Genomic DNA, 57671 nt, shown 5'->3' on the forward strand with positions numbered 1-57671 from the left:
GGCGCTTTTTGGGTGTGTTTTTCTTGGTCGTTAAACATCCTACCCAAAAAGCGCTCTTCACTTACCCCCACAACGGCTCAACAACGAACTGCCACCCACGAAAACAGCAATAGAGCCACAAATTAGTGGCGTGGTACGTTTCCTTCGTCTCTGCGAGGAGCCGAATCGCCTGCATCCCGGCCTGTAGTGCCAAGCCGATGGCTCTTCACTCTGTGGCCACCCTCCGGCGCTGCGCGCCACCTCCCGCCGGCGGGAGGGGAATGAAAATCACAACCGCACGGCCCATACGCGCCAAAATACGAAGAGCGGCATTACCCGACTTGCAGGGTAACAACTACTGCGCGCCACCTCCTGCCGGTGGGAGACAGTACAGAGAATACGGCTATTACGCACCACAAGACGAAGAACGGGATTCTTCGTCTCTGAGAAGAGGTCATTGAAGGCGACAGGGGTCTTCCGCTGAAACCGGATGGCGCGGCCACACGGCAGTCCGCTGAAACAAGAAAAACGGCACGAATCCGATTACGGGCTGACAACCACTGCGCGTACCCCCATGCGTCTGCTGTGACGTGCGGGCCCGTAATGTTGTACCTCTTGGGATTCGTACCGTTCTGGAATTATCGATCGGTTATGTGACTAGCCTGTTCGGCTGTGATGCCGGTCAGCTGTGGGAGCGGCTGGTGGCGGTGTACTGGAATGCGCCGTGTACGAGCGCGGCGGTGAAGTGCATGCCGCACATGCCGGCCTCTTCGGCTTCATGAGTGCATCCTGCGATACTGCATAGGTTCCTGGTCATGGTGTTTCCCCTTCCTTGGGCCTTCAGCTTCCGTGCCGTGGTGGCCGCCAGCTTCCGTGCCAACGTTCGGTGTCCAATATACGCGCGGCGTATCACAAAATTGAGGAAAACGGTTGATTGTGTAAGACAATTCACATTTGGATGACATATTTGAGCGTGTCGTGGGCGTGTTGTCTGTTCTTGGATGGCGATATTCGACGGCGATACGCGGCGGTGGTTTGCGTGGCTTCTGTGATGCTGGCTTCCGTGGTGGCGGCTTCTGCGGCAGTTGTGATCGCCGGCAGCTTTCTTCAAGAGACACCAAGAAGGGAAGCGGGATCGGCTGATGGCCTTCCCGCACGTGTGGGAAGGAAAATTGTTTATAGTGTGAGGTATTCTAAGGTGCAATAATGGGCGAAGCATGCGACGAAAGGGTCGATGATGGGCTTTGAGGAAGAGGCCGTGGAAGAGCTGTATTCCAAGGTGTGGTGCCACAGGTCCACAATGCAGCGTGAGCTGAACCGCGGCGCGCATGGCGAGGTGTTTGCGTTGCGCCTGCTTGCGGAACGTGGGGAGATGACGCCCTCGCAGCTGGGCGACGGCCTGCGCGTCAGCTCCGGCCGCGTCTCCACGGTGCTGTCGTCGCTGGAGAAGAAGGGATTCGTCACGCGTAAGCCGGACCCGTCCGACCGTCGCGTGGTGCGTGTCGCCATCACCGATGCCGGACGTGCGCGCATCGAGAAGGATATGGAGGATGCGCGTTCCGCCGTTCGGTGGATCTTCTCGCAGATGGGGGAGCGGCGCACGCGCGAGTTCGTCGAGCTGACGCGGGAATTCATGACGTACATGTCGATCTGCCATCCCGGCAAGCCTCGCCCTACTGCTGAGGAAGTGCGCAAGGCGTTCGAGGAGAACGAGTAGGGGCGCTGTCTTGGGGCGGATGCGGGCGTGCGCCTGTCGGCTCGCACATCGCCTACGAACGCCTCTGGCGTTTGCTTCATGGCGATGTCCTGTCAGAGGGGGCAAGAGATCGGGGCCGTTGGAGTTGCAGGGAACACGCCGTCGGTTTGCCAAATATCTTATAGTGTAAGTAACTTATACACAAAGATAAATGAATGAATGGGGCTGTCGGTTGTCACCCCCTCAGTCGCGCGTAGCGCGACAGCTCCCCCGTCTGGGGGAGCTGAAGGGAACTGGGAGCCGAAGGCCCGTGCGGCCGCATCCCAACCACGTCCCCCGTCTGGGGGAGCCGAAAGGAACTGGGAGCCGAAGGCCCGTGCGGCCGCATCCCGGCCACGTCCCCCGTCTGGGGGCCGAGGGAACTGGGAAGGGCGGTCGCCGGATCAAACAATGAATAAGGGGAATCGCAACAGCATGTTTCGTGTCATGAAATACCTATCCAAGGGGGAGATCGGGCAGATGCTCGTCGCCCTCGTGACCATCGTGGGGCAGGTCTTCTTCGACCTGAAACTGCCCGACTACATGTCCGACATCACCACGCTCGTCGAGACGCCCGGCAGTGAGATGGCCGACATTTGGATCGCCGGCGGCAAGATGCTGCTCGTCTCGTTCGGCTCGGTCGCCTGCGCCGTCGTCACCGGCTTCATCGCCGCGCGCGTCGCCGCCAGCTTCGGCCAGCGCCTGCGCTCGCTCGAGTTCGCGAAGGTCGAATCGTTCGGCCCGGCCGAGATGAGCCGCTTCTCCACCGCGAGCCTCATCACCCGCTCCACCAACGACATCACGCAGATCCAGATGTTCATCACGATGGGCCTCCAGCTCATCGTCAAATCGCCGATCATGGCCGTATGGGCCATCGCGAAGATCGCCGGCGACGGCTTCGCATGGACGCTCGCCACCGGCATCGCCCTCGTGGTTCTCCTCGTCGCCATCGGCATCCTCATGGCCCTGGTTATGCCGAAATTCAAGGCCATGCAGGCCCTCACCGACGACATCAACCTCGTCGCCCGCGAGAACCTCACCGGCCTGCGGGTCGTGCGCGCCTACAACGCCGAGGACTACCAGGAAGCCAAGTTCACCAAGGCGAACACGGCCCTCACCGACACGCAGCTGTTCACCAACCGCGCCATGGCCATCATGATGCCGCTCATGAACACCGTGATGAACGGCCTCATGCTCGCCGTCTACTGGATCGGCGCGTACCTGATCGACGCCGCTTCCCTCACCGACAAGCTCGACGTGTTCTCCACCATGGTCGTCTTCTCCAGCTACTCCGTGCAGGTCATCATGAGCTTCCTGCTCATGAGCATGGTGTTCGTGCTCTGGCCGCGCGCCGACGTGTCCGCGCAGCGCGTCATGGAGGTGCTCGACACCGAGCCGCTCGTCGCGGCCAACGCGGATGGCTACGCGGGCGGCGAGCTCGGTGAGTCCGCCGGTGCTGGCGGCTCCCACGGCACGCGCGGCTCCCGCGGCACGCTCGGCACGCTCGGCACGCTCGGCACCGACACCGCCGCCGACGTGACCCGCCTCGGCCATGGCGCACAGGGCATCGGCATCAACCGTGACGGTCGCGGTGCCCGCGGCACCGTCGAATTCCGCGACGTGAGCTTCACGTACCCGGATTCGCGCGAGCCGATTCTCGAGCACGTCACGTTCGCGGCGAAGCAGGGCGAGACGGTCGCGTTCATCGGTTCCACCGGCTCCGGCAAGTCGTCGCTCATCAACCTCGTGCCGCGCTTCTACGACGTGTCCGCCGGCAGCGTCCTCGTCGACGGCGTCGACGTGCGCGACTGGAACGTGGCGGCCCTGCGCGACCGCATCGGCTACGTGCCGCAGAAATCCGTGCTGTTCAAGGGAACCGTCGCGAGCAACATCGCGTACGGCGATGATGCTCGCGGGGCGGTCGTGGAGAGTGTGGCGGCTGCGGAAAGTGTGGAATCGCGTGCCGCGAACCACCCTCCGGCGCTGCGCGCCACCTCCCGCCAGCGGGAGGAAGTGGAGGCGCGGAGTGCCGCGGACATGCGGGACGCGCGGGACATGCGGGTGCGGGAGGAGGAGAAGGTGCGGAGTGCCGCGGACATGCGGGACATGCGGGTGCGGGAGACACAGGCCGTCGAACCACCCTCCGGCGCTGCGCGCCACCTCTCGCCAGCGGGAGGGGATGTGGAGGCGCGGAGTATCGCGGACGCGCGGGACATGCGGGTGCGGGAGACTCCGGACGCGCGGGTGCGGGAGGCGGCGGATGTTGCGCAGGCGACGGAGTTCGTTTCGCGCATGGACGATGGATTCGATTCGGCGATTGCGCAGGGCGGCTCCAACGTGTCCGGCGGACAGAAGCAGCGACTCTCCATCGCTCGCGCCGTCTACCGCGATCCGGAGATCCTGATCTTCGATGATTCGTTCAGCGCGCTCGACTTCAAGACCGACCGCGAGGTGCGCGACGCGCTCGCGGAGTACGCGAAAGACTCCACGAAGCTGATCGTCGCGCAACGGATCGGCACGATCATGAACGCGGATCGGATCGTCGTGCTCGACGACGGCAAAGTCGTCGGCCAAGGCACGCACGAGGAGCTGCTCAAGGACTGCGACGTGTACCGCCAGATTGCCGAATCGCAGCTCAGCCAAACCGAGCTGACCGCGTGACCTGAGCCGGCTCCCTCCGGCCTCCTCCGACTGAGGGGCCGGGACGACAAGACTTTGTGAAAGGAACGGAAACATGCCAGGACCTATGGGGCATGGCGGGCCGGGACGCGGCGCCGCCGTCGAGAAACCGCAGAACTTCGGCGAGGTGATGGGCAAGCTCGTGCGGTATTGCAGGAACTACATCCCCGTCATCGTCATCGCGCTCGTACTGGGCGCGGCCGGCACGATATGCCAGATCATCGGACCGGACAAGCTCAAGGACATGACCAATGAGATCGTCAAGGGTCTGCCCGCGATGGTCCACGGCAAGCCGGTCATGGGTGCCGTCGACTTCGACGCGGTCTCGCGCATCGGCTTCACGCTCGTCGCGCTGTACGTCGGATACGCGCTGCTGAGCTACGTGCAGAGCTGGATGATGGCGAACGTCACCCAGCGCACCGCCCAGCGGCTGCGCGAATCGATCAGCGAGAAGATCAACAAGCTGCCGCTCAGCTACTTCGACAAGGTCAGCTACGGTGACGTCCTGAGCCGCATCACCAACGACGTCGACGCGATCGGCCAGACCCTCGGCCAGTCGCTCGGCTCGCTCATCACGTCCGTGACGCTGTTCGTCGGCGCGCTCGTCATGATGTTCTACAACAACGTCATCATGACCCTGTGCGCGATCGGCGCGAGCCTCATCGGACTCATCCTGATGATGGTGATCATGAAGGCGTCGCAGCGCTACTTCACCCGTCAGCAGGTCGCGCTCGGCCAGGTCAACGGCCACGTCGAGGAGATGTACTCCGGCCATCTCATCGTCAAGGCGTACAACGGCGAGGCGGCGGCGATCCGCGACTTCGAGCAGTACAACGCGGATCTGTACGATTCCGGCTGGAAGTCGCAGTTCCTGTCCGGACTGATGATGCCGCTCATGAACTTCATCGGCAACTTCGGCTACGTCGTCGTGTGCGTGGTCGGCGCGGCGCTCGCGATGAACGGCGACATCGAATTCGGCGTCATCGTCGCGTTCATGATGTACATCCGACTGTTCACGCAACCGCTCTCGCAGTTCGCGCAGGCGTTCCAGAACCTGCAACGTTGCGCCGCCGCATCCGAGCGCGTGTTCGGCTTCCTCGAGGAGCCGGAGATGGCCGACGAAAGCACGAAACCGGCGCTGCTCGGCGTGCGTGAGAGCCGCGCGGCGGGCGCCGACGGCGCACACGCCGCGGGCGGCACGCCGGTGCGCGGCGACGTGACGTTCGACCACGTGCGTTTCGAATACGAGGCCGGAAAGCCGATCATCAACGATTTCAGCGCCGACGTGAAGGCCGGGCAGAAGGTCGCGATCGTCGGGCCGACCGGCGCGGGAAAGACCACGATGGTCAACCTGCTCATGCGGTTCTACGACATCGCCGGCGGACGCATCACGATCGACGGCGTCGACACGGCGAGCGTGCCGCGCTGGAACGTGCACGACCAGTTCTCGATGGTGCTGCAGGACACGTGGGTGTTCCACGGGACCGTGCGCGAGAACGTCGCGTACGCGAAGCCGGGCGTGACCGACGCGCAGATCCGCGAGGCATGCCGCGCGGTCGGATTGGACCACTACATCATGTCGCTGCCCGACGGGTACGACACGGTGCTCGACGAGAACACGTCATTGTCCGCCGGGCAGAAGCAGCTCCTCACCATCGCCCGCGCGATGGTGCAGGACGCGCCGATTCTGATTCTGGACGAGGCGACCTCATCCGTGGACACGCGCACCGAGGAGCTGATTCAGAAGGCGATGGACGCGCTGACCGTGGGGCGCACGTCGTTCGTGATCGCACACCGTCTCTCGACAATCCGCGACGCCGACATGATCCTCGTGATGAACCACGGCGACGTGATCGAACGCGGCACGCACGAGGAGCTGCTGGCGGCCGGCGGGTTCTACGCGGATTTGTACAACAGCCAGTTCGCGCCGGCCGCGTGATGGCCGCGTGATGGTCGTATGGGGGTCGTATGGGGGCCGTGCGCGGGGCGCATGGGGTCGCGTGGCCCTCATACGACGAGGCCCCCTCGGGAGGGGGCCGGTAGAGGGTTGCCGGCGAAAGGCCGGCAGGGAGAATCAGGCGTAGATGTTGCGGGGGCGCATGTCCTCCGGGAGACCTTCGAGCAGGGTCTGGACGGAACCCTCCTCAAAGACGGAGCGGATGCCGGCGGCCAGCAGCGGCGCGACGGACAGGACCGTCATGTTCGGCAGGCGCTTCTCCTCCGGCACAGGGACCGTGTCCATCAGGACGATCTCGCGCGCGCCGCACTGCGACAGACGCTCGACGGCCGGGCCGGACAGCAGGCCGTGCGTCGCGACCAGCGTGACCGAGCGCGCGCCGGCGCCGCGCAGGGCGTGCACCGCCTCGCAAATCGTGCCGGCCGTGTCGATCATGTCGTCGACGACGACGCAGTCACGGTCGAGCACGTCGCCGATGATGCCGTGCGCGACGGCATGGTTCGGGCGGGTCGTGTCGCGCGTCTTGTGGATGAACGCGAGCGGCAGATTGCCGAGTTTCGCCGCCCAACGCTCCGACACCTTGATGCGGCCCGCGTCCGGCGAGACGATCGTCGTGTTCTCAAGCGGCAGATGGTTGCGCACGTAGTCGATGAGCACCGGCGTGGCGGTCAGATGGTCGACCGGCGCGTTGAAGAATCCCTGCTCCTGCGAGGCATGCAGGTCGACCGTCATGATGCGGTCGGCGCCGGCCGTGCGGAACAGATCGTAGACGAGGCGCGCGGTGATTGGTTCGCGGCCCTGATGCTTCTTGTCCTGACGGGAGTAGCCCATGAACGGCGCGACCACGGTGATCGTGCGGGCGGAGGCGCGCTTCAGGGCGTCGATCATGAGCAGCTGCTCCATGATCCACTTGTTGATGTTGCCGGAATGGCATTGCAGCGCGAACACGTCCGCGCCGCGCACCGGCTCGGTGAACCGCACGTACATCTCGCCGTTCGCGAAATCGTAGGCGGTGGTTTCCAACACCGTGGTGCCCAGGCATGCGGCGACCTGATCGGCCAGTTCGGGGTAGGCGCGGCCGGTGACCACCGCCATGCGCTTGTCCGGAGTGCCTTCGAGCAGCGACGTCATGTTTCTCGTACCCGTCCTTTTGTTCGTAGTTTTTCCGCACCATGCGCGTTGTCTTCCGCGCGCGGTGAACCTCAGACAAGTGTACTAGGGGAGGGGAAGAAAGCGGATCGCGGTGTGAGGTGCGGGGATGTGGGGTGTGGCCGGTGCAGTGGGGGTCGCAGGCGCTGCGGGAGCCGCTGGGGCCGGTGCGGCAGGCGCCGGAGCCGCGGGAGTCTGAGGGGCGGCCGGTGCGGCGGGGACACCGGTTCCCGCTCCCGCGGACTGCGCGGGACCGCGGGAACCGATGACGGTCGCGTCGTAGGAAGGCTGCTGGGAGGGCTGGGCCGCTCCGGACTGGGCGGAGGCGATCGCCTGACCGCACGAGGGGCAGAATTTCGCCCCTTCGCGCGCACCCGCTCCGCAATGAGGACAGAACATGAGAATCCCTTCTTTCTCTTGTTCGACATCGTCCATTCTAATGTCATGGTATGCGCGAATCCATCCCCGGGCGTCCGTACGCGGAGATAATGGATGAAATCACGGGGTTTGTTGGCCTATGATAAAACTAGCGAAGTCGCAGAAGTAAGAGGAGAAAGCGCATGAATCTCGTCGACGTCATCCAATTCGAGGGGAATCCGCGCGTGCTGGTGTGGAAGAGCCCGATTGAGGATTTCAATTCCGCCACGCAGCTGATCGTCGACGAGACGCACGAGGCGATCGTGATGATCGAGGGTCGCACCGAAGTGTACGGCCCGGGCCGCCATACGCTCGAGACGATGAACTACCCCGGCCTCAATTTCGTGCAACGTCTCGCCACCGGTGGCAAGACCGCGTTTCCGTGCAAGGTGTTCTTCGTCAACAAGGTCCACGCGATGGATCTCAAGTGGGGCACGAAGGCTCCGTTGAAGCTCATGGACCCGGAGCTTGACCTGATGGTGCACGTGCGCATCCATGGCAGCCTGTCGTTCGTGGTGGAGAACACCAAGAAGTTCGTGCAGAAGTTCGTGGGGTTCGTCAACGTGTTCGACGACGAGCAGGTGGTCGACCAGTTCCGCGGAATCATCGTCACCGAGGTCACCGACCGTGTGGCCAACAAGATGATCAACGAGAAAGTGGGACTGCTCACCTTCGGCGCGCATCTCAAAGAGACTGGGCAGGAACTATTCGGCCCGTTGCAGGCGCTGTTCGACGAATACGGCGCGAAGCTCGTCAAGTTCAACGTCGAGCAGATCGATTCAGATAACGAGGACACCGACGAGTTCCAGCGCGCGAAGTCCGCCGCCAAGGCACAGGTGATCGGCGCGTCCGGCGAAGCGCAGTCGCGCGTGATCAGCGCCTCCGGTGAGGCCGAGGCCCGTAGGCTGCAGGGATATTCCTGGCAGGAGGAGCAGCAGGCGGCCGTGTTGCGCACCCTTGCGGGCAACGACGGCACCGCCGGCACGTTCATGGGCGGCATGCTCGGCATCGGCACGGCCGGCGCGATGACCAACCCAATGAACAACGTGATTGGTGATTTCATGGGTAACGGCGGCGCGCAGCCTGGCGGCTCGGCGGGAGTTCCCGGCGCGATGGGTGCCGCCGCCACGGCGATGGGTGTGGCCGCCGGCGCGATGACCGGCGCGGTTCCGCCTCCGGTGCCGGCCCCCGGTGCCGTGCCGATGCCGGATTCCGCAGCGTCTACCGCTGCTTCCGCGAATGCGGCCACATCCCAGCCGCAACAGGCTCGACAATCTCAACAGCCCGCTGCAGGGGCACAATGCTCGCATTGCGGCAATGCGGTGCAGTCCGGTTGGGTCGTCTGCCCGTTCTGTGGCAACCAGCTCGGCAACCCGAAATGCCCGAACTGCCAGCAGGAGGTGCAGCCCGCGTGGATGGCCTGCCCGTTCTGCGGCACGAAGCTGAAATAGCCGCGGGTTCAAGAGTCTGAAAAGTCAGAGCGTCAGAGTCTCAAGAGAGAAAGAGCCCATCATGAATCCGAACATGCAGCCCACACAGCCCATCCCTATGCCGCCCGCGCCGTCCGGACCCGGCAACACCGGTCAGGGAAGCTACTCGGCCGGCCCGTATCAGAGTGCCGGGCAGGGCGCCTACCAGCAGGCTCCGCAGTTCGTTGCCCCGCAGCAGGGTATGCAGTCTGCCCCGCAGTTCGCGGCCCAGCCCACCCAGAGCTTTCCCGCCATACAGGTGAATCCGGCCGAATCGACCGCTGCCAAGAAGCAGTCGACGATGAACATACTCATCTGCCTGATTGGCCTGTTGCTCTTCGTGGTGTATGCCGCGGCCATCTTCCTGTTCGCCCACGTGTACACGCCCACCGCGATTGTCTCGATGGTGTTCGCCGTCGTCGCGTTCGCGCTCGCCTTCCTCATGCCGAGGTTCGCCGTGAGGAAACCCAACGTGGAGGCCGTGTTCTTCGGCATCCCGCTCATGGGCTTCGCCGCGTATTACTTCCTCGCCGAAGTCTTCGTGAGCATGGTGTTCATCTTCTTCCAATTGGTCGTCTCCTGGAGGATCGCGCTGTTCGTGCAGCTCGTCATCCTCGTGGCGTTCGTGATTATCGCCATCGTGAGCTTCGCCGCGCAGGGTGCCTCCGCCGGCAAGAGCGACGAGCGCCGCCAGCAAGCCGTCAACTGGGGCATGCAGGCCGTCGACATCGCCTCCGTCATCGACTCCTGCCGCATGCGCGGCGGTGATCAGCAGTTGCTGGGCATGCTCGATCATCTCAACGACACGGTGAAATACTCGGACGCGTTCGGGCGTAACCAGCCCGCCATCATGGAAGTGGAGGGACGCATCAGTGCGAAGGTCGCCCAATTGCGCGACAGTGTCGAACGCGGCGACTTCCAGTTGGCGCGCATGCAGGTGCAGGAGGCGGAGGCGTTGTACGCCGAACGCAGTCGCAAGCTCATGATGCTCAAATAAGGAGTGAAGCGTATGGCGTTCTCCTACAAGCAACGCGAATGCGCCACCTGCGGCGGCAACTTGACCTACGACGAGTCCGCCAAGGTGTACGTGTGCGACTATTGCGGCAATCGTTACGAACGTGAGGAAAGCTACGACGGCCAGTTCTCTCCTCGCAACGCCGCCGTGCAGACGCTCAACTCGTTGCTTGACGTCAATCCGGACATGAGCAACTGGGACATCGTTCAGACGAACCTCAATGACTGCCAGAAGGTCGACCCGAACTATCCGGGCATCATCGTGGCCCGACTTGCCGCGTCCATCAAACGCGTACAGCTGATGATGAGCAACCGCGAGGCGATCCGCACTGATCTGGCCTCGGCGCAATCCGACTACGCGCGTCTGGGCGGCCCGTTCAGTCCGCAGAACAACGACATGGAGGCCGACTTCTACGAACGCCTCGAATCCTCCGACATTCGCTCCCTGCTCATCAGCGTGTTCAACACGTTCCATGATCAGGCACGCGTCGACTACATCGCGCAGCGTTTCAACGCGGGCGACATCCACTCCGAACGCGCCGCGAACGATTTGATGAGTCGTGCCTTCGCTAACCACGACTACGCGCAAATCGACGAACTGCTGCGTTCGCCGGCCAAACTCGACGCGGACGCGCTGTTCGCCCGGCTGCTCACCGAATATGCTGCCGACACGCCTCAGCTCGCCGAACAGAAGCTCGCCAACGTTTCCGCAGTGATCATGCGTGGCATGGAACCGCAGCGCGGGCGCGACGCGTTGAGCGACTACATCGCGCAATCGGGCGACGGCATGTCGCTGAAAGTGCGCGTGGCCTCGGCCTGCGTGGCACGCGGTGTGATTCCCAACGGCCACGCAATCGCGCAGGTGATCGGCGGCGCCGGCTCCACGGGCGATGTGATCACTCTGCTCGGTTCGGTCAAAGGCGGGGTGCTCACCGACGAGGACGTCGCCGCCGTGACGGAGTCGCTGCTCACGTACGCCGACCCGGACGTGATGGTCAAAGGACTGAACGCGCTCGTTGACGACGGCTACTATCTGGACTTCTCCCAACGCGCCGCCATGGGCATGCTCACGCGGCCCGACTTGGACGTGGACGCGAAGATTGGCGCGTATCGGGCCATGGGCGCCATCGGACTGAGCGGACAGCGCAGACGGAGCATCACGGCCGCCTACCTACGCGCCGACGTGCCGATTGACGACAAGGCGAAAATGACGGACGTACTCGCAAACCAGCCGGAGGCGCTCACGCCGACGAGCGTGGCTGACTATCTGCTCACCAACACTGTGGACGGGCCGGGCAAGACGACGATTCTGAGCGTGCTGCTGCGCCACCTGCGCCCCTCCGTCCTGTTCGAGGAGCGTGCGGCGCAATACCCCGCCGTCTCGCCTGACGCGCCGCAGGTGCGCGACCAGGTGATCGGCCTGCTGCGTTCGATGGGCGTACTGCGATGAACAGTGCGAATACTGCGAATGATGCGGCAGGGGACGCGGATGGGGATGAACGATACGAGGACGAATCGCAGAAGGAGTGGCCATGGCAGATGCTTCCGCGGCGGTAGAGCACGCCGAGCTCATCGCCGAACTGAACCGGACCAACGCGCGGATCAAAATCGAGCTGGCGCGTCAGGCCCAACTCGAGGCGGAACGCGCGTACGTCATCGAACAGGCTGACGTACTCAACGGCTACGCGCTGGAGATGGGGCGGCAGGTTACCGACGACGTCGACCATCTGGCCAAGAAGATCAACGAGCAGGCGCTTGACGCGCGCGACCTGCTGCAATTGCTGCGTGACGTGTCCGAACGGTACTTCACGTACAAGAACCTCTCTACCGCCACGAAGAACCTCACCCAGTTCACTGACGAATACCACACCAAATTCCGCTTCTACCGCGAGTTGCGCCGCATCTCGCTCGGTTGCGTGATGGCCGTGGATACGCACCTCATCTCGCATGAAACCGCGCGCGGACAGGTGGAACGCGCCTACCTCGCCAACACCGGCTACTGGCTGTCGTACGCGATCATGGCGGTCATGCTGTGGTGGAGCGATGAACGCGAGGCCGCCGGACGCGCGATGCGGCGTGCGTTGCTTATTTCCGAACGCAAGGCGTCGCTGTTCTTCCTGTTCGCCAACCTGAAGTTCGGGCGCAAGGATGTGGCACTCAAATGGTACGTCCACTACCTCAATGCCATCCACGCCAACGACGTGGGCGAGGAGTTCCAATACCTACTCGAGGCGCAGCTATCCGGCTCGTTCGGAGCCGACCGTGCGCTCGCCGCCCGGGTGGGCACGAAGATCGACGATATGTTCGACGAAATCGTGCTGTACGACATCAATTACGGCACCAAGGTGGCTGATGGCGCGAACCGGTTCATGCACACCAAGGCGCATACGACCAGCTTCGAGTTCTTCTACCTGCCGGAATACTGCGCGGACCATGCGGATATGAAGGCGCTGCTCTCCGACGCGGAGAAGAACACCGTGGTCGCCGGCGAATACGAGGAGCTCGCGAAGGAGCACGAGGACACACGCGACGTGTCTGAACGGCTTGAGGACACCATCTACAACCTCATTGAATCGATGGATCCCGAAGAGGACAAGCTGCACCGCCGTATCCGCTACAACGAGCTGATTATCGCGGCGAAGGGCGATGTGCATCAGGCCGAGCAGGCGTTCGCGGAACGCTATCCGGAACCCGGTCCAGTGACGTTTGGCGATCTGTTGCGCAAATGGGCGTTCACCGAGGACGATCCGACCATCCTGCCGCAGATTCGCAATTTCGCACTGCGCAAGCTCGCCCCCGACATCCGTGGCGGCATGAAGCGTTTCGCCGACGATTACCGCGCGCGCGAACGCGAACGGTACACGATTTCGGTGGACGGCTGGAGCCAGTCGGTCAGCGAGCACGAGGCGGGCATCGCCAAGGCGAACTTCCTGCAGTTCTTCAAGGGGCACAGCTTCTGGGAGTACCTCAAGGACAAGTTCGTGCTCATCTGGATTGCCATGATCGTCGCCGGCGTGCTCGGACTCGTCATCTCCGCGGTGGCGTGGCGTAGCCCCACGCCCATCGTTATCAGCGTGCTGCTCGTGCTGGTCGGCGCGTTCTGCCTGTGGCGACAGATCGACAATCTCAAACAGGTCTTCGAGATACGAAAACGCAAGGATCTGGAGATCATCGACCGCACACTGGCGGAGATGGGTGCCTGGCGCGCCGCCTACCGGCACGCGGACCGTGGGTCCGAGGCGCTGATGCAGGCGCTCAATCTGTTCGATGACGGTTCGGCCAGCGCGAACGACACGGACAACGGCAAGACGCAGGACTGAACAGGGAGGGCCGACACCATGGATAGTGCATACGCGGTACAGCAACTCAATACCACGATCGGGAATTTCCGTTTCTCGATTGATGGGCAGATGCAGCAGATTGATTCCACGACCCAGCAGATCCAAGCCACCACGAACCAGATTTACGACAGCGTCAACCGGTTCAAGGAGAACATGGTCAAAAGCGAGGAGGTGCAGCTCGCCCACGAGAACATCATCCGCATCGATCAGGTCATCAAGGAACAGTTCGGCGACTACGATCGCATCCGACGCACGATTATCGGCGTGGTGCGCGACTTCGACATTAACCTAGTGCGCAACAAGACCATCCAGGAGTTGAGCGAGGAGCTGTGGCTCACCAGCTCGCGCTACTGGCTCTCCTACGCACTGATTGCCGTGACCGCATGGGTGAACGACTACCCGGAGGTGGCCGCCAACGCCATCAACGAATGCGTGCACCGCGACCGGATCAAGGCCACATTGTTCTTCACGCTGCTCAACCTGCGCTTCGGGCGCAACGAGACCGCGCGGCGCTGGTTCGTCGAATACCTGAAGACCCTCGACCCGAAGGTTCTGCAGAACGAATCGGCCGTGATGCTGCAGGCATTCCTCAACGGCGTATTCGGTGCGGACAAGGCGCTCGAGGCGAAGGTGAACAAGACCATCAACGACTGGATTGCGATCATCAACGAGGACGCCGCCGTGGCGCAGGAACTCGTCGACGCCTACGCCCGGTACATCGCCAACATGCAGCCGAGCAGCCCGTTCAGCTACGAGGCGATTCGCCAGTTCTGCGAGAACGCCGACCAAGTGGAGGGCGTCTACCGCGATATGTCGAAGTTCCAACCGATCTTCGCCATGGTTGACCAGCTGGGCAAGGTCGAGCAGGTCGTGCGACGCGATGACAACTACAAGGCGCGTGTCGACCAGGTGCTCAACACGCTCATCACCGACTTCGACCAGGAAGAGGACGAGCTTAAGACCCAGCAGCAGTACTACAATCTCATCATCAAGAACAACGGCGACCGCGCTGACGCCGAGAACCAGTACCAGGAAATCCTGCGGCTCAAGGGCGAGGGCTTCAACATCGGACGCCAGTTCATCTCCTGGGTGCTGTACGACGAGTCAACGCAGCCTGACGTGAAGAAATTTGCGCTGTGCCACACCAAACCATGGCTCGAGCAGGCGCTCGACGACTTCCACGCCGGCATCCAGCAGCGCATGCCCACCGGCTATAAGCTGAAAATCGACGGCTGGGAGGGGATGTCCAACGGCTCGGATACCGCCGAACAGGAAACGAACCTGCGTGAGTACTTCAACACGCACAAGCTCACCATGGTCTACCTCAACGTGCCCAACGTAGTGGCCGCCGTCGCCGCCGTACTGTGCATGGGACTGTCGTTCGTGAGTCTGTACTTCCTCATCGGCGTGGTGTTGGGCTTGGGCTTCCTCGGCTTCAATATCTTCCGCGCTCTGAAAGCGTTCCCGGCCCGAGTGGCCGCGGCCGTGGGCAACCTGCGCAACACGATCATGCAGATCGGCATGTTCAAGCAGTTCTGCGTGCAGGCCACGCGCGTCAAGCAGTCGATCACCGAGACGTTGGAGTACTACTTCATCGCGCCGGGCCAGTGAGGCTGCGACGCGGTCGCACGACACCGCACGGTATCGCACAGTACTTTGCGCTACTTTACGGTATTTCGCAGTGCTTCATAGCCTCATAGCACCTCATAGCACCTCATAGAAAGGACCACATCATGCCAGTGCCCAATCCGAATCTTCCACCGCTGCCAGGAAAGAACGGTGGTCCCGCGCCCGTGCCGATTCCCAGTCCCGCGCCCGTGCCGCCCGTGCCTGCGGTCCCGGCTCAACCGTCCGTACCCGACTCCGCCGGCGCTGCCCGAGTGGGCGCGTCCACGCCCGCCACCAACGCGCAGCCGGGAAGCGATTCTGCTGACGCGACACCCGGCACGCCCGGATCGGGCACCGGGCAGCCCGGTTCGATGGATGACCTGCTGAGCTCCATCAGCCAGAACTTCGGTGGCGAAAGCACGGATGCCATCGCCAAGGCCAAGAAGGATTCGCTGGCGGAGATGAGCAAGAAGCTGCCGGACTGGAGCTTGGAGCCGCCGGAGACCTTCCTGAACTGAAAGCGGCCATGCGGCTGGCAGGTAATGCCTGGCAGGTAATGCCCGGCAGGTAATGCGAGGAACAGGTTCGAGAACACCGGTTGAGGAGTGTGATACGCGATGAACATGACGGCCACGCCGCCCGCCACATACGACCAATGGCGGGCGTTGCTCGCCGAACGGTCGGCTACGGCGGCTGCGTCGGCTGGCTCGGCGGCGGAACGCTTCGCGCTACTGAGTCGTGGCCACGTGGACGCCGCCAGCGCACTGCCCGTGTTCGACCTGATGCAACGCCACTGCGAGCGCGCGATCAACCGCGAGACGCGCCGGCTGAGCGCACAGCTCGAGCAGGGCGGCGGCGACGTGGACACGGTAGTCCTGTGCCTGTCCCGCTACTCGCGCGCCTGCGAACGGCTTCTGTTCTTCACCCACGTGGAAGGGCTGCCCGCCGCATCCGTGGAACGGCTGGCCTGCGAGATTCGCCGTTACGTGACCGCCGTGCTTGACTCCGTCGGCGACGGCGAGAGCCAAGGCGACGATGACGTGCGGTACTGTGCGCAACGGTTGGAAAGGAGGTGGCGCGCACGATGAGCGACTACCAGACGATGAAATGCAACCTTGCCAACTACATACGCGCGGGCGTGCCGCTCGTGGTGATTCGCACCATCGAACGTCATCGTGCTGAACGCGCCCTACGCGAGATTTCCACCGAACTCGGCATCGGCGCGATGTGCTATACAGATGCGCGGCAGGTCGAAAGCCTGTCCGGCGTGGGAATGGCCGGCGCTTCAGACGGCGTCGACGGCACGGGCGCGCGCTCCAAGGACGTGGAATCGGATCCGCTCGCGTTCATCATGACGAGCTTCAGGCACACCCGCCACCTCACCTTCATGCTTGGCGACACCAGACGCCTCGAACAGGACTCGCTGTACACGCGCGAACTGCTCTCCGCCGCGTACCTGGCGCGTGACACCGGCAACACGCTCGTCATCGTCGCCGCTGAAACCATCTGGCAGCGGCTCTCACGTTTCGGACTGTTCATCGACCTGGAACTGCCCACCTTCGAGGAGCGGTTCGACCTCATTACCCAGTTCGCCGCGCAATACGCCGAACGCGTGACCTTCACCCGAGGCGGCGGCATGCAACTGGCCACGCTGCTGCGCGGGCTGAGCGAGATCCAGATTGTCAACCTGTTGCGCGCCTCGCTCGTCGCGCGTGAAGCGCTTTCCGACCGGGACGTCGCCGTCATCGCGGCGAGTAAGAATCGCCTGTTCACGCCTGTGGGCAACGTCACTGCCGTGCACTATCCGGCCGACCTCGAGGTCGCCGGACTTGACGCGTTAAAATCATGGCTCGACCGTAAACGCAATGTGTTCTTCGCGCCGCACGAACAGCTCGAACGCTACGCGCTGCAATCACCGCGCGGCATCCTGCTTATGGGCGTGCCTGGCTGCGGCAAATCGTTCAGCGCGAAGATGATCGCCGCACGATGGCAGTTGCCGCTGTTTAGGTTCGACATCGGATCGGTCTACAACAAATACGTGGGTGAAACCGAACGCCGCATGCAGGAGGCGCTCGACTACATCGACGACGTCGCGCCCTGCGTGCTGTGGATCGACGAAATCGAGAAGGCGTTGTCCGTGGGATCCGGCGAAAGTGATGTGGGCAACCGCATCCTCGGTCAGTTCCTGTTCTGGCTACAGGAATCACATGCCAAGGTATTCCTTGTCGCCACCGCGAACGACGTGTCGCACCTGCCACCGGAGCTGTTCCGCAAGGGGCGGTTCTCCGAAAGCTTCTTCATCGACCTGCCGAACAGGCGCGAACGTGAGGCGGCGATTGCACTGTACGCGCGGCTGTCGCTGCACAAGGTCTTCCCTGACAGGGACGTGACGCGACTCGCACTCGCTTGCGACGGATTCTCCTATTCGGACATCGAACAGGCGATCAAGGATCTCGCCGAACAACACGTGTTCGAAGGGCTCGGCGAGGTCACGACGGAACTGCTCGAACGCCAGTTCGCGGGCACCATACCGATATCCGCCGAACAGGTGGGGCGTATACGCACGTGGGGCACGGCGAACGCGCGCAACGCGTCGGCCGCGGACGACGACAACGAGGGAAACGGAGAGTGACATGGCCAACGAAGCTTTGAGAGCCGAAGTCAACCGCGCGCACAGCGTGCTCAACGGCATCCAACGGGAGAACGCGGCGTTGCAGGGGGAGATTAATAACGTCGTCGGCACCATCAACTGGGCCGACCGCTCCCTCAACGACGCGTCGAACGTCATCCGCTCACGTCTCGGCGGCGCCGACAGCACACTCGGCAACGCGCACCAGACCGTCATCCGCGCCTACGAGGTGCAGCAGAGCATGGACGTGCTGTATCGGCGCATGAAGCAGATGGAGCTCGCCAACAAGCGTATCCGCGAATGCAACAACAAGAAATTCTACGACTTCGCCGTCTACCGCACCGTGCGTAAGATTGTCCAAGGCATCATGGACAACCTCGATTTCTCCATGGTCTCCCAGAAGGTCATCGACAAGGCCGTGGAGCGCAAGCAGATCGAAAACCCCGACTACTGGCTCACCTGCGTGCTCATCGCCATCGTCGCCTGGCATGCCGACCAACGCGAACGCGCCCAACGCGCGCTCGAGCGCGCCATGCGCCTCGACGATCGCAAAACCGCGTCGTTCCTCATGGTGTTCCACCTGCGGTTGCACCGTGAGGACGTGGCGCTCAAATGGTTCCGGTACCTGACGCGCGGCACACTCACCGGTGCCGAAAAGCCGATGGTGCTGCTGTTCTTCTCCATGCTGTCCAAGACGCTGGAGGACCAGGTTTCCGACCAGGCTCGGCAGGCCGTCATCTCCTATGTCAACGGACTCGTCGACGAAGCCATCCAAGGCAACGGCGAACGCTACGGCGACACTGTCGAACGCGTCGCCGACGCTTATGCTGCGCTTGCCGACGACGACACGTTTCCCTACGACGTGATCTGCGCATGCGTGCCCTCGCGCGCCGGACTCGTGCGGGCGCTCGAACTCGCGCGCAATAACGCCAACGTCATCGACTTCATTGCCGAGATTATGGATGTGCAGGAGGCCGCGCGCAACGAATTCCTCAAACAGTACATCGACCAGATCGCAGCCGCGCCCTGCCGGGTGGAACAGGACGTCTACGACGAGATCGAACGCAACGAGGCCATCATTCGGTGCCAGGGCGACGTGGACGCCGCGCGGGCTGCCTACGAGGAGCAGCGTAGGCACGACCGGGACGATTTCGACATCATCGGCGAAATGACCCGCTGGATTTTCACTCAAGCGGGCCGCGCCGAGGCCAACCCGCAGATGCGGCGCAACATGTTCGTCGCCACACGCAGGCTCCAGCAGGACGCGGCCGCGCGCTACATCCAGCATTACCGATTGCTGTTCACCCCCATGCAGCAGATCGTCATCGACGACTTCCAAATGCAGGGCGACATACGCGACGTACAGGGCAACACCGCCGCCGCGCAACGCTTCTACGCCGACCAATGTGCGGCTGAGAAGGCGAAGACCAAGGACCTGGGCTCGATTCTGACCATGGTGCTCGGCGTGGTCGGCGGCGTGGCGCTCGGAGTATTCGTGCAGCCGGCGCTCGCGGCCGTAGGCGCGGTAGCGTTGGTCGGCGGCGGCGTGTGGATGATGTTTAACCGTTCGGTGCGCCGGCGTATCGACCTGAAATACGAGCAGACCGTGCGGTCGTGTTCGGAGCGTCTGCAGACGTTGGCGGTCGAATGGCGGCGGTTGGAGACGGATTTCACCCAGGCCGACATGCTGTCGCAGCGGTTGGTGGACCGGTTGGCGGCGCTGTGATGCGGTTGACCGGTGGCTGTGACGCGATGCGACCGCCCCGGGAACGGTTGATGAGAACGGTATCTGAGAATGAATGGAGTGAGGCATGATGCGATGCGCGCAATGCGGCAATGAAATGACGGATACCGCCAGGTTCTGCGGTCGGTGCGGGGCGCCGGCCGGTGGTGCGGTTGGTGCCGGTGCGGTGGTTCCGCCGATGTTGGAAGGGCCTGTCGGCGCGCCGGCGGCCGCGGTATCGGCGCCGATACCGACGCAGGGGATGCCTGTGCCGGTAGCACAGCCGGCGTCGATGCTGCAACCGGGCACCGGGATGCCCACGAACCAAAGTGTGCCGCAGTCGGGTCTGGCTTCCCAGCCGGCGGGTGCGCAGCCGGTCGCGGCCCCGCAGAACATGCCTCTGCAGCCGGCTGCGAAGCCGCCCGTGGAACCCAACGATATGCGCACCTTCCTCATCGGCGGTGCCGTGGTGCTGGCGGTGTTCGCCCTGTGCACGGCGGCGGCGGTGACCTACCGCCTTGGCGTGTGGGGTGGCGCGAAGAAGGGCGCGTCCGCCGAGACCGCACAGGTGCAGGTCGTCCAATTCGGTGCGTTCGACGGTCTGCCCGACTATTTGCGCTGAACGGGTTCGGGATGAACGGGCCTGTCGGGCGGCGTGGCGCGACGGGCAAATGCGTGTTGGCGCTGTCGCGGCCGGGCGTTACTCTATTGTGGTTGCTTTATCGGGGTCCTACGTGTGTGCGGCATCATGCCGTGCGCCCGCGCGGCCCGGATGATGCAGCGCGTATACACACTCCTGCCACGGAAGGTCCGTGGCCAATAGTCCGAAGGAGGTGGGTGATGTCTGCGCATAAGTACGAACTGATGTTCATCGCCGATCCTGAGCTGAACGAGCGTGATCTCAAGAAGCTGACCGAGCAGTACCTCGAGCTGGTCACCAAGGAAGGCGGCTCCGTCGATGAGCCCGATTTCTGGGGCCGTCGCAAGCTTGCCTACGAGATCGACGGCAAGACCGAAGGCAACTACGTCGTGGTGACCTACACCGCCGAGCCCGCTACCAGCGATGAGCTCGACCGTGTCCTCAACCTCAACGAATCCGTGATCCGTACGAAGATCCTTCGTAAGGACGTCAAGTAAGCGTTTGCACGTTTTCCGTCGGAACAACGTCGGGAAATCGTCGAAACAACGTCGAACAGTTCCAGTGTCGAAGTAGGAAGGCGGCATCATGGCAGGCGAAACCGTGATCACCATCGTCGGCAATCTCACCGCGGATCCGGAAGTGCGAACCATCGGTTCCGGCGCTCAGGTGGCGAGCTTCACCATCGCGTCGACGCCGCGCACGTACAACCGTCAGTCCGGCCAGTTCGAGGACGGACAGGCGTTGTTCATGCGCTGCTCCGCATGGCGAGACCTCGCCGGGCATTGCGCCCAGTCCCTGTCGAAGGGCATGCGCGTGATCGCGCAGGGTCGCCTCCAGCAGCGTTCCTACCAGGCACAGGACGGATCGAACCGCACCGTCGTCGAGATGACGGTCGACGAGATCGGCCCGTCGCTGCGCTACGCCACCGCACAGGTGACGCGCCAGTCGTCCGGCAACGGCGGCTTCGCCGGTCGCAATCAGGGCGGCTTCGGCGGCCAGGGTGGCAACGGTTACGGCCAGAACGGTGGTAACGGTTACGGTCAGGGCAATGGCGGCAACGGCGGCTACTCGGGTGGCAACGGCTACCAGGGCGGCGGCTCCAGCTTCGGCGGAGGCCAGTCCAACGCCTTGCCCTCCGGACAGGCTCCGGCCGCCGATCCGTGGAGTAGCGGCTCCGATTCCGGCTCCAGCTTCTCGACGTTCGGAGGTTCGTCCGATTTCGGCGGCGGCTCCGACGACGATCCGGAGTTCTGATTCCAGATTCGGTTCCAATCCCGACACGACGCACAAGACGCATAACGTATCGCCGTATCGCCGCGGAGGCGCTGCGGAAAACCAACATCAAATCGTAATATAAGGAGAACATCATGTCCCGCAAGAGGCCGCAACCGCCGGTCAAGCCGTTCAAGAAGAAGCCGAACCCGCTGAAGGCGGCGAAGGTCACCGAAATCGATTACAAGGACGTCGCGCTGCTGCGCAAGTTCATCTCCGATCGCGGCAAGATCCGTTCCCGTCGCATCACCGGCGTGACCGTGCAGGAGCAGCGCAAGATCTCCAAGGCGATCAAGAACGCCCGCGAGATGGCCCTGCTGCCGTACGCCACTTCCGGCCGCTGAGTTCTAGGAGGCATCTGAAATGGCTGAAACCAAGGTTATTCTCACCAAGACCGTCGCGAACCTCGGCCACTCCGGTGACGTCGTCACCGTCAAGGCCGGCTACGCTCGCAACTACCTGATCCCGCAGAAGCTCGCCTTCGCGTGGAACAAGGGTGCCGAAGCCCAGATCGTCGCCATGAAGCGCGCCCGTCTGGCCCAGGCCGTCGCCACCCGTGAAGACGCCGTCGCCGCCAAGGCCGCCATCGAGGGCTCCGCCGTCGAGATCGCCGCCAAGGTGTCCGAGTCCGGCAAGCTGTTCGGTGGCATCTCCAAGGAAGCCATCGCCATGGCGCTGCTCGACAAGGCTTCGGTCGATCCGAAGGCCATCACCGTCGAGACCATCAAGACCACCGGCGAATTCCCGGCCACGGTCCAGCTCCACCCGGAGATCTCCGCGAACTTCTTCGTGAAGGTCGTCGCTGAGTGACGTTGGGTGAATGATTCCGGTGGTGTTCGTCGTTGAGGCGCTTCGATGCGCATCTTGGGCGATTTGACTGATCGGAACCCCATCAGACTGACTTGATCTGATCGAAGTCATTCGAGTCATTGAAGTCTGAGCTTAAGCACTGAGGACCCCGTGCCGCGTGCGCGATGTGTTGCATCGCGTAGCGGCGCGGGGTTTTCGTATGCGTAGGTTTTCGTATGCGCGTGCGTGTCCGCGCTCCCACCTCGCGTATGCTTGTGACCTGCATGTTCGCGCCCCCACCTCGCATGTTCGTAACCTTCATGTTGGTGATCTGCGTTTTCGCGCCCCACCTCTCGTTTTCGGCGGGGCAATGGGCGAATGCGTGTCCGCTGGCCGGCTGGGGTTTTGGCCTCCGTCACCGTGGGTGCCGTCGGCCCAGGACCACCCTCCGGCGCTGCGCGTCACCTCCCGCCGGCGGGAGGTGGGTGCGAGGGCTTGGGACGCATGGGGCGTATACACACACGCCACGATGCGAGGAAGCGGTATCGCTGCCGATTGGTGTGATGATTATGTGAAGAGCTGATTATGGAGGGATTTGTCGGCGGGCTGCGGGATGCGCTGATGGCAAATCAGATATTTTGAGAGCGTTGGAATTCCGGGCGACACGCCGGTGGTTGCGTTGGAGTCAAATGTGAGTATATTTATCACTCGTTGCAAGGAACACTTCAACAGCTAACCAACGCCCCTGTAGCTCAGTTGGTTAGAGCAGCTGACTCTTAATCAGCGTGTCCAGGGTTCGAATCCCTGCGGGGGCACCGACAAGACCGGAATCGCAAGGTTCCGGTCTTTTTTGTATTCCGCGCACGGGGTGCCGGAACCACGGCGGCAGGACCATGCCCTTAGCACCCCGGCCCGTGGCTAAGGTTATAGACCTGTCATTCGACCCGGGTGTGGAAGTCGTGCACTGGGTACCGGACTATAGGAACTTTCTCCTCCCGCTGACGGGAGGTTGCGTGCAGCGCCGGAGGGTGGCCGCGGGTCGTGACGCCGGACCGGTAATCGCGTGGCGGGAATGCCGGGATTCCCTTTTCCCGGCGTTGTCGATTGGCGCATGACCTCGCGCGGGTGACCGTCGTGGGTGGCGTGCCACGGATTTCCCGGTGCGGTGCGGTGCGGTGCGGTGCGAGGCCGGTCGTTTCGGGTGCGAGGCCGGTTTTCAGGTGGCGGGCAGCGGACCGTTGGTGGCGGGCAACGGACCGTTTTCGGGCATGGGGCCGGTCGTTCCCCGGGTGCGTGTGGCGGGCGCGTGCGGCGTGCGGCTTCCCGCTCCCCGCACCTTATGTCCCCGCACCTTATGTCCCATACCCCGCGTCCTACGTCCCGCGTCCCGGACGGGGCTGCTCCACGACACGTGCCGGAGAGCCTGTTGTGGAGCGGCGTCCCGCCGCGACCCCCGTGGAAACCCCTGTTTTCGGCGTTCCAGGCCCGTAAACCGCGCCACAACTCCCCGGAATCCCCGTTCCCGTCCCTGTTGTGGAGCGGGCCTGCTCCACAACAGCCGCTGGTATCGTTTCCATCGCGTGTTGTGGAGCAGAAGGGCCTTCATATTGCGCCACAACTCCTACGAACCGCCTCTTACGACCGTGTTGTGGCGCACCGCCGCTCCACAACACCATCCCCACATGTCGTTGTGGCGCACCCCACGGCATGGATCAGCGCGACGAGCGGAGCTCAGGAACATCCCTTGGCCTGAAGGCCGAATGTCCGCGTTACCTCCCGGGAGTCCGCTTCCCCGTCCAGCCGTCCCTCCCAGCGTCAGGAATCCCGGACGACGGGCCCGTTCTCCCGAAACCGGGACACCCCCAAGCCCGGCGTCACAAATCCCGGACGACAGGGCCATTTTCCGGGATTTGTGACGCTGGGGCGGATATCAGCGGATATCGTCCTGCCGGAGCGGATACGGCGGCCACCCACCGGATGGAAGCAGCGGATTCGGGCCGGTAATGGGCGAACCGACAGGCGAACCCGGAACCGGAATCCCCCAAACACCGCATCGGATTCCATTACCCCGGTACGGTTTCCCGTCGCATAACGCCGGAGGACCTTCAGACACGTCCCTTTTCGACGGCGGACAATGACGATGCGGGACGATGGGGCGAATGCGGGGGCGCCCGCCTGCACGCGTCCACCCTCCCACGAACCGCCTGCACACGACCGCCCTCCCCGTGGACCGCCTACATGCGTCCACCCTCCCGTGGACCACCCTCCGGCGCTACGCGCCACCTCCCGCCAGCGGGAGGAAGGTAAGAAAGCTGCGGACGCATGGCCCGACACCACGACACTGCGGAGCCCACGACCCCCTCCGACGCTACGCGCCACCTCCCGCCAGCGGGAGGGGAATAACGATCATCCTGCAGTGCATTTGAGCACGATTACCCCTCTCGCCGGCGGGAGGTGATGAGAGAAGCGGTGCCGCCGCCTCTGTTCAGAGGCTATAGCCTCCGTTCAGCCCTCGGCGTATGCTGGTCTGGTTTGCTTGACTCCCGCCTTTCAGGGCGGTCGCATCACCAATACAGACAAGAAGAAAAGAAGAAGCAGTGGAATACTCCCTCTTTACCAAGCTGGCCGCCGAGTTCTTCGGCACTGCCATCCTGATGATCTTCGGCAACGGTTCCGTCGCCAACGTGGAACTCAAGAACACCAAGGGCCACCACGCCGGCTGGCTCAACATCGCCATGGGCTACGGTTTCGGCGTCATGTTCCCGGTGCTCATGTTCGGCGCGGTCTCCGGCGCCCACATCAACCCGGCCATGACCCTCGCGCAGGCCATCAACGGCATGTTCCCGTGGAACGAGGTGCTGCCGTATATCATCGCGCAGCTGCTCGGTGCGGCGCTCGGCCAGTTCATCGTGTACCTCACGTACTACCCGCACTACAAGGACACCGATGACGCCGAGGCCATCCTCGCCACCTTCTGCACCACCGACGCGGACAACAAGAAGCTCAACTACTTCCTCAACGAGATGTTCGGCACGCTCGTGCTCGTCTTCGGCGCGCTGTGCTGCCTGATGGACCCGTGGGGCGAGAAGGATCCGGCCGCCGCCGCGATCGTCGTCGGCTTCATCGTGTGGGGCCTCGTCACTTCCATGGGCGGCCCGACCGGTCCTGGCCTGAACCCGGCCCGCGACCTCATGCCGCGTATCCTGCACGCCATCCTGCCGATCCCGTCCAAGGGCTCCTCCCGTTGGGGCGAGGCGTGGATTCCGGTCGTCGCCCCGATCGTGGGCGCGATCATCGGCGCTTGGCTGTTCAACATGTTCTTCGCGTGACGAACAGCCCAGTGGGCTGTTCCTGGCAGTGGGCGGCGAACCGTCGCGGGCACTGCGTGGAACGCGAGACCGTATGCGACACATAGTCGCGGATAATACGAAACCGGCCTGTCGGCTCCCGTTGTGCGGGGCGGCGGGCCGGTTTCGTATTCGTTATGTGGTGTTCTCTCTCCCTCAATCAGCCTGTCGTCTGACAGCTCCTCATCGGAGGTGAGCCAAGAGACTGGGCCTGGCGCACTGCTGACTCGGCTGCTGACTCGGCTGCTGACTCGGCTGAGAGATCGGGAATCACTGCTCCAGGAAGATCTGGGGAGCCTTGGCGAAGTTCTTGGCGCAGTGTTCGCCGCAGAAGTAGTAGGTCTTGCCCTCGTATTCGCGTGTGATCGCATCTGCGTTCACCGCGACCGTCATGCCGCACACCGGATCAGTGGCGGTCTCGCCTTCGGTGGGGGCGGCGTGGTGCATGTGGTTCATTTCCATGGTGTTCTCCTTGATTGTGGATGATGGGACAGTGGATACGCCGGTAGTGCCGGCCGTTCCGGCTGCTCCGGTAGTGAGGGAGGTCCGTTCGTCGATGATGACGTGCGGCCCGTCGGACTCCTGCCGCGGTGATGCGCCTCCCTGCACGGTTCCTTTCGGTTGGGGCGCGCCGGATGGCTCCCCACCGTCACGGGAAGAATCCTCGCCGAGAGCGTGGGGGCGGGGCATCTCGCCCGACGCGGAGGAGCGAGTACGCGCCCCGTGCGCGGTCGCGGCTGGTGCTGCGAGACGCGTGCCGCTGAGGGTGACGCCGTTGAGACGGTTCGCGTTGAGGACCAGACACACGGAGCTCAGTGCCATCGCGAGACCGGCGATCATCGGGCTCAGCAACCATCCGGTGAACGGGTACAGCACGCCGGCCGCAATCGGGATGCCAATCACGTTGTAGCCGAACGCCCAGCCGAGATTCTGCCGGATGTTGCGCATCGTCGCCTGCGACAGGTTGATCGTGCGGACCACGCCGCGCAGGTCGCCGCTCATCAGCGTCACATCCGCCGACTGCATCGCCACGTCCGTGCCGGTGCCGATCGCGAATCCCAGATCGGCCCGGGCCAGCGCGGGCGCGTCGTTGATGCCGTCGCCGACCATCGCGACGAGGCCTTCATGCGGCTCGTTCTGCAGTTGCTCGATCCAATACGCCTTGCCGTCCGGCCGCACCTGTGCGATCACCGTGTCGATGCCGACCTCACGCGCGATCGAGGCCGCCACTTCGGCCTTGTCGCCGGACAGCATAACCGTGCGGATACCGGCCGCGCGCAACGCGGCCACCGCTTCTTTCGATCCTGGCTTGACGGTGTCCCGCTCGTAGCTCGGGCGGCTCCAATCCGTGGAATCCGCGTCGGCCACGCCGCGCGTGATCGTGCCGGTCTTGTCGAATACGACCGTGCCAATCTCGCGGGCCCGCTCCAACGCCTTCGCGCTGGTCACGAGCACGCCGTTCGTCGCGCCCACGCCGGTCGCCGCCGTGACCGACAGCGGCGTCGCGAGGCCGAGCGCGCACGGGCACGCGATGATGAGCACGCTCACCGCCGTGACCAGCGCGTGTGCGAGCTTCGGGTCAGGGCCGAGCGACAGCCAGATCGCGAATGTCCATACGGCAACGATGAATACGGCTGGCACGAAGATGCGCGCGATGCGGTCGGCGAGGCGCTGCACCGGTGCCTTGGTCGCCTGGGCGCGCGCCACCATCGCGACGATCTGCGAGAGCACGGTGTCGCCGCCGACCTGCGTGGCACGCATGAGCAGATTGCCGCGCAGCACCACGGTCGCGCCGGTCACGGCTGACGGCTGGTCCGTGGAGGGGGTGGCGGAATGGCGGGAGGTGCCGGAATGGCCTGTCTCATCGGCCTTGTCGGCGAACCTGTATGGTTTGATGCCCAACGTGTATGGTTCGGCGGCCGATGTGTGCAATTCCGCACCCGACGTGTAGGAATCCGCACCTGATGTGTAGCCATTTTGGGCGGACGTGTGGGGTGTGGTCGTGAAGAGTGGGGTTTTGCGCACTGGACGGGACTCGCCGGTAATCATCGACTCATCCACCTCGGCCTCGCCCGCGACGACCACGCCATCGGCCGGAATGCGTTCTCCTGCCTTGATTACGAGCAGGTCGCCGGGCTTCACCTCATCGATGTCGACGTCATGGAAGGCGTTCGGATTGAGCCAGCGTTCGACCGTTGGCGAGGCGGTCTTCACGGCGGGGGTATGCAGGTTCGCGTCGGAATACTGCACGTTGCCCTCGGAATCATGCACGTTACGGTTCGAATCGTGCAGGTTCGTCTCGGAACCATGCACATCACCTTCCGAACCATGCACATCCGCTCCGGAATCGTGTCTATCGGCCGCCCAGGCTCGCGCGGCGTCTTCATCGAGCCGGTGCGCGACGCGCGGGCGCAGTCTGATGAGGCTCTGCACGGCCTTGCCGGTGCCTTCACGTGCCTTCGTCTCCAGCAGACGGCCGACGAGCACGAGCGTGATGACCACGCCCACCGATTCGAAGTACGGCTCGCGTGATCCTTCCGGCAGCAACCACGGCGCCACGCATACGAGCAGGCTGTAGAGGTAGGCGGCGCTCGTGCCCAGCGAGACGAGCGAGTTCATGTCCGGTGCGCGGTGGCGCAGGGCGGGGAATCCGACCCTGTGAATCGGCGCGCCGCAGTAGAACATGACCGGCGTGATGAGGATTGCCTGCCACCACGGGTTCATGAGCCAGTCGGGCAGTAGCATGTGGTTCACCATGTGGATCATCATCACTGCGAACACGGGGAGCGTCAGCGCCGTGCCGATGGCGACCAGACGGGTGAGGTTCCTGATTTCGTTCCGACGCTCCGCGGCCTCGCGCGCCTCGTTTGCCGCATAGTCGACCGCAGGCGCGTTCTCGCCGACTTCGGTTGCCTTGAATGTGGGGGTGGTTCCGCCGGTTCCGGCACGCCTTGACTGGGACTCTGACTGGGACTCTCCGGCGCGGCCATGTTCTGCGGTCTCGCCGCCTTCGACTCCCGCGTCGCCCTTTTCGTCGCCTTCTACGCGCAGCAGGCCGTGGACCATGTTCATGCCGCAGGCGAACGGGTAGTCGCCGGCCGGCAGTGCGGGCAGCTTCACGTCGGTGGCGGTATTGCCCGGCAGCATCGCGTCGAGCCCGAGGTCGCCGAACACCACGTGCGAGGTGCATTCGCCGGTCTCCTGCCGATCGAAGTTCAGGGTGATCGGCACGCCGGCCTTCATCGTCACCACGTCGGGAGAGTAGCCGCCTTTCACGGTGATGGTGGCGTGCTGCATGCCTTCGTGCAGTTCGCCGGCGACTCCTTTGCGCTCGCCGAAGAAGAATCTCAGAATGAGCCATGTCGCGATGCTTGCGACGACCAGTGCGGCGACGCAGGTGAAGATGTTCAGTTCCATTTCCGCTCCTCGGGCCTAGGCCGTTCCTCATGTTCCATCGTATACCGCACAACAGTGTATACCCAATACCCCTATGGGGTATATACTGGAGGGTGTTACGCGGACGGTGGACAGTCGGTCGGGCGGGAGTGCGGCGGCCCGTCCGGCCGCGCAGGCCGATGGGAACGATACACATGAATCCGCCGACGAGCGACGAAAGGAGACACGATGCACGGCTACGGCGACGACAAGGCGAAGGTGCTGGCACGGCTGCGGCGCATCGAAGGACAAGTGCGCGCCATCGAGCAGATGGTGGACGACGACAAGTACTGCATCGACGTGCTCACGCAGATTTCCGCCGCGAATTCCGCGCTCAAATCGGTGGCGTTGCTGCTGCTCGACGACCATCTCAACCATTGCGTGCGGCAGGCGTCCGCGGAAGGCGGCGACGTGGCCGACGAGAAGCTCGCCGAAGCGTCGGCCGCCATCGCGCGCCTCGTGCGGTCATGACGGGCCGGGCGGTCCGCGAGTCGTAGTGGGGCGTGAGCGGAGGGACCGCGGATAAGACGCGGTCGTGACGAGGGCGGGCCGTACCCTGAGAGATATGAGTGATTCAGGATTCCGTGCCACCGGTCCCGCCGACCTGCACAACGAGCCCATCGATTTCGCCATGCTCGACCCGCGCGAACAGCTGCGCGCGCTGCTGCGCGAGCGTGTCGCCGGCAAGCCGTTCTCCGAACTGTACGCGGTGACGCTCGACCATCACGGTGCGGCCGTGATGGGTCACGTCCTGCTCGACACGTTGGAGGACGCCGGCTATTCCGTCGACGACTACGACGCGGTCGGCGCGCTCACCGCCGCCTCCGTGCCGCTCGTCGGTTCGATGATTCAGGCCGCCGCCTCCCGTGGCGAGAACCTCGACGGATTCGTCATGGACTTCGTGTTCCCCTCGATCAAGGGCCCGTCGATCAAGGGCAAGCGCGTGCTGCTGCTCGACGCGTGGCTGTCCGAGAAATCCTATGTGCAGACCAGCTCGCTCGTCACGCTGCGCAATGGTAACGAGCTGAGCCTCGACTTCTCGATCGTCGAGCATGAGGGCGCGAGCGTCGTGGCCGTCGCCTCGCTCGTCGGCGGGGTCGGCAAGGGCGCGGACGAGCACGAGATCACCGTCATCAGCCCGGTCGACGGCGCGCGGCACGAGGTGCCGTTCATCCAGGTGTTCCACGAATCCGATCTGACGGAGTAGGGTTCCGGCGTCCTTGGTGGACTGCCTCTCCGCCCGGTGAAGCCGCAACTCCCCTAGCAAGGGGAGCCAAGGATATGAGACGAAAGAAGACATGCATCCTCGCAATCCCATTGACATCGAGGCCGAACGATCCGGCGAGCCCGTGTTCCGCGAGGTGGGCGTCGGCCCGTGGGCCGAAACGCACCCCCGCGAGCCTCGCCCCGACGACCCGTCCTCGTCGCTGTACGCCGACCGTCTCCGTTACGATCCGGCGCTGCTCGACCAGGGCGACCGGCGCAACGTGCTCGACCGCTACCGGTACTGGACGGTCGCCGCGATCAAGGCGGATCTGGACGCGCATGGACGCCACGATTTCGAGGTCGCGATCGAGAACTGGACGCACGATTTCAACATCGGCTCGATGGTGCGCACCGCCAACGCGTTCCAGGCGCGGCGTGTGCACATCGTCGGCCCGCACAAGTGGAACCGCAACGGCGCGCTGATGACCGAGCTGTACCAGCACATGGAGCACCACGCGTCGATCGCGGCGATGGTGCGCTGCTGGCGCATGCGCATCGCCGGCGAGATCGCGGCGGAACGCGCGCGTGCCGCGGCCGCCGCGTTCCACGCGCACGAGGCCGCCGCGCGCATTGCGCCCGGTGCGGCCGGCGCTGCCGGGGCTGGCGCGACTGCCGGCGCGCCCGGTGCTGCCGGGGCTTGCGCGACTGCCGGCACCGTCGCGCCCGGCACGGGCGACGGGTCTCCGGCGCGCGCGGCGGCCGCGACGGACGTGCGCGCCGCGCAGGCGCCGTTCCTTGCGGAACTCGACGCCGCCGAGGCGCGCATTCGCGAGCTGGAAGCGGCGCGCGTGATCGCGATGGACATCGTGCCCGGCGCGGTACCGATGGAACGGTACGCGTTCCCGAAACGCTGCCTGCTACTGTTCGGCGCGGAAGGTCCGGGACTGACGCGGACCGCGCTCGACCTCGCCGACGACGTCGTGTACATCTCGCAATTCGGCTCGGTGCGGTCCATCAACGCGGGCGCGGCGGCGGCCGTCGCGATGCACAGCTGGATCGCGCAGCACGCGGCGATTCGGTAGGGCGATTCGGTAGGGCGGTCTGGCAGAACGGTCTGGCAGAACGGTCTGGTAGGGCGGTCCGTCGGCCGTGAGCCGGCGGGCCGGTACGTCGATGCGATGATGCGTCGATCACGTCGATGCGACGGCGCGAGCATGACATGACTGCGTTCAGGGAGTACAGTAGGGGGAGGTAGGGGGTACGAGGCACATCAAGGTCGATTGCGCTGATTGTGATGACTGCCACGGTTCCCGCCAAGGAGATGACGCAGGGATGCCTGCAGGAAGAACGAGAATATGATGAAGCAATCACAGCGATCATGGCGCGTGGGCATCGCGGCCCTCGCCGCGGTGGCGACCTTGGGCATCGGCGTTCCCGCCGCCTACGCGGACAGCGGCAATGCCGGAATCGAAGCGGCGCCCCGCACCGCACTCGCCGCCACGCCGGCACCGGCCGCGGATGCCGACAGCTGGCAGTCGAAGCTCGACAACGCCGCGGAAGGCGACACGATCACGCTGAGCGGCACCGTGGCCGACAGCCTCGTCGTCAACAAGAAGGTCACCATCACTGCCGAAGCGGGCACCGTGTTCACCGGCAGCCTGCGCATCAACGCCTCCGGCGTCACCGTGAAGGGCGTGACGTTCACACTCGACCCGGCCACGAACACGAACGCGCAGAACGTGATCGTCAGCAACAAGGCCACCGGCGTGACCATCACCGGCAACACGTTCGAGATCGCAGCCGGCGATCCCGCCACCGGCGCCTCGCAGAACAAGGACTGGCAGCCCAGCTCCGTGTGGCTGGAAGGCGGCGCGAACGGCACCGTCATCTCCGGCAACACGTTCAAGCTCGGCCAGGTCGTCAACAACTCGTCCGTCGGCGTGAACATCGTCGGCAACGGCACGAACCCGATCAGCGGCACGAAGATCACGGACAACACCGTGACCACCGGCCCGACCTCCGGCAACGGCACGTCCGGCTCGATGATGTTCGTCGTCGGCAACGGCAACACCGCCGCCGGCTCCTACGGCATCACCGACACCACCATCACCGGCAACACGGTGAAGAACGGCACCGGCCTCGCCGCCGACAAGTCCAAGACGTACGGCATCGCCGTGACCGCGACCCAAGGCACCGTGATCAGCGGCAACGACATCGAAGGCTACGCGGCCGTCTCCTACAGCGTGTGGCCCAGCCAAGGACCGAACGACCAGCTCACCGTCACCGACAACACGCTCGACGCCTTCGTCGGCGTGCTGCTCGGCACCAACGTCACCTACGTCACCGAAGGCGGCATGATTATCGGCGGCAACACGTTCGGCGAGAACACGAAGTACCAGTACAACGGCGCCAACGTGGCCGTCGCCGACCAGAACGGCGTGAACTACGCATCGATCGACGCCGCGATCAAGGCCGGCGCGACCACGGTGACGCTGCTGCAGAACATCGCCGAAGACGTGACGATCCCGGCCGACGCGACCGTCACCATCGACCTCAACGGGAACACGCTCACCAACAAGACCGCTGACACGATCGTCAACAACGGCACGCTCACCGTCACCGACTCCAGCGCCAAGAAGACCGGCGTAGTCGACAACGTGACGCACGGCAAGGCCGCGGTCAAGAACACGCTCGGCGCGACCGCCACGCTCGACGGCGGCACGTTCCGCCGCTCCAAGGAAGCCGGCTCCGGTCCGAAGGACAACGGCGGCAACTCGTTCTACACGCTGCAGAACATGGGCACGATGACCATCAACGACGGCGTCACCGTCGAATCGAAGCTCGCCGACGGCACGCCGTCCAAGTACTCCAGCGTCATCGCCAACGGCTTCTACAACGGCATCAAGGACAACCCGGACGAGAAGACCGCGACGCTCACCATCAACGGCGGCACCATCACCGGCGGCCTGTACGTCAAGAACGACGAATACGGCAAGCTCGTCGTCAACGACGGCGAGATCACCGGCACATCGGCGGCCGTGCTCAACTACGGCACCGCCGAAATCAACGGCGGCAAGCTGGCCGCGTCGAACGACGGCGCGCGCGTCGTATGGAACATCCGCATCGACCAGTCGGCCACCAGCGCGCCCGGCACGCTCGCCGTCAACGGCGGCACCATCGCCGCGACCGGCAAGCAGACCGCCATCTACCAGGATCAGACCAACGGCACCGGCTCGATTACCGTGACCGGAGGCACAATCCAAGGCGATATTGCCCGCTCCGACACCGACGGTGACGCGGCCGACGCCGGATTCTCGATCTCCGGAGGCACGTTCACCGTCAAGCCCGATGCCGACTACCTCGCCGACGGCTACGACGTGGTCGACAACGCCGACGGCACGTTCGGCGTGCAGCCGGAGAAGCTCGAGCCCGAGCAGCCGAACAAGCCCGGCACGAAGCCCGAGACGAACAAGCCCGCCGCGAACCCCGCGAACAAACTGTCCGCCACCGGATCGAACATCATGCAGATCGTCTCCGTGGCGATCGCGCTGATCGTCGTCGCCGGCGGCATGGTCGCCATCTCGCGCAAGCGCCGCTGAACGCGGAGCCCATCGTCCGCCGGAACGTGACGGGCGCCGTGCGCGGATGACGCGACGGTGCGCCGGAACGCAGGCGGACGAACGAGGGCCCGGCACCGCAATGAACTGCGCGGTGCCGGGCCCTCGCGTCATATCGGGGCGGGCGGTACATCCGTTCCGCGTGTCACAAATTGCTCGTATAGTTAGGCGCATGCCTACATTCACACGCGAAGAAATCGTGCATTTGGGCGATCTGGCCCGAATCGCGCTCACCGATGAGGAGATCACCCGTCTGCAGGGCGAGCTGAACGTCATCGCCGATTCCATCAACAAGGTCCAGGAGGTCGCCTCCGACGACGTCGAGCCGACCGCCAACCCGGTGCCGCTCGAGGCGTACCTGCGCCCCGACGAGCCGGTCACGCCGCTCACGCAGGCCGAGGCGCTCGCCGGCGGCCCGAAGACCGAGGCCGGCATGTTCGTCGCGCCGCGCATCCTGGGAAGCGAGGAGTGAGCCGATATGACTGAAGCAACCAACGAACTCGTCAAGCTGTCCGCGGCCGAGATGGCCGCGGCCGTCAAGAAGGGCGACGTCTCCAGCCGTGAGCTGGTCGACGCGCACCTCGCCGTGATCGAGGCCGCCGAGCCGAGCATCAAGGCGTTCCTCAAGGTCTCCGGCGACGTGGCCCGCGAGCAGGCCGACGCCTTCGACGCGAAGAGCGCCGAGGAGAAGGCCGCCCTGCCGGAGCTGGCCGGCGTGCCGATCGCTATCAAGGACATGATCGTCACCAAGGGCATCGAGACGACCGCCGCCTCGAAGATCCTCGAAGGCTGGATTCCGCCGTACGACGCGACCGTGATCGAGAAGCTCAAGGCCGCCGGCATGCCGATCCTCGGCAAGACCAACCTGGACGAGTTCGCGCAGGGCTCCTCCACCGAGCATTCCGCCTACCAGACCACCCACAACCCGTGGGACACCGAGCGCGTGCCCGGCGGCTCCGGCGGCGGTTCCGCCTCCGCGGTGGCCGCGTTCGAGGCCCCGCTCGCCCTCGGCACCGACACCGGCGGCTCCATCCGCCAGCCGGGCGCGCTGACCGGCACCGTCGGCGTGAAGCCGACCTACGGCGGCGTCTCCCGCTTCGGCGCGATCGCCATGGCCTCCTCGCTCGACCAGATCGGCCCGGTCTCCCGTACCGTGCTCGACTCCGCGCTCCTGCAGGAGATTATCGGCGGCAACGACCGTCGCGACTCCACCTCCATCCCGGGCGGCCCGCGTCCGATGGTCGCCGCCGCGCGTGAAGGCGCGAAGCGCGACCTCACGGGCATGAAGGTCGGTCTCATCAAGGAGCTCAGCGGCGACGGCTTCCAGGCCGGCGTCTCGGCCCGCTTCGACGAGGCCGTCAAGAAGCTCGAGGAGATGGGTGCCGAGGTCGTCGAGGTCTCCTGCCCGCGCCTCGAATACGCGCTCGGCGCGTACTACATCATCATGCCGTCCGAGGTCAGCTCCAACCTGGCCCGCTACGACGGCATGCGCTACGGCCTGCGCGTCATGCCGCCGGCCGGCGTGCCGCAGACCGCCGCCAACATGATGGCCTACACGCGTGAGGCCGGCTTCGGCGACGAGGTCAAGCGCCGCATCATCCTCGGCACCTACGCGCTGTCCGCCGGCTACTACGACGCTTGGTACGGCTCCGCGCAGAAGGTCCGCACGCTCATCATCGAGGACTTCAAGAAGGCGTTCGAGCAGGTCGACGTGCTCGTCTGCCCGACCAGCCCGACCACCGCGTTCAAGCTCGGCGAGAAGACGTCCGACCCGCTGTCCATGTACATGAACGACATCGCGACCATCCCGGCGAACCTCGCCGGCGTGCCCGCCATGTCGATCCCGGCCGGCCTGTCCGACGACGGCCTGCCGGTCGGCTTCCAGTTCATCGCGCCGCAGCAGCGCGACGAGGTCATGTATAAGCCCGCCGCCGCGCTCGAAGCCGCGCTCGAGGAGGACTGGAACGGTCCGATCTGGAAGGACCTCAAGGCCCCGTGGCTTGACGGTCTCGCCAAGTGAGTGACATCGGAAGGAACAGGAAAGCAACATCATGGCTGAAAAACTGATGAAGTACGCCGATGCCACCAAGAAGTACGATGTGGTGTTCGGCCTGGAGACGCACGTCGAGCTGTGCACGAAGACCAAGCTGTTCTGCCCGGCCGAAGTGAGCTTCGGCGGCGAGCCGAACACGCAGCTCACCCCGGTGAGCCTCGGTCTGCCCGGTTCGCTGCCGGTCGTCAACAAGACGGCCGTCGACTACGCGATCAAGCTGGGTCTCGCCCTGCACTGCGAGATCGCCGAGTGGAGCCAGTTCGCCCGCAAGAACTACTTCTACCCGGACATGCCGCGCGACTACCAGATCTCCCAGTACGACAAGCCGACCAACGGCAACGGCTACCTGGACGTCGAGCTGGAGGACGGCACCGTCTTCCGCGTGCCGATCGAACGCGCCCACATCGAGGACGACGCCGGCAAGAACACCCACGTGGGTGGCGCCGACGGCCGCATCGAAGGCGCCGACCACTCGCTGGTCGACTACAACCGCGCCGGCGTGCCGCTGATCGAGATCGTGACCAAGCCGATCGAGGGCGCGGGCGACCGCGCTCCGGAGATCGCCGGTGCGTACATGCGCGCCATCCGCGACATCGTGCGCGCGCTGGGCATTTCCCACGCCCGCATGGAGCAGGGCAACATGCGCGCCGACGTGAACGTGTCGCTGCGCCCCTCCGCGGACGCGCCGTACGGCACCCGTTCCGAGACCAAGAACGTGAACTCGTTCCGCGGCATCGAGAAGACCATCCAGTACGAGATCCGCCGTCAGGCCGCGCGCCTCGACGAAGGCAAGGAGATTCTGCAGGAGACCCGCCACTGGGACGAGGCCTCGCAGACCACCGCCGGCGGCCGTCTCAAGTCCGACGCCGACGACTACCGCTACTTCCCGGATCCGGATCTGGTTATGCTCCACATCACCAAGGAGCACATCGCCGAGATGGAGGCGCAGATGCCGGAGATGCCGCGCGAGCGCCGCAACCGTCTCAAGGCCGAGTGGGGCCTGACCGACCTGCAGCTGCGCGACATCCTCAACGCGGACGCCCTCGATCTGATCGAGGAGACCGTCAAGGCCGGAGCGACCGCCGGCGGCGCGCGCAAGTGGTGGCTCGGCGAGCTGTCCCGTGAGGCCAACGCCAAGGGCGTCTCGCTCGAGGAGCTGCCCGTCACCCCGGCCGACGTGGCTGAGGTCGAGAAGCTCATCGCCGACGGCAAGCTCAACGACAAGCTCGCCAAGCAGACCATCGCCGGCGTGCTCGCCGGTGAAGGCACCCCGGACGAGGTCGTCAAGAAGCACGGCTATAAGATCGTCGAGGACTCCGGCGCCATCGAGGCGGCGGTGGACGCGGCGTTCGAGGCCAACCCGGACGTCGTTGAGAAGCTCAAGAGCGGCAACATGAAGCCGATGGGCGTGATCATCGGCGCTGTGATGAAGGCGACGCGCGGCCAGGCCGACGCGAAGGCCGTCACCAAGATCGTCATGGGCAAGATCAAGGGCTGAGCCGTATTCGGTGGACAGACCGAGGGGTCGGGCGGATGCACCGCTCGACCCCTTTTGCGTGGGCGCGTGGGGCGCGGGCGCGTGGGGTGCGCGCGAGATGCTTTGGATAGCAGATGCCCGTTTCGTTTCGCTAGCACACTGCCTAGCGAAACAATCCGGTCACCAAGGTGCTTAGCTGATTCACTTGGCTGGCGTTCCGTTAGGTTTTCTGCTTAATGGGCGGGGAGCACTCCGGTGCGCGAGACGTCCTGGCTATCGTGTGCCCGTTTCGTTTCGCTGGCATACTGCTTGGCGAAACGATCCGGTCACCAAGGTATCCGACTGATTCACTTGGTGGAATCTATCGTCGTTCGGGCCGGGGCTGCTGGCTGGTGAGGAGAGAGTTATCCACATGGCACACATCGCGTTCAATGCGCGCATCTGCATGGGCCGAAATCCGCGATAATGGCGTCATTCCAAGGAAAAGGCAATTGCTGCGCAACCTAGCGGACTCCGGGAATAGGGTACTGACCACATCACCCAGAATCGGTTGTGCGGCGGAGATCGCTACACATATCGTTGGAGCATGAGACGCCACAAGGAAGTCGCGGCACTGATCGAGACCGCGCAAGCCGAACGCCGATGCGTGTTCGGCCATACATCGGCCCAGCGGCAGGCTTTGGCACGACGTGTCCACGCGAAGGAACTGCATCGCGTCGCTCCCAATATGTATGCCGATGTGTTGTATTGGGAAGCGCTTGATCCGCCTGAGCGGACGTTGCACCTCGCCCGTGCGCTGCACTCCAGACACGGCAATTGGCGGTTCGGCGGCATTACGGCGGCTGCGGCGCATGGGTTTGAACACCAGTGGCGCCTTCACGATGGCACGGTCACCGTCGTCACCGATACGAAAAGCACCGTCATGGGAGGCGACCGGCATGTAAGGCGGTTGAGATCTCCGTCGGGGCGGTGCATCATGGTCAACGGCATTCCGGTGACGGATGGCGCGAGAACCGTCGTCGATTGCGGATCGCTGTTGGGATTCCGCGACGCTCTTCCCATCGTCGATTCGGCGTTGTCGAAAGGATTGTCGGTCGATGACATTCTGACGGCATGCGGAGGGACGCGGAAAAGCCAGATTCCCGTATTCCAGCTGTTGCGATATGCGAATCCGCTGAGTGAGAACGGCGGTGAGTCGTTTGCTCGTGCCACCATCATCGAACAGCGGTTCATGGTTCCGGAGATCCAGGTGGCGTTCGCGGATCCCGCGACCGGACGGTCGTACCGGGTTGATTTCGTATGGCGTTTATCCGACGGTCGCGTCATCGTCGGGGAGTTCGACGGCACCGAGAAGTATGTGAATCCCGCTATGACGAACCGTAGGAGCATCCAGGGTGTGGTGACGGCGGAACGCGAACGCGAAGGCGCGTTGCAGCGAGCAGGCGTCACGACTGTCATTCGGTTCACATTCGATGATGTGGCTCGGCGGGTTCCTCTTATCGACAAGTTGTCGGCTGCCGGGGTCCCTCGTATGGGTGGATGAGGCCGTGCCTGAATGGTGCGCGAATCCCAGTCGGGCGGGGTCTTTCGCATGGGTGGATGAGACAGGAGTGGGCGCCGCTCCGCTGATGCGTGCAGGGAGCATGCCGTTTTGGCGAAACGGTTGGGTCGTGCTGTGCCCGTTTCGTTTCGCTGGGTGATGCCCGCGGAACGACTGGGATATGCCGGTGCCCAGCTTGTTCCGCGGATCGGCTTGTTCGCGAGGCAGACGGGGCATGTCGTGTCCAACTTGTTTCGCTAGATAGGGCCCGTGGAATGGTTGGGCCATGTTGTGCCCGGTTTGTTTCGCGGGGAGGGCTGTTAGCGAAACGGATGGGTCGTGTCGTGCCCGTTTCGTTTCGCTGGGTGGTGCCCGCGAAACAGCTGGGTTATGCTGTGCCCAGCTTGTTTCGCTAGGTGGTGCCTGCGGAACGACTGGGTTATGTTGTGCCCGGTTTGTTTCGCTGGCCGGTCTGTTTGTGAAATGGTTGGGCCATGTTGTGCCCGGTTTGTTTCGTGGGATGGTGGTGCGGTTCAAAGTGGGGTCGGGGCGGAATTGGCTATGCGAGGGATAGACGACACGGCCGGGGCGTGCTGTGCTCGGTTTATTTCGCGGGGTGGCATTGGCGAAACGGACGGGTCAATTGGTGCCCAACTTGTTTCGCTGGTCGGCTTGTCTGCGGGGCAGACTGGCCATGTCGTGCCCGTTTCGTTTCGCTGGGCGGTGCCCGCGGAACGACTGGGATATGCCGTGTCCGTTTTGTTTCGCGGGGAGGAGTGTTAGCGAAACGGATGGGTTGTGTCATGCCAGGTTTGTTTCGCAGAGTGGTGTTGGTGGTGCGGATTGGCTAGGTGTTGCTCGGTTTGTCCGTGGAGAGGTTGGGGTACGTTGTGCCCGGTTTGTTTCGCGGGGATGGGGAGGAACCAGGTGAGGTCCGGTGGGGTTGCGCGGTCAGGGCTGGGCGAGGGCGTGTGAGGAGCGTGTGGCTGGGCACGGGCATGGGTGAGGGACGAGTGGCTAGGGTTGTGTGGCTGGGGGTGGCTGGGCGAGGGTTGGGTGCGGGATGGTGTGGGCGGCATGGATCGGTTGGATGGTGTCTGGTTTGTTTCGCTGGGCGGCTTGCTTGCGGAGTGGATTGGTCATGTTGTGTCCAGCTTGTTTCGCTGGGTGGTGTGGGCGGAGCGGTGGGGTTATGCTGTGTCTGGTTTGTTTCGCTGGGCGGCTTGTCCGTGGAGTGGTTGGGTCAGTTGATGTCTGGTTTGTTTCGCTGGGGTGGGGGGTAACCAAGCGGGGGAGGGAAAGGGACGGCACAGGATGGCGTGGGTTGGTATGGCTGGGTGGGGGATGGCGCGTGGATTGCCGGCGGCCGGCTGGTGTACGGGTGCGGGGCCGGGAAAGGGATGTGCGGCTGGAGCGGTCAGAGGGTTTTCAGGGTTTATGCAGACGAGTAGGATAAGTTCGTCAATGATTGGCTTCAACGAGGCGATGCCGATCAGGCGATTCGATACGAATGCGAGGGATTGGACAAGGAAATGACTGAGCACACGGAAGCATCGGCGGCCGAGCCGCGGCGAGACCTGCCGGAGCGCATCGTGATTCCACCCATCCGCGGCGAGATGGTGCATCTGCGCCCCGCCACCGTGGAGGACCTGCCCAAGCTCGATGAGCTGGAGGCCTTCAGCGGCGCCACCAAGATCACCGGCAAGGATGCGGCCGCGGAACGCGCCGTCGTCCACGCGTGGGTCCGTCGTTCCGTCGCCTGGACGCAGGGGCAAGCACCCACCGAATCCGGCGTAGGCGACCCGGAATCCCGTCGCACCATGGCATGGGCGCTGCTCACCGACGCCGACCATGACGCCGATCATGAGGTCGACGCCGCTTCCACGGGCAACGTCATCGGCATGATCTTCCTCATCGACATCGACGGATGGTCGCGGTCCGCCCGCATTCAGGTCATCCTCGGCAAGGACTACCGCGGCCGCGGTTATTCGCGTGACGCGATGCCGCGCGTCATGACCTACGGCTTCGCGCCTGAACCGGCCGGCCTCGGCATGCATCGCATCTGGGTGGCCGTGCCCGAGCAGAACTCGCGATCCGTGTCCGTCTACCAGTCGCTCGGATTCGAGCCGTCCGGCACTTCGCGCGACGCGCTGTGGGATCCGGCGAGCGGCAAGTATCAGGATCTCATCGTCATGGACACGCTCGTCGACGAATATGATCCGATCCGCTCGCTCGACGCGTTCGGCATGCACGTCATCGAGGATAATCCCGGTGTGAAGGAGGCGTTGAGTGCGCGTGAGCACTCGATCGCCATCCAGCAGCGCGTCGCGACTCAGGGCGCGGACGGAGACCGTCGCGCCGGTGACGTGTCGCGCGCCGGCGACGCGGCATCCAGCGCGGCATCGGCACCGAGCCGTGAGAACGCGCATCACATGACGCCCGACGAGGCGCGCGAGCGGCTCGGACTGCCGCCGAAGCAGGCGGAGGCGGCCGGCTCGCACATCGGCGACGCCGACGAGGAAAGCAACTGGCCGTACGGTCAGAACGAACGCAAGACGTCCAAGGAAGCGTGGTGGCGCACGCTCGGCCGCGGGCGCAAACGCGAAACGGACAAGTGACGCGGCGGTGTGCGTCGCGCCGCAGTGCGCGACGTGTGCCGCGCGTAAGGGCCGGGGTGTCGCTACAGTCGGTAGCTGACAACACATGACGGACGAGACGGGGCCGCACCTGCGACGGAATGTCGCGGTGCGGTCCGTCGTTTGCATGACGCGATACGCGCGGAGCATCGCGGATTGCCGTGATACGCCGCGATATTCGCGGGATACTGCGATATGTTGCGTCGTGTCGCAGGCATGCGCCATGTTGCGGGGTGCTGCGTGGACTATCGCGGTGCGTTGTGGGATTCGCGATATCCGTGGGATATTATGGGGCACTGCGATATGTTGCGACGTGTGGCGGAGTGCTGCTGACACTGTGCTGTGCTGCGACGCGTTGCGGTGTGCGGCAGGATACCGTGGAACGTCGCGGAACGCGCGACGGTGACGCCCTGGCCGCGACGGAGTGCCGCCGACCGAAGAACGAAGGACAAGCGATAGATATGAGTGCCGAGGATCTCGACAACTACGAAACCGGTGCCGAACTGGCGCTGTACAAGGAATACCGCGACGTGATCAAGCTGTTCACCTACGTGGTGGAGACGGAACGCCGTTTCTATCTGGCGAACAAGGTGGACTTCAACGTGCGGTCCGCGGGCCAGGACGTGTACTTCGACGTGCAGCTCACCGACGCGTGGGTGTGGGACGTGTACCGTCCGAGCAGGTTCGTGAAGAACGTGCGCATCGTGACGTTCAAGGACGTCAACGTGGAGGAAGTGCAGAAAACGGATATCGATATTCCCGACGACATCCACTGACACGTGGGATATCGCGTGGGCCGCGGGGATATCGTGTGAGACGCGGACACCGTGGGGAGCCTCGCCCGGCCTCTCGGAGAGGGGACGTAAGGTATCACGGCTGCTGCGGAACGCTGACGGCCTTTCGGAGATCGTGAGACGCGGACACCGTGGGGAGTCCCGCCGGTATCTCTGGGGATCGTGAGATGTCGTGCGGCCGCTGCGGAACGCTGCTGGCCTCTCGCGCATCGGACGGTGCCCCCGGGGACGTTCCTGTGATGCCCAGCGTCGTATGGGAGCGCGCACAAGTTGGGGCATATGTGAGGAAATACACAAGTGTGGCGTGCGGTTCCGGGCACTCCGGTAGGATATGCGTGATTTTTGTTATAAGGAGATGAACGTGACCGACAAGCAATCCGTGGTGATCATCGGCGGCGGCCCGGCGGGTCTGACCGCGGCATGGGAGCTCATCAAGGACGGCGGCGCCGACAAGTACGACGTCACCGTGCTGGAGGAGACCCGCGAATTCGGCGGTATCTCGCGCACCGTGAAGCATAACGGCAACCGCATGGACATCGGCGGCCACCGTTTCTTCTCGAAGGACGACCGCATCATGGACTGGTGGAAGGAGACCCTGCCGCTGCAGGGCGCGCCCTCCTATGACGACAAGAAGCTCGGCCGCGAGCACGACATGGAGCCGGGCGGCCCCGATCCCGAGGTCGAAGACAAGGTGATGCTCAAGCGTCACCGCGTTTCCCGCATCTACTGGAACCGTCACTTCTTCGACTACCCGATCTCGCTGAGCCCCAACACGCTCAAGGCGATGGGCTTCAAGCTGACGATGGTCGCCGGCTTCTCCTACCTGAAGTCCATGGTGCACAAGCTGCCTGAGGACAATCTGGAGAACTTCTACATCAACCGCTTCGGCCGCAAGCTGTACTCGATGTTCTTCGAGGGCTACACGGAGAAGCTGTGGGGCCGTCACCCCTCCCAGATCTCCGCCGATTGGGGTGCGCAGCGCGTCAAGGGCCTGTCCATCATGGGCGTGCTCAAGAACGCGTTCCAGAAGCTGCTGCCCAAGAAGCGTTCCAACGCCGAAGTGGAGACCTCCCTCATCGAGGAGTTCTGGTACCCGAAGTACGGTCCCGGCCAGCTGTGGGAGACCGTCGAGCAGAACTGCGAGAACGCGGGCGTCAAGGTCGTCACCGACGCGAAGGTCGTCGAGGTCCGTCAGGACGGCGGCCATATCACGTCCGTCGTGACCGAGGACTCCGAAGGCAACCGCAAGGAGCTCACTGCCGACCAGTTCATCTCCTCGATGCCGGTCAAGGACCTCGTCAACGCGATCGATGCCGGCCGCGAATCCGTCGACGGCACGCACGCGCCCGCCGACATGGTCGAGGTCGCCAACGGCCTGCCGTACCGCGACTTCGTGACCGTCGGTCTGCTCGTCAAGCACCTGCGCCTCAAGAACACCACCGACATCCCCACGCTCGGCACCCCGCAGATCGTGCCGGACTGCTGGATCTACGTGCAGGACCCGGGCTACAAGGTCGGCCGTCTCCAGATCTTCAACAACTGGAGCCCGTACCTCGTCAAGGACGTCGACAACACCGTGTGGATCGGCCTCGAATACTTCTGCGAGGAGGGCGACGCCTTCTGGAACATGAGCGAGGAGGAGGCCACCAAGTTCGCGATCGCCGAGCTCACCCGCATGCACGTCATCAACGGTCCCGCCGACGTGCTCGACTCGCATCGCGAACGCGTCAAGAAGGCGTACCCCGCCTACTTCGACACCTACTCGCGCATGGACGAGCTCGTCGAATACCTCGACGGTTTCGGCAACCTCTACTGCGTCGGCCGCAACGGCCAGCACCGCTACAACAACATGGACCACTCCATGGCCACCGCCATCGAGGCCGTCGGCAACATCAAGTCCGGCAAGACCTCGAAGAAGAACGTGTGGTCCGTCAACACGGACAAGTCCTACCACGAGCAGAAGTGAGATGACGCAGCGTCCTCGTCGTCGCCACTCGGTCGACGCATCATCGCGCGTCTTCCCTCGGTGCGACTAGAGGCCGCACACGTCATCACGTTTCCGTTACGCGGCAGCAGCCGGTGAGACGCGTCTTACCGAAGCCCCCTCAATGCGAGGGGGCTTTTGCGTTGGTCGGCTCGACGTTGTAAAGTGAGTGCAGTTCGCGGGCATTGCATTGCGGCGAACGTTTCGTAGCGGCCAAGGCCGCAATCACATTTCAGGCAAATGCCGGTGCGCCATGTCGTGTCGGTGTGTGCTGTGGAAAGGTAAGAACACCGTGGCCAATAGCCAGAATCTTGAGGATATGAAGCTGCCGGAGCTCAAGGAGCTCGCCAAGCAGATGGGTCTGCGCGGCACGTCCACCATGCGCAAGCCGGAGCTGCTTGCCACGCTTCAGGCGGCGCGTTCCGGCGGTGCCGCGCCCGAAGGCGTCACCGTGCGTGCGCCGAAGAAGACCACGAAGACGGCCAAGAGCCGTACCGCCAAGACCGTGAAGAACGAGGATGCGCCTGCCCAGGACGACATCCAGTCGGTCGCGCAGGATGCGCCCGCCGTCACCGCGGACGATGCGTCGAAGAACGATCAATCCGCCCAGTCGGCCGTGCAGGATGCGCCCGCCGTCGCCGACAACGTCGAATCCTCCTCTGTGTCGCTCGCCGGCATCGAATTCCCCGACGTCGCGCCGAAGGCCCGTCGTGCGCGTAGGAACGACGAAGGCGAGGACCGTGCCGCCCGCCGTGACCGCAAGACCAATGCCGCGTCTGACACTCCGCTCATCGACACCGCGCACCTGCTCGACACGCTCGACCTCGGCAAGGCTACCGAGGATTCCGATCGTGCGCGCGGCCGCCGTCACACCATCGACGAGAACGGCGACGAGATCATCGTCGCGAACGTGCGCCGTCGCCGTCGTCCTTCCGAAGAGAAGGAGACGCAGGAGGAGGTCGTGCGCGACCTCGACGATATTCTCGCCACGCTGCCCTCGCAGGACAACGCGCAGCGCAACGCGGGCGACGACCGTCGTGACCGCGGCGATCGTGCGCGCGACCGTCGCGACGACCGCGGTGAGCGTCGCGACCGCGGCGACGCGCGCGACGATCACGCGGACCGTCGCGGACGTCGTCTGCGCGGTCGCAACCGCGACTTCGACGGACGTGACGACCGTCGCGACGACGAGCGTAATGTGCGCGATCTGCGGTTCGACGATCGCGGTGACCGCGGTGACCGTGCCGAGCGCGCGGAGCGTGCCGATCGCGGCGAGCGCGCGGGCCGCGGCGAGCAGAACGACCTCGTGCCGGTCGCCGGCATCGTCGACGTGCTCGACTCCTACGCATTCGTGCGCACGTCCGGCTATCTGCCGGGCCCGAACGACGTGTACGTTTCGATGGGACAGGTCAAGAAGTACGGTCTGCGCAAGGGCGACGCCGTGCATGGCGCCATCCGCGCGCCGCGCGAGGGCGACCGCCGCAACCAGCGTCAGAAGTTCGTGCCGCTGCAGTCCATCGATTCGATCAACGGCATGACCGTCGAGCAGGCGATGAGCCGTCCGCAGTTCAGCAAGCTCACGCCGCTGTACCCGCAGGAGCGCCTCAAGCAGGAGACCACGCCGAACAAGCTGACCGGCCGCATCATGGACATCGTCTCGCCGATCGGCAAGGGCCAGCGCGGCCTCATCGTCTCCCCGCCGAAGGCCGGCAAGACGATCACGCTGCAGAACATCGCCAACTCGATCACCGCAAACAACCCGGAAGTCCATCTGATGGTCGTGCTCGTGGACGAACGCCCCGAGGAAGTCACCGACATGGAGCGCACCGTGCAGGGCGAGGTCATCTCCTCGACCTTCGACCGCCCCGCTTCCGACCACACCACCGTCGCCGAGCTCGCCATCGAGCGTGCGAAGCGACTCGTGGAGCTCGGTCAGGACGTGGTCGTGCTGCTCGACTCGATGACCCGACTCGCGCGCGCCTACAACATCGCCGCGCCCGCCTCCGGCCGCATTCTGTCCGGCGGCGTCGACGCGCAGGCCCTGTACCCGCCGAAGAAGTTCTTCGGCGCGGCCCGCAACATCGAGAACGGCGGCTCGCTCACGATCATCGCCTCCGCGCTGGTCGAGACCGGCTCCAAGATGGACGAGGTGATCTTCGAGGAGTTCAAGGGCACCGGCAACATGGAGCTGCGCCTGTCGCGCGAGCTCGCCGACAAGCGACTCTTCCCGGCCATCGACATCAACGCGTCCGGCACCCGCCGCGAGGAGCTCATCACCGCGCCGCAGGAACTGCCGGTCGTGTACCGTCTGCGTCGACTGCTCGGCGGCATGGAGCCCGAGCAGGCATACCAGACGCTCGTGCCGCGCCTCAAGAAGACCGCCACGAACCGCGACTTCCTCGCCGCGATCGTGCAGCAGACCGGCGGCGGCTCGGTCAACGGCAACTGATCGGGATCGATCGGGGTTGATCGTGGTTGATCGGGGTTCGCACCCCGGTCCGCACGGCTCGGTTCGCGCCTGTCACGGTCCGCACCGCGGTCTGCACGGTTCCCTCCTTGGGTTGTTACGGTTTTCCGTGACGATCCAAGGAGGGAATCGTGTTTTTGGGGGAGAGAGTCGTGCCGCACGGGGAGGGAACCGGTCGGCCGGGGAGGGAACCGGTCGGCCGGGGAGGGAGTCGTGCCGGCCGGGGAGGGAGTCGTGTGGCACGGTTGGCACGGTTGGCACGGTTGGGTTGGTTGGGGCGCGGTCAATGGGGAATGCGACCACGTTGTGAACATTTTTCGCCATCCGGCGTGTCAATCAAGGGTGCCGCGGGGGGGGGGGGCATAGCGGCAACGTAGTGAATCCGGCGTAAATCGAGGGGGTTTCAGGCCTCAAAGGGGGTGTGCTGGTTGGGGAATACCGCCTGTACTCTTCGGTGGTGTGAGACAATCGTATGGACAGCAACGTTGATGTCACGGGGGTGTTTCGGAACGTCGTTCCGGGAATCCGACGAGGTCAAGGCCGATGAGGTCGGAGCCGTCCGTACGAGGTGGAATGAGAGGTGAAGTCTTGACACGCGCGAAGATTCAACAAGGGGGCTTTGGTTTCAAAGCGGTAGTTGCCATGCTGACGACATGCTGCATGATGGCGACGACTGCGGTGGCGGTGAACGTGGCACAGGCCGCGGATGCGGCCGGCGGCAATGATTCGTCGGTGGTCGCGCAGACGAGCGGCGGCGCGGGTGCTGCGGCCGTGAACGGTACGGACGGCACGGGCACCGCAGCCGGCACCTCGGCTGGTGCCGACGGCACGACGTCCGGTTCGGCCACGGACGGTTCCACTGCCGGCTCGGCGGATGGTACCGCGAACGACTCTGGTGACACCGCGACCGGCGATTCCGGTTCCGATGCTGCGGCCGGTGCGTCCGGCGATACGACCGGTTCCGGCGATGCCGCGAACGGTTCCGGCGACGCCGCAGCCAATGGCACTGCGAACGATTCCGACGCTGCAGCCAATGGTGCCGATGACTCGGCGGCCGCCGCGGCCGACGGTACGCTGAAGGACTGCAGTGCGGATCAGTACATCAGCGTCGTGGGCTGCCGCCGTCCGGTCAGCACGCAGGACAGCAGCATCTTCGACAGTCACGTGCTTAACGCGGACGATGGCGTGACCGATCCGAGCGGCCTGACCACCAACCTGTTCGACTACTGGTGGGATCAGGAGGACGCCTCCGACGCCCAATACGTGAAGACCGACGACGGCCAGTACCCGTATTGGTACGGCGGCATCAACAACGGCCATCAGCTGCATTTCAACCGCGTGGCCGGCAAGAATCCGGAGTACCCGTACAGCGACGCCTCCTACAAGCTGCACAATTACTGGGTGCGGGACAGGTCCATCAACGCCGGTCCGTTCCGCGCCGGCATGGTGTACAACACGCTGGAGAACGGATACCCGAAGCTCAAGCAGGACACCAGCGTGAACCACGACGTGACAGGCATCGCCAAGGACGAGTCGCTCGCCTACCTGTTCGACGCGTCCAAGCAGAACGGCAAGCGCAGGTACGGCAATGTGAGCGGCCTGTTCCAGTACAAGAATGGCTACTACACGTACGATAGCCAGAAGAACTTCGCCTCCTACGACAAGTCGACGAACTCGTTCAAGCTGTATGACGCCAAAGGCGTGAATACCGCCAATAAGACGGCTCCCGGCCAGTTCTTCCCGTTCAACTCCGCGAGCGACGTGTTCAAGACCACCACGCAGAACGGCCAGACCGTGCCGCAGACCGATGCGGACGGCAAACTGGTGATGGACACGAACGTCAAGGCGAACGACCCCAAGCTCAACCATTACCTCGGCCTGACCATGAGCAGCCGCTTCGTGCAGACGAACAACGGCCGCACCGTCGACAATTCCGCGCCGGTGACCTTCGACTTCGCCGGTGACGACGACGTGTGGCTGTTCATCGACGATGTGCTCGTGGGTGATCTGGGCGGCATCCACGACGCCTCCTCGATGAGCATCGACTTCTCCACCGGCAAGGTGACCACGGCCGTGCGCACGCCGCAGGGCCAGGTCATCGAAGCCTCCAAGAAGGAGACCACCCTGTACGACCAGTACGTCGCCGCAGGGAAGGACGGCACGACCAAGTGGAACGGCAGCACCTTCGCGGACGGCACCTACCACACGATGAAGTTCTTCTACATGGAGCGTGGCTGGCAGGATTCCGACCTGTCCCTGCAGTTCAACCTCGTCACCGCGCCGGAAAGCAGCATCGTCAAGGTGGATCAGGCCGGCAAGGCCGTGCCCGGCGCCGAATTCACGATGTACACCACCGACTCCACATACCGTGACACGAGGGCGGTCGTGGCCACAGGCACGACCGACGAGAACGGCGATCTGAACCTCGTCGACAGCACCAGCGGCGCGCCGGTGTTCATGGACGATCTCGTTGCCGAGTACAACACCGAACACTTCATCCTCAAGGAGACGAAGGTGCCGGACGGCTACCGGCAGTCGGGCGACATGCATCTCAAATACGAGAAGAACGCGGCAAGCGGTGGCGGCACGGGTAACGATTCCGGCGTGCTCGTCTCCGATCCACGCACCTCGGATCCGAATGGCAACGTATGGGACACCGGTTCGCTGGCCATGGCCCAGGTGCAGGTGAGCGCCCCCGACGCCGACGATATGTACTACACGGAGAACGGCAAACAGCAGCATCTGTCCTCCGACAAGGTGAAGAACGGCACGCTGTTCGCCGTGGTGTTCCAGAAGGGCAACGACGGCAAGTGGCGCGGCATCTACGGCGACCAGCTTGACGGCTGGACCGTCACCGATCCCGAGAACGAGGGCGGCAACGACGACATGACCGCCGTGATGCAGGCGTTCCATGGCAGTCCGAACGTGTTCCGCCTCTCGTCGAACGGCACCTATGACGTGCTGCTCAGCGACTTGCCCGGCGATATCCGCGACTACTACTACTGGAACGGTGACGGGAAGGCGGCCAAGTATTCGGTGGGCTACTACTGGTCCTCCGAATCCGATCCGGACAAGGTGAGCGCGAGCAACACGCATCTGCTGGCTGATACCGGCACCGCCGCGTTCGTGCGTACCTTCGGCGTGAAGCTGTACGTGACGAACATCCGCAACGCCGTGTCCGTGCAGAAGACCGACCCGGACGGCAAGCCGCTCAATGGCGCCGAGTTCTCGCTGTACAAGGTGACCGGCACCGACGGCTGCGACACGTCCACCACCGCGAAGGTGAAGGAGACCTGCGGCCAGGCGGTCGACAAGCTCACCACCGCGAACAACACGAAGGGCGTCACCAACGGCGCGGGCATCACGGTGCCGAAGTTCAACGGCTCCGGCACGTTCCCGAACACTGACGGCGTGAATCTGAGCACCGGCAGCGAGTACGTGATCGTGGAGACGAAGGCACCGAAGGGCTACGAGATCAACGACAAGCCCGTCAAGGTGGTCATCAACGAGTACGGCGTATTCGTCGACGCCGGCACGAAGGATGACGGCGTGACCGTGGCGCGTGGCGTGGGCAACCTCATCAAGACCATGGCCCCGTACGGCAACAGCAAGTCCGTGGACGGCACGCTCACCTGGCTCAAGATGAAGGCCGGCCTGTACTCCGATCCGGCGAGCGAGGACTCCTCGGTCGCGTTCGGCGGCAGCACGGGCAAGAGCGTGCAGACCGCGAAGGTGGTCAATGGCGAGATCGTGCCGACCGGCGCGGCTTCCTCCAGCACCACGATCCGCGTGAAGTACGGCGATTCGCCCAACACGGTGCTTGAATACGATCCGCGTGAGGCTGGCGGCGACCTGGTGTACGTGACCGACACCGACTACCTCATGCCGACCACCACGCAGGATGATCCGGAAGGCACCGCGGGCGTGGGGCGCGTCGACCTGAGCCAGAAGGAACGTCTGAGCGCACTCGTCACCGGTTCGGTGATGGCGCGCATCGCCGATACGCCTACGCCGACGACCGCCACGGCCGCCGTGCGCAAGACCATCGGTGGCACGAACGCCGCATGGCCCGACGAGCTGTCGTTCAAGTTCCAGCTCGACACCGGCGACAAGACTGAGAAGACCGGCACCGCGCCGCTGCCGACCGGTGGCGCCGGCACCGCCGACCAGCCGGCCGACGCGTGCAAGACGACGTCCGGCACGTCTGGTGCGTCCGGTGCCACGGCCACGTCGTGCACGGTCACCGTGGCGAAGCCCGACGGTGACGCGCTGACGAACGCCGGCACACTCGGCACGTTCAGCTTCGACTGGGACTCCATCAAGAACGTCACCGTAGATAAGGCCGGGAACCGTACAGCCACCTTCAACTACACGTTGAAGGAGATCGGCACCGACGGCACTGCGGGCAGCGGTGGTTCCGCGCACGGACTCACCTACTCGAAGGGCGAGTACACGCTGGCCATCACCGTGACCTACACGCCCGGCACCGGCATGACGGCCACGACCGCGCTCACCCGCGTGAAGAAGGACACCGGCGGTTCGGCCGGACTCCTCGGCAAGGGCGAGAACGTCGACGCCGAGACCGCTGATCCGTTCAAGGGCGTGCATGTGGCCACGTTCACGAACCGGACCGCGACCTCCGTCCTGCCGCTCACCGGTGGTACGAGCGCCCTCCAGTGGCTGCTGATCGGCGGTATCGCGGCGATTGTCGCGGCCATGGCCTGGACGATCACCAACGAATACCGCAAGAGGAAGGGGCTCGCCTGACCGCCCCTCCGCCCCGCTGGCGGAGACCGGTCATTCTTCGGATGGCTGTTCCCCGCCCCCGCTGGCGGGGGCTGTCGGTACAGCCGACTGGGGGTGGTCGCCGACCGGTAAAGCCGGCATCACCTTCTCCGCCCCCGCTGGCGGGGGCTGTCATCCTTCGGATGACTGGGGGTGGTCCGGTGGCTCCGCCCACCCCCGTAACACATACGTATCTCGAATAAGGAAAAGAACCGAAGAAGGAGAATCATCATGACGATGAGGAAACTGTTCGCCGGTATCGTCGCCGCGGCGACGATGCTCGGAGGTCTCGCGCTCGGCGCGACCACCGCGAACGCGGCCGACACGACCGTGGCCGCGGACGCTAACGGTGTCGTGACGTCGGAGGCGACGTTCACGTTCACCGTGGATAGCGCCGACCAGTGGGCCGGTCGTGAGCTGCACTACTACAAGCTCGCCGACTACGTCCAGTACGATGCCGACACCACGGATACGACCGCTTCCGCGTACGGCGTGCAGACCGTGGCCGATCACAAGGACGCCATCTCGACGGCGCTGGGTTCGGCCAATATCACCGTGCCGGCCGGCAGCGATCCGATGGCGTACGCGATGGGTCTTGGGGCCGGTGGTCTCGACCTGTCCGCTGACAAGCCGTGGAACGCAGGCACGACCCGCATGTTCGCGGACGCGCTGAAGAACGCGGTCGCGGAGTCGCTGAAGACCGATGCCGCGTCCAAGGTGACGTTGAAGGACGTTGCCGGCGATGATCTCCAGAAGACCGTGACGCTGCCGGCCGGCGTGTACCTGTTCGTCGACACCGCCGCTTCGAGCGTGAAGGACGACACCACCAAGGCGGGCCCGCTGACCGCGCAGTCCGCGGCCATGGTCGTCTCCTCCGGCACGCTGAACAAGACCACCAAGACCATCACCGATCCGACGACCGGCGCTTCGGTGGCGCTCAAGAACCACGTCATCACCATCGACAAGTCCACCGACGACAAGGACGACACCGTCTCCACCGGCCAGACCGTGAACTACACGCTCACCACCCAGCTGCCCGTCACCACCGGCTTCACCAACTACACGTTCACGCTCACCGATACGCCGGGCGCCGGCCAAGACGTGAACAAGGACGTCAAGGTGACCGTCAACTCCGGTGCCAATGGTGCCGAAGAGAAGCTCACCGCCGGCACCGACTACGAGCTGACCTACACCGGCCTGACCGATGAGGAGAACGCGGCCACCGCCACGAAGTTCGCCGCCGGCACGAACGCGGACGGCACCGCCAAGTCGTTCACGATCAACTTCGCCAAGCTGCTCGCCAATACTGCGTACAACACGAAGCCCTACTACGGCAAGACCGTCACCGTGACCTACTCCGCCAAGGTGACCGCCGACACCGATCCGGTGACCAACGAGGTCACGGTGAACAACAACGGCACCGAGGCCAAGGACCACACCAACCTCACCCTCGGCAAGTTCTCCTTCACGAAGAAGGCCGCGGACGGCACCGCGCTCGCTGGCGCCGTGTTCTCGATCGAGGCCGACGACGATGACGCGACCGACGCCACCGTGCCCGTCACGCCGACGGCCGCTACCGCGACCGCCGACGCGAACGGCAAGGTCGAGTTCAAGGGACTGGCCGACGGCCGCTACCAGGTGAAGGAGACCCAGGTGCCGACCGGTTTCGCCAATTTCAAGGCCGAGTTCCAGGTCACCATCAAGGGCGGCAAGGCCGTGTACTTCGACGGCACCGACCTCTATGGCCTGGCCAAGGATTCCGCGGATAACCGTACCGGTGACAACGCCGGCAACGAGATTACCGATTACTCGGTGATCAACGTGCGCAACGTGACCGAGCTGCCGAAGACCGGTGCCGCGGGCATCGCCCTGTTCACCGTGCTCGGCCTGCTGCTCGCGGGCGCCGCGGCGACGATCGCCGTGAAGGCCCGCGCCGCGAAGAACGCGCTGCGCGCCTGACGGGCGCCGCGTGCCAACCACCCCCACCCGGCTACGCCGGGAGCCCCCGCCAGCGGGGGCGGGGTGGTGCCCATCCGGTTATGCCGGGAGTCCCCGCCCGCGGAGTCGGGTGGCACCCATCCGGTTATGCCGGGAGTCCCCGCCAGCGGGGACGAGGGGGAAGGCGACTACTACATGACCGCCTCGCCCGCCAGTGATGTGTGGGCGGGGTGGTCAACTCGTTGCTGAGACCATACCAAGGAGACGTCAATGACGACCCATCATTCGGGCGACCTGTTCACACCAGAGGAGGTGGCCTATCTCAGTACGCTGCCGGCGGTGCGCAACGTGGACTCGATGCGGATCACCTACACCACCGGATTCAAGATCGACTGTCTGCGACGGTACTTCGCCGGAGAATCACCCACCGCCATCTTCCGCAGAGCCGGACTTGATTCCACACTCATCGGCGCCAAGCGCATCGAACGCTGCTTCGCCCGCTGGAAGCGCAACGACGCGCTCGTCGAAGCGGCGCAACGCGGCGACGGCGCGGACGGCGACGGAGCCGGTGACGACCCGATCTCGCCGTTCAGCGAATTCGGCGCGCCCGTCGCGTCTCTCATGGAACGCGACTTCACCAAGAACAGCCTGAGCCTGTCCAAAGGCAAACGCTTCGATCTGCGCGACCTCATCATCTACCAGCAGTCCACGTACATCATCGAACTCCAGACGCGCATCACCCGCCTCGAAGAGGAGCTGCAGGCGGCCCGCGCGCAACGCGGCAGGAACGCTCAGTAGCGAGCCGGGAAAGGCCGGCATGTTACGGATGGGGGCGGCTCGTTTCGAGAGCATTACGGGCGAGCGCCCCGCGTTTCCGTGGGTTTTCGGGCGTCACCAGCCGGTTACACGGGAACAACGCCACCGAATCACGTACCTCGTACCGTCGGGAACCAAGATTCAAGCGAACGATTCACACGAATCGACAAGCGCGAATCCCGACATCACCAGTCGTCCGCATTCAGCACGACGGCGCATAGAGAGGAACGTGATGAGGTCATGAGGAAGAACACACATCAGGCGCGAAGCAGGATCATGGCGTTGACGGCGCTGGTCGCCGCCGCATCGATGGCGCTGGCCGGCTGCGGCTCCACCGGGTCGACCGGTGCGAGCGGCGATTCCAACTCCGGTTCGGGCGGCTCCGGGTCGTTCGTGGCGGCCGGCCTGTTCCCGATCACCGGCTCCTGGGCGTACATCGGACCGTCCAACGTGGCGACGTTGAAGCTCGCCGTCAACGACATCAACGCGGCCGGCGGTGTGCTCGGCAAGGACGCGACCGCGGTCACCGCCGACACGTCCGACGCCGACCACGCCGACCAGAACACGTCCGCCGCGCAATCCGTGCTCAGCAAGAACCCGTCCGCCGTGATCGGCCCGCCGTCCAGCTCCGTCGTCAAGAACAGCTACAAGCAGGTGACCGCGGCCGGCGTGCCGATGATTTCCAACGGCGCCACCTCCACCGCGTTCAGCGGACTCGACAAGATGTTCTTCCGCACGATTCCGCCGGACACCGTGCAGGGTGCCGTGCTCGGCCAGGTCATCGCCCAGGCGGGCGTGAAGAACCTCGCCATCACGGTGTTCAACGACGAGTACGGCACGTCGCTGCGTGATGTCGTCGTCAAAACCGTCGAGGACGCTGGCGTGAACGTCGTCTACGGCGCGAAGGACACCTTCGACCCGACCGAGACGAACTTCTCCTCGATCGCCACCGCCGTGAAGGCCTCCAACCCGGATGCGGTGCTCGTCATCGCGTTCGACCAGACCGTCTCGCTCGTCAAGGCGCTCAAGACCGCCGGCATCGACACGCACAAGCTGTACATGACCGACGGCAACACCGTCGACCATTCCGAAGACTTCGAATCCGGCATGATCGAAGGCACCGTCGGCACCATCCCCGGCGCGCATCCGACCGACGAGTTCCAGGCGCGCGTGAAGAAGATCGACCCGAAGGTCAAGGACTTCACCTACGCGGCCGAAACCTATGATGCGGTGATTCTCGCCGCGCTCGCCGCGCAGAAGGGCGGTGCGACCGACGGCAAGACCGTGGCCGAGAACCTGCCGGCCGTGTCCGGCGTGGGTGGCGGCGAGAAGTGCGACTCGTACCAGGCGTGCCTCGCCCTGCTCAAGGACGGCAAGGACATCCAGTACAAGGGCCAGGCGTCCATCGGACCGTTCAACGACGCGCATGACCCATCCACCGCCTCGATCGGCATCTACAAGTTCGGCGCCGACAACAAGCCGGTGTTCGACCACGCGCAGGAGGGCTCCGTGCCCAAGGCGTGACCCGGAACTCCCGGGCCGGTCGTCCGGTTCGGTGCCGGCATCGGGGTAGCCCGAAACGAAGTCGGGGAGAACGTGAACAGCACGTTCTCCCCGGCTTTTCCGTTGGCATGTTGGCCCCGAGGCCGGTCCGGTCGGCTCGGCTCTTCAGTGCGCGAGCGCGCTCAACGCGTCGATCTCGGCGTAGTAGCGTTCCGGTTCGAGACCGTCGACGGTGGCGACGTTCGTCATATGCACGCCGTCGAGGCCGCCATGCGCGACGATCGTCTCCAACGTCCCGCGATGCCAGTCCGCCTTGAGGTACGGGTCGATCTCCGGTTTGCCCATCGCGCGCATCGCGCAGACGAGCGCGTGCGCGCCCCAATTCGACGTGCCGGACACGATGAGTTCGTCCGTCGCCACACGGCATGCGATCGCCTCGCCATGGTCGACGACGCCTTCGATCGCATACTCCGCCACGCGTCCCATGCCGATCTCGTTGCCGCCGTCGCCCACGCCGATCGTGTGCAGCTGCAGTTGCGTGAGCCGGCTCAGCGGTGCCGTCCATTCGGTGATGTCGATGCCGCGCATGTTGCGCGGATGTCCGTCCGCCGCAGGTCCCACGCGTTCGATGTAGATGATCGTGTCGATGTCGTTCGCCTTCGCTAGGTCGATGACGCCGTTCATCCAACCGTCGAACCTGTCGCGCACCGGTGCGATGAGGATATGATCGTCCGGCAGCAGCGTGGCCGCGCTCGGTCGGATCACCGATTCGCAGCATTCGTCCGTGACGAGCCATGCGTCGCCGCCGATCGCGCGCAACGCCATGTACACCTCCAGCGCGCCCAGCGGGCCGTCGGTCTCGGCGGCCGGCACGGCGGCCTTCGGAATGTAGAAGCCGGTGACGACCAGTGCCTTGGCCGGTTTGCCGGTGACGAGGTGACGCGCCGCGCGGAACAGGTCGCCGCGCGAGAACGTCATCAGTGTCTCCGAGCCGCGGCCCACGTCACGGCCCGCGAGGTTCGCGATCCTCGCGATGCGCGGGTAGAAGCGCCAACTCGTAAGATTCGCGATCGACGATGCGTTGCTGTCCATGATGATTCCCCTTCCCTTGTGGTGTGTCTCCTCAGACGATTTCCCCGAGCACGTCGTCGAAGGCGACGTTGTCGCCGGGCTTGGCGCGCCGGCGCACGGTTCCGGCGACAGGCGCGTCGATCTCCGTCTCCATCTTCATCGCCTCGACCACGACCACCGGGTCTCCCGCGGCGACCGTCGCGCCGTCGTCGGCGAGCCAGCGGACCACCGTGCCGGTGATCGTCGAGACGATCGCGCCGGCGGGACGTGCGTCGGCGGCGGTCGTGTCCGCGGCGCTCGCGGCGCCCGCAACAAACCCGCCTGCGCCGACCGTCGCGCCCGCGATGCCGCCGGCGCCCGCGAGCGACGCCGCGAGCGTGGCGGGAAGGCCGAGCCGCATACGCCGGCCGTCCAGTTCGATCCACGCCGTGACCGGCCGCGGCGTCGCGCCGCGCGTGCCGGGAACGCCGCTCGCGAGCGCTGCGGTGTCCGTGCGCGGCAGGAGATCCTCCTCGATCCAGCGCGTGTAGACGCGGAACCGCGCGGGATCGGGGGCGGGTTCGGGGTCGGCGGTCGCGTCGTGCGTGGCGGTGGCGGTGGT

General features: G+C 64.5%; 40 protein-coding genes, 1 tRNA gene and 4 pseudogenes (1 of these 45 running past the window's edge). 37 read left to right on the forward strand and 8 right to left on the reverse strand.

From position 1 onward, the window contains the following. Nucleotides 1–661 precede the first annotated feature (661 nt). The gene (locus AC1AYR_RS06230; protein ID WP_476511960.1) at nucleotides 662–796 is read right to left on the reverse strand and encodes a hypothetical protein; all 135 of its coding nucleotides are present in this window, start codon (nucleotides 794–796) and stop codon (nucleotides 662–664) included. A 137-nt stretch (nucleotides 797–933) separates the two neighbouring features. Here AC1AYR_RS06230 and AC1AYR_RS06235 point away from each other — a divergent pair, with 137 nt between their 5' ends. The 4 genes from AC1AYR_RS06235 (at nucleotide 934) to AC1AYR_RS06250 (ending at nucleotide 6332) form a co-directional block, all read left to right on the forward strand. Beyond that, the gene (locus AC1AYR_RS06235) at nucleotides 934–1122 is read left to right on the forward strand and encodes a hypothetical protein (RefSeq protein WP_476511961.1); all 189 of its coding nucleotides are present in this window, start codon (nucleotides 934–936) and stop codon (nucleotides 1120–1122) included. A 94-nt stretch (nucleotides 1123–1216) separates the two neighbouring features. Continuing rightward, on the forward strand, nucleotides 1217–1696 hold the full coding sequence (locus AC1AYR_RS06240) for a MarR family winged helix-turn-helix transcriptional regulator (RefSeq protein WP_476512033.1): 480 nt from the start codon (nucleotides 1217–1219) through the stop codon (nucleotides 1694–1696). 453 nt (nucleotides 1697–2149) lie between these two features. Then, nucleotides 2150–4375, forward strand: coding sequence for an ABC transporter ATP-binding protein (locus AC1AYR_RS06245; RefSeq protein ID WP_476511962.1), 2226 nt, complete (start codon nucleotides 2150–2152; stop codon nucleotides 4373–4375). Between the two features lie 73 nt (nucleotides 4376–4448). After that, on the forward strand, nucleotides 4449–6332 hold the full coding sequence (locus AC1AYR_RS06250) for an ABC transporter ATP-binding protein (protein WP_476511963.1): 1884 nt from the start codon (nucleotides 4449–4451) through the stop codon (nucleotides 6330–6332). A gap of 135 nt (nucleotides 6333–6467) precedes the next feature. Here the strand turns inward: AC1AYR_RS06250 and AC1AYR_RS06255 are convergent, their stop codons facing one another. Next, nucleotides 6468–7481: a ribose-phosphate diphosphokinase gene (locus AC1AYR_RS06255; protein WP_476511964.1), complete on the reverse strand. Its 1014-nt coding sequence runs from the start codon at nucleotides 7479–7481 to the stop codon at nucleotides 6468–6470. An 84-nt stretch (nucleotides 7482–7565) separates the two neighbouring features. Continuing rightward, entirely contained in the window at nucleotides 7566–7934 is a 369-nt protein-coding gene (locus AC1AYR_RS06260) for a zinc-ribbon domain-containing protein (protein WP_476511965.1), read from the reverse strand. A 125-nt stretch (nucleotides 7935–8059) separates the two neighbouring features. On the opposite strand from AC1AYR_RS06260, the gene AC1AYR_RS06265 reads away from it, so the two are divergent. The 17 genes and pseudogenes from AC1AYR_RS06265 to AC1AYR_RS06345 all read left to right on the forward strand — a co-directional run bounded on the left by AC1AYR_RS06265 (nucleotide 8060) and on the right by AC1AYR_RS06345 (nucleotide 25730). Beyond that, entirely contained in the window at nucleotides 8060–9367 is a 1308-nt protein-coding gene (locus AC1AYR_RS06265) for an SPFH domain-containing protein (protein WP_476511966.1), read from the forward strand. A 61-nt stretch (nucleotides 9368–9428) separates the two neighbouring features. Beyond that, complete coding sequence (locus tag AC1AYR_RS06270; protein ID WP_476511967.1) at nucleotides 9429–10382, forward strand: hypothetical protein; 954 nt, start codon at nucleotides 9429–9431, stop codon at nucleotides 10380–10382. 12 nt (nucleotides 10383–10394) lie between these two features. Then, complete coding sequence (locus tag AC1AYR_RS06275; RefSeq protein ID WP_476511968.1) at nucleotides 10395–11849, forward strand: TFIIB-type zinc ribbon-containing protein; 1455 nt, start codon at nucleotides 10395–10397, stop codon at nucleotides 11847–11849. Between the two features lie 82 nt (nucleotides 11850–11931). After that, nucleotides 11932–13719 (forward strand): hypothetical protein, encoded by a 1788-nt coding sequence (locus tag AC1AYR_RS06280; RefSeq protein ID WP_476511969.1) that lies wholly within the window; start codon nucleotides 11932–11934, stop codon nucleotides 13717–13719. 90 nt (nucleotides 13720–13809) lie between these two features. After that, a complete protein-coding gene (locus tag AC1AYR_RS06285) occupies nucleotides 13810–15351 on the forward strand; it encodes a hypothetical protein (protein WP_476511970.1) in 1542 nt (513 codons plus the stop codon). Nucleotides 15352–15473: 122 nt separating this feature from the next. Further along, nucleotides 15474–15866, forward strand: coding sequence for a hypothetical protein (locus AC1AYR_RS06290; protein WP_476511971.1), 393 nt, complete (start codon nucleotides 15474–15476; stop codon nucleotides 15864–15866). 99 nt (nucleotides 15867–15965) lie between these two features. Further along, entirely contained in the window at nucleotides 15966–16436 is a 471-nt protein-coding gene (locus tag AC1AYR_RS06295) for a hypothetical protein (RefSeq protein WP_476511972.1), read from the forward strand. Next, nucleotides 16433–17980: an AAA family ATPase gene (locus tag AC1AYR_RS06300; protein WP_476511973.1), complete on the forward strand. Its 1548-nt coding sequence runs from the start codon at nucleotides 16433–16435 to the stop codon at nucleotides 17978–17980. The genes AC1AYR_RS06295 and AC1AYR_RS06300 overlap by 4 nt, the downstream gene beginning before the upstream one ends. Nucleotide 17981: 1 nt before the next feature. Beyond that, nucleotides 17982–19703, forward strand: coding sequence for a hypothetical protein (locus AC1AYR_RS06305; RefSeq protein WP_476511974.1), 1722 nt, complete (start codon nucleotides 17982–17984; stop codon nucleotides 19701–19703). Nucleotides 19704–19791: 88 nt separating this feature from the next. Further along, nucleotides 19792–19857, forward strand: a pseudogene (locus AC1AYR_RS06310) (zinc-ribbon domain-containing protein); the annotation flags it as partial. A gap of 111 nt (nucleotides 19858–19968) precedes the next feature. Further along, nucleotides 19969–20322 carry a hypothetical protein gene (locus AC1AYR_RS06315; RefSeq protein WP_476512038.1) on the forward strand — a complete coding sequence of 118 codons (354 nt, stop codon included), beginning with the start codon at nucleotides 19969–19971 and terminating at the stop codon, nucleotides 20320–20322. A gap of 218 nt (nucleotides 20323–20540) precedes the next feature. After that, the gene (rpsF, locus tag AC1AYR_RS06320) at nucleotides 20541–20837 is read left to right on the forward strand and encodes a 30S ribosomal protein S6 (protein WP_476511975.1); all 297 of its coding nucleotides are present in this window, start codon (nucleotides 20541–20543) and stop codon (nucleotides 20835–20837) included. An 88-nt stretch (nucleotides 20838–20925) separates the two neighbouring features. Then, nucleotides 20926–21594 (forward strand): single-stranded DNA-binding protein, encoded by a 669-nt coding sequence (locus AC1AYR_RS06325; protein WP_476511976.1) that lies wholly within the window; start codon nucleotides 20926–20928, stop codon nucleotides 21592–21594. 113 nt (nucleotides 21595–21707) lie between these two features. Beyond that, the gene (gene rpsR, locus AC1AYR_RS06330; RefSeq protein ID WP_034528805.1) at nucleotides 21708–21956 is read left to right on the forward strand and encodes a 30S ribosomal protein S18; all 249 of its coding nucleotides are present in this window, start codon (nucleotides 21708–21710) and stop codon (nucleotides 21954–21956) included. Between the two features lie 19 nt (nucleotides 21957–21975). Beyond that, nucleotides 21976–22422: a 50S ribosomal protein L9 gene (gene rplI, locus AC1AYR_RS06335; RefSeq protein WP_476511977.1), complete on the forward strand. Its 447-nt coding sequence runs from the start codon at nucleotides 21976–21978 to the stop codon at nucleotides 22420–22422. A gap of 720 nt (nucleotides 22423–23142) precedes the next feature. Continuing rightward, a tRNA-Lys gene (locus tag AC1AYR_RS06340) sits at nucleotides 23143–23216 on the forward strand. A 1782-nt stretch (nucleotides 23217–24998) separates the two neighbouring features. Further along, the gene (locus tag AC1AYR_RS06345) at nucleotides 24999–25730 is read left to right on the forward strand and encodes an MIP/aquaporin family protein (RefSeq protein WP_476511978.1); all 732 of its coding nucleotides are present in this window, start codon (nucleotides 24999–25001) and stop codon (nucleotides 25728–25730) included. A gap of 288 nt (nucleotides 25731–26018) precedes the next feature. Here AC1AYR_RS06345 and AC1AYR_RS06350 read toward each other — a convergent pair. The 3 pseudogenes from AC1AYR_RS06350 to AC1AYR_RS06360 all read right to left on the reverse strand — a co-directional run. Next, nucleotides 26019–26318 (reverse strand): annotated as a pseudogene (locus tag AC1AYR_RS06350) (YHS domain-containing protein); the annotation flags it as partial. A 200-nt stretch (nucleotides 26319–26518) separates the two neighbouring features. Further along, a pseudogene (locus AC1AYR_RS06355) lies at nucleotides 26519–27884 on the reverse strand (HAD-IC family P-type ATPase); the annotation flags it as partial. Nucleotides 27885–28132: 248 nt separating this feature from the next. Beyond that, nucleotides 28133–29165 (reverse strand): annotated as a pseudogene (locus AC1AYR_RS06360) (cupredoxin domain-containing protein); the annotation flags it as partial. A gap of 207 nt (nucleotides 29166–29372) precedes the next feature. Here AC1AYR_RS06360 and AC1AYR_RS06365 point away from each other — a divergent pair. The 16 genes from AC1AYR_RS06365 (at nucleotide 29373) to AC1AYR_RS06440 (ending at nucleotide 56020) form a co-directional block, all read left to right on the forward strand. After that, a complete protein-coding gene (locus tag AC1AYR_RS06365) occupies nucleotides 29373–29654 on the forward strand; it encodes a metal-sensitive transcriptional regulator (protein ID WP_476511979.1) in 282 nt (93 codons plus the stop codon). Between the two features lie 94 nt (nucleotides 29655–29748). Continuing rightward, on the forward strand, nucleotides 29749–30390 hold the full coding sequence (locus tag AC1AYR_RS06370; protein WP_476511980.1) for an orotate phosphoribosyltransferase: 642 nt from the start codon (nucleotides 29749–29751) through the stop codon (nucleotides 30388–30390). Between the two features lie 91 nt (nucleotides 30391–30481). Next, nucleotides 30482–31471 carry a TrmH family RNA methyltransferase gene (locus tag AC1AYR_RS06375; RefSeq protein ID WP_476511981.1) on the forward strand — a complete coding sequence of 330 codons (990 nt, stop codon included), beginning with the start codon at nucleotides 30482–30484 and terminating at the stop codon, nucleotides 31469–31471. 276 nt (nucleotides 31472–31747) lie between these two features. After that, entirely contained in the window at nucleotides 31748–33988 is a 2241-nt protein-coding gene (locus AC1AYR_RS06380) for a hypothetical protein (RefSeq protein WP_476511982.1), read from the forward strand. A gap of 190 nt (nucleotides 33989–34178) precedes the next feature. Then, nucleotides 34179–34478, forward strand: a complete 300-nt coding sequence (gene gatC, locus AC1AYR_RS06385) for an Asp-tRNA(Asn)/Glu-tRNA(Gln) amidotransferase subunit GatC (RefSeq protein ID WP_476511983.1) — start codon at nucleotides 34179–34181, stop codon at nucleotides 34476–34478. A 6-nt stretch (nucleotides 34479–34484) separates the two neighbouring features. Further along, nucleotides 34485–36026 carry an Asp-tRNA(Asn)/Glu-tRNA(Gln) amidotransferase subunit GatA gene (gatA, locus tag AC1AYR_RS06390; RefSeq protein ID WP_476511984.1) on the forward strand — a complete coding sequence of 514 codons (1542 nt, stop codon included), beginning with the start codon at nucleotides 34485–34487 and terminating at the stop codon, nucleotides 36024–36026. Nucleotides 36027–36057: 31 nt separating this feature from the next. Continuing rightward, a complete protein-coding gene (gene gatB, locus AC1AYR_RS06395) occupies nucleotides 36058–37557 on the forward strand; it encodes an Asp-tRNA(Asn)/Glu-tRNA(Gln) amidotransferase subunit GatB (RefSeq protein ID WP_476511985.1) in 1500 nt (499 codons plus the stop codon). A 565-nt stretch (nucleotides 37558–38122) separates the two neighbouring features. Beyond that, nucleotides 38123–39079, forward strand: a complete 957-nt coding sequence (locus AC1AYR_RS06400; RefSeq protein ID WP_476511986.1) for a hypothetical protein — start codon at nucleotides 38123–38125, stop codon at nucleotides 39077–39079. 1529 nt (nucleotides 39080–40608) lie between these two features. Further along, nucleotides 40609–41694: a GNAT family N-acetyltransferase gene (locus tag AC1AYR_RS06405; RefSeq protein ID WP_476511987.1), complete on the forward strand. Its 1086-nt coding sequence runs from the start codon at nucleotides 40609–40611 to the stop codon at nucleotides 41692–41694. 479 nt (nucleotides 41695–42173) lie between these two features. Further along, on the forward strand, nucleotides 42174–42488 hold the full coding sequence (locus tag AC1AYR_RS06410) for a DUF2469 domain-containing protein (RefSeq protein WP_476511988.1): 315 nt from the start codon (nucleotides 42174–42176) through the stop codon (nucleotides 42486–42488). Nucleotides 42489–42867: 379 nt separating this feature from the next. After that, nucleotides 42868–44472, forward strand: a complete 1605-nt coding sequence (locus AC1AYR_RS06415; protein ID WP_476511989.1) for an NAD(P)/FAD-dependent oxidoreductase — start codon at nucleotides 42868–42870, stop codon at nucleotides 44470–44472. Between the two features lie 310 nt (nucleotides 44473–44782). Then, a complete protein-coding gene (gene rho, locus AC1AYR_RS06420; RefSeq protein ID WP_476511990.1) occupies nucleotides 44783–46939 on the forward strand; it encodes a transcription termination factor Rho in 2157 nt (718 codons plus the stop codon). A 678-nt stretch (nucleotides 46940–47617) separates the two neighbouring features. Next, on the forward strand, nucleotides 47618–51724 hold the full coding sequence (locus tag AC1AYR_RS06425; protein ID WP_476511991.1) for a SpaA isopeptide-forming pilin-related protein: 4107 nt from the start codon (nucleotides 47618–47620) through the stop codon (nucleotides 51722–51724). A 249-nt stretch (nucleotides 51725–51973) separates the two neighbouring features. After that, nucleotides 51974–53701 carry a SpaA isopeptide-forming pilin-related protein gene (locus AC1AYR_RS06430; RefSeq protein WP_476511992.1) on the forward strand — a complete coding sequence of 576 codons (1728 nt, stop codon included), beginning with the start codon at nucleotides 51974–51976 and terminating at the stop codon, nucleotides 53699–53701. 249 nt (nucleotides 53702–53950) lie between these two features. Next, nucleotides 53951–54478: an HTH domain-containing protein gene (locus AC1AYR_RS06435; protein WP_476511993.1), complete on the forward strand. Its 528-nt coding sequence runs from the start codon at nucleotides 53951–53953 to the stop codon at nucleotides 54476–54478. A gap of 258 nt (nucleotides 54479–54736) precedes the next feature. After that, on the forward strand, nucleotides 54737–56020 hold the full coding sequence (locus AC1AYR_RS06440; RefSeq protein ID WP_476511994.1) for an ABC transporter substrate-binding protein: 1284 nt from the start codon (nucleotides 54737–54739) through the stop codon (nucleotides 56018–56020). A gap of 144 nt (nucleotides 56021–56164) precedes the next feature. Here AC1AYR_RS06440 and AC1AYR_RS06445 read toward each other — a convergent pair whose 3' ends face one another. Next, the gene (locus AC1AYR_RS06445; protein WP_476511995.1) at nucleotides 56165–57091 is read right to left on the reverse strand and encodes a glutamate cyclase domain-containing protein; all 927 of its coding nucleotides are present in this window, start codon (nucleotides 57089–57091) and stop codon (nucleotides 56165–56167) included. A 31-nt stretch (nucleotides 57092–57122) separates the two neighbouring features. Then, nucleotides 57123–57671 carry the 3' end of an acetyl/propionyl/methylcrotonyl-CoA carboxylase subunit alpha gene (locus AC1AYR_RS06450; protein WP_476511996.1) on the reverse strand. It continues 1359 nt past the right edge of the window, so 549 of the gene's 1908 nt are visible here — the last part of the coding sequence; its start codon lies off the right edge, out of view; the stop codon is at nucleotides 57123–57125.

This window comes from Bifidobacterium sp. LH_417 (assembly GCF_056357035.1).

Excerpts from the sequence above, each read along its gene's own strand:
- AC1AYR_RS06270 (WP_476511967.1), top strand. The coding sequence starts at position 9,429 with ATGAATCCGAACATGCAGCCCACACAGCCCATCCCTATGCCGCCCGCG.
- AC1AYR_RS06295 (WP_476511972.1), top strand. The coding sequence starts at position 15,966 with ATGAACATGACGGCCACGCCGCCCGCCACATACGACCAATGGCGGGCG.
- AC1AYR_RS06265 (WP_476511966.1), top strand. The coding sequence starts at position 8,060 with ATGAATCTCGTCGACGTCATCCAATTCGAGGGGAATCCGCGCGTGCTG.
- AC1AYR_RS06285 (WP_476511970.1), top strand. The coding sequence starts at position 13,810 with ATGCAGCAGATTGATTCCACGACCCAGCAGATCCAAGCCACCACGAAC.
- AC1AYR_RS06375 (WP_476511981.1), top strand. The coding sequence starts at position 30,482 with ATGCATCCTCGCAATCCCATTGACATCGAGGCCGAACGATCCGGCGAG.
- AC1AYR_RS06380 (WP_476511982.1), top strand. The coding sequence starts at position 31,748 with ATGAAGCAATCACAGCGATCATGGCGCGTGGGCATCGCGGCCCTCGCC.
- AC1AYR_RS06305 (WP_476511974.1), top strand. The coding sequence starts at position 17,982 with ATGGCCAACGAAGCTTTGAGAGCCGAAGTCAACCGCGCGCACAGCGTG.
- AC1AYR_RS06410 (WP_476511988.1), top strand. The coding sequence starts at position 42,174 with ATGAGTGCCGAGGATCTCGACAACTACGAAACCGGTGCCGAACTGGCG.
- gatB (WP_476511985.1), top strand. The coding sequence starts at position 36,058 with ATGGCTGAAAAACTGATGAAGTACGCCGATGCCACCAAGAAGTACGAT.
- AC1AYR_RS06255 (WP_476511964.1), bottom strand. The coding sequence starts at position 7,481 with ATGACGTCGCTGCTCGAAGGCACTCCGGACAAGCGCATGGCGGTGGTC.
- AC1AYR_RS06430 (WP_476511992.1), top strand. The coding sequence starts at position 51,974 with ATGACGATGAGGAAACTGTTCGCCGGTATCGTCGCCGCGGCGACGATG.
- rplI (WP_476511977.1), top strand. The coding sequence starts at position 21,976 with ATGGCTGAAACCAAGGTTATTCTCACCAAGACCGTCGCGAACCTCGGC.
- AC1AYR_RS06445 (WP_476511995.1), bottom strand. The coding sequence starts at position 57,091 with ATGGACAGCAACGCATCGTCGATCGCGAATCTTACGAGTTGGCGCTTC.
- AC1AYR_RS06245 (WP_476511962.1), top strand. The coding sequence starts at position 2,150 with ATGTTTCGTGTCATGAAATACCTATCCAAGGGGGAGATCGGGCAGATG.
- gatA (WP_476511984.1), top strand. The coding sequence starts at position 34,485 with ATGACTGAAGCAACCAACGAACTCGTCAAGCTGTCCGCGGCCGAGATG.
- AC1AYR_RS06435 (WP_476511993.1), top strand. The coding sequence starts at position 53,951 with ATGACGACCCATCATTCGGGCGACCTGTTCACACCAGAGGAGGTGGCC.
- AC1AYR_RS06425 (WP_476511991.1), top strand. The coding sequence starts at position 47,618 with ATGATGGCGACGACTGCGGTGGCGGTGAACGTGGCACAGGCCGCGGAT.
- AC1AYR_RS06240 (WP_476512033.1), top strand. The coding sequence starts at position 1,217 with ATGGGCTTTGAGGAAGAGGCCGTGGAAGAGCTGTATTCCAAGGTGTGG.
- AC1AYR_RS06370 (WP_476511980.1), top strand. The coding sequence starts at position 29,749 with ATGAGTGATTCAGGATTCCGTGCCACCGGTCCCGCCGACCTGCACAAC.
- AC1AYR_RS06260 (WP_476511965.1), bottom strand. The coding sequence starts at position 7,934 with ATGGACGATGTCGAACAAGAGAAAGAAGGGATTCTCATGTTCTGTCCT.
- AC1AYR_RS06290 (WP_476511971.1), top strand. The coding sequence starts at position 15,474 with ATGCCAGTGCCCAATCCGAATCTTCCACCGCTGCCAGGAAAGAACGGT.
- AC1AYR_RS06440 (WP_476511994.1), top strand. The coding sequence starts at position 54,737 with ATGAGGAAGAACACACATCAGGCGCGAAGCAGGATCATGGCGTTGACG.
- gatC (WP_476511983.1), top strand. The coding sequence starts at position 34,179 with ATGCCTACATTCACACGCGAAGAAATCGTGCATTTGGGCGATCTGGCC.
- AC1AYR_RS06400 (WP_476511986.1), top strand. The coding sequence starts at position 38,123 with ATGAGACGCCACAAGGAAGTCGCGGCACTGATCGAGACCGCGCAAGCC.
- AC1AYR_RS06365 (WP_476511979.1), top strand. The coding sequence starts at position 29,373 with ATGCACGGCTACGGCGACGACAAGGCGAAGGTGCTGGCACGGCTGCGG.
- AC1AYR_RS06250 (WP_476511963.1), top strand. The coding sequence starts at position 4,449 with ATGCCAGGACCTATGGGGCATGGCGGGCCGGGACGCGGCGCCGCCGTC.
- AC1AYR_RS06280 (WP_476511969.1), top strand. The coding sequence starts at position 11,932 with ATGGCAGATGCTTCCGCGGCGGTAGAGCACGCCGAGCTCATCGCCGAA.
- rpsR (WP_034528805.1), top strand. The coding sequence starts at position 21,708 with ATGTCCCGCAAGAGGCCGCAACCGCCGGTCAAGCCGTTCAAGAAGAAG.
- AC1AYR_RS06275 (WP_476511968.1), top strand. The coding sequence starts at position 10,395 with ATGGCGTTCTCCTACAAGCAACGCGAATGCGCCACCTGCGGCGGCAAC.
- rpsF (WP_476511975.1), top strand. The coding sequence starts at position 20,541 with ATGTCTGCGCATAAGTACGAACTGATGTTCATCGCCGATCCTGAGCTG.
- AC1AYR_RS06230 (WP_476511960.1), bottom strand. The coding sequence starts at position 796 with ATGACCAGGAACCTATGCAGTATCGCAGGATGCACTCATGAAGCCGAA.
- AC1AYR_RS06405 (WP_476511987.1), top strand. The coding sequence starts at position 40,609 with ATGACTGAGCACACGGAAGCATCGGCGGCCGAGCCGCGGCGAGACCTG.
- AC1AYR_RS06325 (WP_476511976.1), top strand. The coding sequence starts at position 20,926 with ATGGCAGGCGAAACCGTGATCACCATCGTCGGCAATCTCACCGCGGAT.
- AC1AYR_RS06300 (WP_476511973.1), top strand. The coding sequence starts at position 16,433 with ATGAGCGACTACCAGACGATGAAATGCAACCTTGCCAACTACATACGC.